The organism is Streptomyces phaeoluteigriseus (assembly GCF_001896135.2).
In the GTDB taxonomy this organism is placed as follows: domain Bacteria; phylum Actinomycetota; class Actinomycetes; order Streptomycetales; family Streptomycetaceae; genus Streptomyces; species Streptomyces phaeoluteigriseus.
In genome coordinates this window covers 580,681-632,076 of sequence record NZ_MPOH02000016.1, presented here as the reverse complement: position 1 = coordinate 632,076, position 51,396 = coordinate 580,681, and the positions used below count along the sequence as shown (strand labels likewise).

The 51,396-nt window shown below is 72.6% G+C and carries 35 protein-coding genes and 9 pseudogenes (1 of these 44 only partly in view); 26 read left to right on the top strand and 18 right to left on the bottom strand.

Annotated elements, in window-relative coordinates; all coding sequences use genetic code 11:
* Positions 1 to 44: 44 nt before the first annotated feature.
* From BM536_RS27435 to BM536_RS27400, 8 genes and pseudogenes are all read right to left on the bottom strand, one after another.
* Entirely contained in the window at positions 45 to 734 is a 690-nt protein-coding gene (locus BM536_RS27435) for a type 1 glutamine amidotransferase domain-containing protein (RefSeq protein WP_073492060.1), read from the bottom strand.
* 130 nt (positions 735 to 864) lie between these two features.
* Positions 865 to 1,458: a TetR/AcrR family transcriptional regulator gene (locus BM536_RS27430; RefSeq protein WP_073492061.1), complete on the bottom strand. Its 594-nt coding sequence runs from the start codon at positions 1,456 to 1,458 to the stop codon at positions 865 to 867.
* Positions 1,459 to 1,606: 148 nt separating this feature from the next.
* Positions 1,607 to 2,359, bottom strand: a complete 753-nt coding sequence (locus tag BM536_RS27425) for a hypothetical protein (RefSeq protein WP_073492062.1) — start codon at positions 2,357 to 2,359, stop codon at positions 1,607 to 1,609.
* 12 nt (positions 2,360 to 2,371) lie between these two features.
* Positions 2,372 to 7,133 (bottom strand): annotated as a pseudogene (locus BM536_RS27420) (putative T7SS-secreted protein).
* 2 nt (positions 7,134 to 7,135) lie between these two features.
* A complete protein-coding gene (locus BM536_RS27415) occupies positions 7,136 to 7,792 on the bottom strand; it encodes a hypothetical protein (protein WP_073492063.1) in 657 nt (218 codons plus the stop codon).
* Positions 7,789 to 8,205: a hypothetical protein gene (locus BM536_RS27410; RefSeq protein WP_211362956.1), complete on the bottom strand. Its 417-nt coding sequence runs from the start codon at positions 8,203 to 8,205 to the stop codon at positions 7,789 to 7,791. The genes BM536_RS27415 and BM536_RS27410 overlap by 4 nt, the downstream gene beginning before the upstream one ends.
* Before the next feature lie 125 nt (positions 8,206 to 8,330).
* The gene (locus BM536_RS27405; RefSeq protein WP_094103631.1) at positions 8,331 to 8,561 is read right to left on the bottom strand and encodes a hypothetical protein; all 231 of its coding nucleotides are present in this window, start codon (positions 8,559 to 8,561) and stop codon (positions 8,331 to 8,333) included.
* Complete coding sequence (locus BM536_RS27400; protein ID WP_073492065.1) at positions 8,558 to 8,797, bottom strand: hypothetical protein; 240 nt, start codon at positions 8,795 to 8,797, stop codon at positions 8,558 to 8,560. The genes BM536_RS27405 and BM536_RS27400 overlap by 4 nt, the downstream gene beginning before the upstream one ends.
* Positions 8,798 to 9,026: 229 nt before the next feature.
* Here BM536_RS27400 and BM536_RS27395 point away from each other — a divergent pair.
* Together BM536_RS27395 and BM536_RS27390 are read left to right on the top strand one after the other, a co-directional pair.
* Positions 9,027 to 9,868 (top strand): annotated as a pseudogene (locus BM536_RS27395) (helix-turn-helix domain-containing protein).
* Positions 9,850 to 10,059 (top strand): DUF397 domain-containing protein, encoded by a 210-nt coding sequence (locus BM536_RS27390; RefSeq protein WP_073492066.1) that lies wholly within the window; start codon positions 9,850 to 9,852, stop codon positions 10,057 to 10,059. Before BM536_RS27395 ends, BM536_RS27390 begins: the two are co-directional and overlap by 19 nt.
* Before the next feature lie 91 nt (positions 10,060 to 10,150).
* On the opposite strand, the gene katG is transcribed toward BM536_RS27390, so the two are convergent.
* From katG to BM536_RS27375, 3 genes and pseudogenes are all read right to left on the bottom strand, one after another.
* Positions 10,151 to 12,376, bottom strand: coding sequence for a catalase/peroxidase HPI (katG, locus tag BM536_RS27385; RefSeq protein WP_073492067.1), 2,226 nt, complete (start codon positions 12,374 to 12,376; stop codon positions 10,151 to 10,153).
* 108 nt (positions 12,377 to 12,484) lie between these two features.
* On the bottom strand, positions 12,485 to 12,928 hold the full coding sequence (locus BM536_RS27380) for a Fur family transcriptional regulator (protein ID WP_073492068.1): 444 nt from the start codon (positions 12,926 to 12,928) through the stop codon (positions 12,485 to 12,487).
* 285 nt (positions 12,929 to 13,213) lie between these two features.
* Positions 13,214 to 13,696: pseudogene (locus BM536_RS27375) on the bottom strand (MarR family winged helix-turn-helix transcriptional regulator); the annotation flags it as partial.
* A 176-nt stretch (positions 13,697 to 13,872) separates the two neighbouring features.
* Here BM536_RS27375 and BM536_RS27370 point away from each other — a divergent pair.
* From BM536_RS27370 to BM536_RS27330, 9 genes and pseudogenes are all read left to right on the top strand, one after another.
* Positions 13,873 to 14,388 carry a YceI family protein gene (locus BM536_RS27370; protein WP_073492069.1) on the top strand — a complete coding sequence of 172 codons (516 nt, stop codon included), beginning with the start codon at positions 13,873 to 13,875 and terminating at the stop codon, positions 14,386 to 14,388.
* 301 nt (positions 14,389 to 14,689) lie between these two features.
* Positions 14,690 to 15,070, top strand: a complete 381-nt coding sequence (locus tag BM536_RS27365; protein ID WP_386710096.1) for a cell division protein SepF — start codon at positions 14,690 to 14,692, stop codon at positions 15,068 to 15,070.
* A gap of 123 nt (positions 15,071 to 15,193) precedes the next feature.
* Positions 15,194 to 16,507, top strand: a complete 1,314-nt coding sequence (locus tag BM536_RS27360) for a biotin transporter BioY (RefSeq protein WP_094103630.1) — start codon at positions 15,194 to 15,196, stop codon at positions 16,505 to 16,507.
* Complete coding sequence (locus BM536_RS27355; RefSeq protein WP_073492072.1) at positions 16,504 to 16,830, top strand: nucleotide pyrophosphohydrolase; 327 nt, start codon at positions 16,504 to 16,506, stop codon at positions 16,828 to 16,830. Before BM536_RS27360 ends, BM536_RS27355 begins: the two co-directional genes overlap by 4 nt.
* Before the next feature lie 297 nt (positions 16,831 to 17,127).
* Positions 17,128 to 17,589 (top strand): DUF6099 family protein, encoded by a 462-nt coding sequence (locus BM536_RS27350; protein WP_211362955.1) that lies wholly within the window; start codon positions 17,128 to 17,130, stop codon positions 17,587 to 17,589.
* Between the two features lie 23 nt (positions 17,590 to 17,612).
* Positions 17,613 to 18,536 carry an LLM class F420-dependent oxidoreductase gene (locus BM536_RS27345; RefSeq protein WP_073492073.1) on the top strand — a complete coding sequence of 308 codons (924 nt, stop codon included), beginning with the start codon at positions 17,613 to 17,615 and terminating at the stop codon, positions 18,534 to 18,536.
* 173 nt (positions 18,537 to 18,709) lie between these two features.
* The gene (locus BM536_RS27340; protein ID WP_073492074.1) at positions 18,710 to 19,633 is read left to right on the top strand and encodes a DUF4232 domain-containing protein; all 924 of its coding nucleotides are present in this window, start codon (positions 18,710 to 18,712) and stop codon (positions 19,631 to 19,633) included.
* Positions 19,634 to 19,740: 107 nt separating this feature from the next.
* The gene (locus BM536_RS27335) at positions 19,741 to 21,225 is read left to right on the top strand and encodes a 3' terminal RNA ribose 2'-O-methyltransferase Hen1 (RefSeq protein ID WP_073492075.1); all 1,485 of its coding nucleotides are present in this window, start codon (positions 19,741 to 19,743) and stop codon (positions 21,223 to 21,225) included.
* A pseudogene (locus BM536_RS27330) lies at positions 21,222 to 23,810 on the top strand (polynucleotide kinase-phosphatase); the annotation flags it as partial. The gene BM536_RS27335 and the pseudogene BM536_RS27330, both read left to right, overlap by 4 nt.
* Positions 23,811 to 24,002: 192 nt before the next feature.
* On the opposite strand, the gene BM536_RS27325 reads toward BM536_RS27330, so the two are convergent.
* Both BM536_RS27325 and BM536_RS27320 read right to left on the bottom strand, forming a co-directional pair.
* Positions 24,003 to 24,890 (bottom strand): NAD(+)/NADH kinase, encoded by an 888-nt coding sequence (locus BM536_RS27325; RefSeq protein ID WP_073492077.1) that lies wholly within the window; start codon positions 24,888 to 24,890, stop codon positions 24,003 to 24,005.
* Positions 24,887 to 25,885, bottom strand: coding sequence for an SPFH domain-containing protein (locus BM536_RS27320; RefSeq protein WP_094103629.1), 999 nt, complete (start codon positions 25,883 to 25,885; stop codon positions 24,887 to 24,889). The genes BM536_RS27325 and BM536_RS27320 overlap by 4 nt, the downstream gene beginning before the upstream one ends.
* A 141-nt stretch (positions 25,886 to 26,026) precedes the next feature.
* Between BM536_RS27320 and BM536_RS27315 the strand changes: the two genes are divergently transcribed.
* Positions 26,027 to 27,250 (top strand): arginine deiminase, encoded by a 1,224-nt coding sequence (locus tag BM536_RS27315; RefSeq protein WP_073492079.1) that lies wholly within the window; start codon positions 26,027 to 26,029, stop codon positions 27,248 to 27,250.
* Between the two features lie 141 nt (positions 27,251 to 27,391).
* Positions 27,392 to 28,402, top strand: coding sequence for an ornithine carbamoyltransferase (argF, locus tag BM536_RS27310; protein WP_073492080.1), 1,011 nt, complete (start codon positions 27,392 to 27,394; stop codon positions 28,400 to 28,402).
* A 16-nt stretch (positions 28,403 to 28,418) separates the two neighbouring features.
* Here the strand turns inward: argF and BM536_RS27305 are convergent, their stop codons facing one another.
* Positions 28,419 to 28,880 (bottom strand): ATP-binding protein, encoded by a 462-nt coding sequence (locus BM536_RS27305; RefSeq protein ID WP_073492081.1) that lies wholly within the window; start codon positions 28,878 to 28,880, stop codon positions 28,419 to 28,421.
* Between the two features lie 374 nt (positions 28,881 to 29,254).
* On the opposite strand from BM536_RS27305, the pseudogene BM536_RS27300 reads away from it, so the two are divergent.
* Positions 29,255 to 29,825, top strand: a pseudogene (locus BM536_RS27300) (oxidoreductase); the annotation flags it as partial.
* A gap of 8 nt (positions 29,826 to 29,833) precedes the next feature.
* On the opposite strand, the gene BM536_RS27295 reads toward BM536_RS27300, so the two are convergent.
* Both BM536_RS27295 and BM536_RS27290 read right to left on the bottom strand, forming a co-directional pair.
* Entirely contained in the window at positions 29,834 to 30,658 is an 825-nt protein-coding gene (locus tag BM536_RS27295; RefSeq protein WP_073492082.1) for a PaaX family transcriptional regulator, read from the bottom strand.
* Positions 30,659 to 30,673: 15 nt separating this feature from the next.
* Positions 30,674 to 30,928 (bottom strand): annotated as a pseudogene (locus BM536_RS27290) (AMP-binding enzyme); the annotation flags it as partial.
* 2 nt (positions 30,929 to 30,930) lie between these two features.
* Here BM536_RS27290 and BM536_RS27285 point away from each other — a divergent pair.
* A pseudogene (locus tag BM536_RS27285) lies at positions 30,931 to 31,209 on the top strand (RidA family protein); the annotation flags it as partial.
* Here BM536_RS27285 and BM536_RS27280 read toward each other — a convergent pair.
* Positions 31,210 to 31,410: a DUF5999 family protein gene (locus BM536_RS27280; protein ID WP_094103628.1), complete on the bottom strand. Its 201-nt coding sequence runs from the start codon at positions 31,408 to 31,410 to the stop codon at positions 31,210 to 31,212.
* A gap of 224 nt (positions 31,411 to 31,634) precedes the next feature.
* On the opposite strand from BM536_RS27280, the gene BM536_RS27275 reads away from it, so the two are divergent.
* From BM536_RS27275 to BM536_RS27260, 5 genes are all read left to right on the top strand, one after another.
* Positions 31,635 to 32,087 (top strand): DUF6299 family protein, encoded by a 453-nt coding sequence (locus BM536_RS27275; protein ID WP_073492083.1) that lies wholly within the window; start codon positions 31,635 to 31,637, stop codon positions 32,085 to 32,087.
* Positions 32,088 to 32,413: 326 nt separating this feature from the next.
* Positions 32,414 to 32,995 (top strand): EamA family transporter, encoded by a 582-nt coding sequence (locus tag BM536_RS43250; RefSeq protein ID WP_245873810.1) that lies wholly within the window; start codon positions 32,414 to 32,416, stop codon positions 32,993 to 32,995.
* Positions 32,896 to 33,381: an EamA family transporter gene (locus BM536_RS43245; protein WP_245873807.1), complete on the top strand. Its 486-nt coding sequence runs from the start codon at positions 32,896 to 32,898 to the stop codon at positions 33,379 to 33,381. The genes BM536_RS43250 and BM536_RS43245 overlap by 100 nt, the downstream gene beginning before the upstream one ends.
* 106 nt (positions 33,382 to 33,487) lie before the next feature.
* Complete coding sequence (locus BM536_RS27265; RefSeq protein WP_245873806.1) at positions 33,488 to 34,153, top strand: RNA polymerase sigma factor; 666 nt, start codon at positions 33,488 to 33,490, stop codon at positions 34,151 to 34,153.
* Entirely contained in the window at positions 34,150 to 35,241 is a 1,092-nt protein-coding gene (locus tag BM536_RS27260) for a CU044_5270 family protein (protein ID WP_094103627.1), read from the top strand. Before BM536_RS27265 ends, BM536_RS27260 begins: the two co-directional genes overlap by 4 nt.
* Positions 35,242 to 35,431: 190 nt before the next feature.
* On the opposite strand, the gene BM536_RS27255 is transcribed toward BM536_RS27260, so the two are convergent.
* Positions 35,432 to 36,340: a quinone oxidoreductase family protein gene (locus BM536_RS27255; RefSeq protein WP_094103626.1), complete on the bottom strand. Its 909-nt coding sequence runs from the start codon at positions 36,338 to 36,340 to the stop codon at positions 35,432 to 35,434.
* A gap of 161 nt (positions 36,341 to 36,501) precedes the next feature.
* Here BM536_RS27255 and BM536_RS44075 point away from each other — a divergent pair.
* The 6 genes and pseudogenes from BM536_RS44075 to BM536_RS44975 form a co-directional block, all read left to right on the top strand.
* Positions 36,502 to 36,852 (top strand): annotated as a pseudogene (locus BM536_RS44075) (thioesterase II family protein); the annotation flags it as partial.
* A 119-nt stretch (positions 36,853 to 36,971) separates the two neighbouring features.
* Positions 36,972 to 37,289, top strand: coding sequence for a thioesterase II family protein (locus tag BM536_RS44070; RefSeq protein WP_281258595.1), 318 nt, complete (start codon positions 36,972 to 36,974; stop codon positions 37,287 to 37,289).
* A gap of 67 nt (positions 37,290 to 37,356) precedes the next feature.
* Positions 37,357 to 38,349: a ketoacyl-ACP synthase III family protein gene (locus tag BM536_RS27245; protein WP_094103625.1), complete on the top strand. Its 993-nt coding sequence runs from the start codon at positions 37,357 to 37,359 to the stop codon at positions 38,347 to 38,349.
* Positions 38,350 to 38,485: 136 nt separating this feature from the next.
* Positions 38,486 to 40,861, top strand: a complete 2,376-nt coding sequence (locus tag BM536_RS27240) for an ATP-binding protein (RefSeq protein ID WP_245873803.1) — start codon at positions 38,486 to 38,488, stop codon at positions 40,859 to 40,861.
* Positions 40,858 to 42,447, top strand: coding sequence for an aspartate aminotransferase family protein (locus tag BM536_RS27235; protein WP_073492088.1), 1,590 nt, complete (start codon positions 40,858 to 40,860; stop codon positions 42,445 to 42,447). The genes BM536_RS27240 and BM536_RS27235 overlap by 4 nt, the downstream gene beginning before the upstream one ends.
* 226 nt (positions 42,448 to 42,673) lie before the next feature.
* Positions 42,674 to 51,396, top strand: a pseudogene (locus tag BM536_RS44975) (type I polyketide synthase); its annotated part runs 1,074 nt beyond the window's last position; the annotation flags it as partial.

Sequence of the window (51,396 nt, the reverse complement as noted above, 5' to 3'; positions counted from 1 at the left end):
GCGGCGGTCATGCGTCGACGGCGGGGACGGGGCCGTGTCCGCGCTCACGCACCCGTCCTGCCGACGAGTTCGACGAGGGCGTCGGCTGCCGGCCCCGAGGAGGCCGGGTTCTGCCCGGTGATCAGGAGGCCGTCCCGGACGACGTACGGCTCCCAGTCGCCGATCTTGGAATAGCGGCCGTCGAGGCGCTTCAGCTCGTCCTCGACCAGGAAGGGGACGATGTCGGTGAGGGCGACGCCGTCCTCCTCGGAGTTGGCGAATCCGGTGACGTCCTTGCCCCGCACCAGGGGTGTGCCGTCCTCGTTCCGGGCGTGGCGCAGGACGCCGGGCGCGTGGCAGACCAGTGCGAGCGGCTTGCCCGAACGCAGGGTCGACTCGATCAGGCGCACGGAGTCGGGGTCCTCGGCCAGGTCCCACAGGGGGCCGTGGCCGCCGGGGTAGAAGACCGTGTCGAAGTCGTCGGCCGCGACCGAGTCCAGGCGCACGGTGTTCGTGAGAGCAGCGGTCGCCTCCGCGTCGGCCTCGAACCGGCGGGTCTGCTCCGTCTGGAAGCTCGGCTCGTTGCTCTTGGGGTCCAGCGGCGGACGGCCGCCCTTCGGGGAGGCGAGCGTGATCTCCCAGCCGGCCTCCTTGAAGCGGTAGTACGGCGCCGCGAGTTCCTCCAGCCAGAACCCGGTCTTCCGACCGGTGTCGCCGAGCTCGTCGTGCGAGGTCAGAACGATGAGAACCTTCATGCCATATCTCCTGATTAGTAGACCAGTCGTCTCTGGCTGGGCGGATGAAAACCCGTGTCTTCGCGTCCATGCCTTCACGTCCGGGCCTTCAAGCCCGTGTGCCGTATGGCCGGACGTGAGCCCGCTGGGCTCAGAGGTGGAGGAGCCGCCGGGTGACGGCCATGGTGGTGTCGAGTGATGCCGGGCTGCGCTGGATCTTGGCCATGACGCTCGCGCCGAGCCACATGCCGTACAGGACCTGCGCCACACCGCGAGCGTCCCCGTCGATCGCGATCGATCCGTCCGCGAGGCCGCTGGTGATCGTGCGCTCGATACGGTCGACGATGGCGCTGGTCCCCTCCTTCATGGCCAGCCGCATCGTCTCCGACAGATCGGCGACTTCGGCGCCGAGCTTCACGGCGAGGCACTTGCCCTGACACTCGTCGACGCTCTGCGTCTCCCGCCACTGCTGCCAGTACGCCATGAGCCGCTCGGCGGCCGACTTGTCGGGCTGCGCGAGGACGCGGTCCATGTCGGAGACGTACTCGTCGAAGTAGCTCTTCAGGAGTGCTTCACCGAAGGCGTCCTTGGAGTTGAAGTAGTGGTAGAAGGAGCCCTTCGGCACACCGGCCTCTGCGAGCACCTCGTTGATGCCGACCGCGGAGTAGCCCTTGAGGGCCATGACCCGCTGAGCGACATCGAGGATGACGCGCCGGGTGTCGGTGTTGCGTGCGGTTGCGGGCATGACGGAAACGTAGCACGCGATTAGACTGGTCGTCTAGCGCCGGTGGGTGCGCTCCGGCCGTCTGGCGCCGCCGCCCCCGCCACGGCGAGGCCGCAGCGCTCGAGCCCGCCGTGCGGCGGCTTCTCGGCGGTCGGTGGTCACTCTGTCGTCACCAGTTTCCGTAGTCCTGTACGTAGGTGGCGATCAGTTCGAGCAGGGCGTCGGCCCGGTGGCGGTCCTCGTGTTGTTCGCGCAGGGCCTTGTCGGCGGCCTGGAGGCGGGCCAGGGCGGTCGGTTCGCCGTCGACCAGGTCGTCGAGCACCGGTGTGGTGATGAGGTCCAGGCATTCGGTGAGCAGGTGGCGGGTGGCCGGGACAGGGGGAGTCGGGTCGGGGGCGGTGAAGTGGGTGGTGAGGTGGCGCGCGGGGTCGGTGAGGCTCCAGCCGACGACGTGGCCGTGCTGGACGAGGAGTGCCACGTCGGGGGCGATGCCGATGCGGGCGTCCAGCGGCTCGTCGAGGACGTCGAGGTCGCGCAGGCAGATGAGCGCAGTGTCCCCGGGAGCGCGGCACAGCACCGTGCACGTCTCATGGCGGAAGTCCCGGACCTCGTCCGCGCGGAGCCCGCCCCGCTGTACGGCGGGCATGACGGGGAGGCGGGTGGACGTTTCGGCGGCGGCGGACACGTACGGCAGCTGGAGTTCGGCCCCCACCAGGTTCCGGCTGTCCGGGTCGAACCGGAGGATGTCGGGTGTGTCCCACAGCCGGTCCTGGCTACCGAAGGTATGTGCGAGGGACCGCTCACGCTCCTCCGGGTTCACGTACTGCACGACGTCCACCGAGTCGCCGGTGAAGCGTGGGCTGATGTGCAGCGGATCGTCCGTCACCGTCGCATACCAGTCTGCGTCGAACGACAGTTTCATGGTCCTCCCGCCTTATTTGATCTGCTTCGCAGGGGCCATGTAGCCGTCCTCGGTAGGAATCCTGCCCTGCACGATGTCCTCGTGGGTCACCGGTGCACCGGGGTCCGTGGGCTTGCCTCCGAGCGCCGCCGCTCCGGAATCACCCTTGATGCCCGATTCACCGTAAGCCGTGATGGCCTGGCCCTGCTTGGAGCCGGGCCCGTAGACCACGGCGATGTCATTGTCCTTCCGGAAGATGAAGTTCCCCGCCTGGCCCGATGACTGGTACACGGCATCGGGGTTCTTCAGGATCTCCAGGACCCGTTCGTCGGTGAAGCCGTGCCGCGTATCCCCGTGGTACTTCGGATGCTTGTTGATCTCACCGTTCTGCGCCCTCTCGGCGACATCGTCGAGGATCTTGTCGATCCGCTTCTGGGCCTTCTCCTCCTTCGTGTACTTGGGCATGAGGCCCAGTGGGTCGCACCCGCTGTGCGGGTTGTCCACGTATGCGACGGGGTTCGGGGCGGCAGCCAGGCCGAGGGGGTCCGGTGAGGTGTAGCGGCCGGTCTCGGGGTCGTAGTGACGGAACAGGTTGTAGTGGAGGCCGGTCTCGAAGTCGTAGTACTGGCCGGGGAATCGCAGCGGGGTGTACGTGCTGCTGTCACGGGACCAGGCCGTGGTGCCCCAGAGGGTGCTCCGGGTTCGCCAGGCGATGTCGCCCGTCTCGTCGATGAGTTCGGTCGGCGTGCCCACGAGGTCGGTGGCGATGGCGAAGAACCGCCGGTCGATCTCCGCCTGGTGGTCGTCGGCCGTGAGGATGCGCTCGGTCTGGGCAAGGGGGACGACATCGCGGTGGTCCCAGGTGAGGGCGACCAGGTTCGGGGCGTCCGGTTGGTGGCTGGTCTGTTCGCACAGGGTGAGGCCGTCCCAGGTGAACCGGATCTCCTCGACCACACTCTCGCCGTCGGCGGCCAGGCGCTGCTTGGCGGTGCGGCGGCCGAGCGGGTCGTAGCGGTAGCGCCAGCGGGTCCCGTCGGGGGTGGTGACGGAGGTGAGACGGTTCTCCGTGTCCCACGTGTAGCGCCAGGTGTCCGGCTTGCGGGAGAGGCGGGTCTTCTGCCGCAGGGTGACCCGGCCGAGGGCGTCGTACTCGAAGCGGACGTCTCCGGCGCGTGTGAGCGTGGTGCCGGTGTAGGCGCGCGGTCCGGTGGCCTCGCGGCCGGGGTGGCCGGACGGCCAGGACGCCGAGGTCTGGTTGCCGGCGTCGTCGTAGGCGTACCGCTCCGTCCACCCCTGGGCGTGGACGGCGGTGACGCGGCCCACCCGGTCGAGGTCGAAGGTGCGGGTGCCCGACAGCCGGTCCGTGACGGAGGTCAGCTGACCGTCGGCGCGGTAGGAGTAGGCGCGGCTGTTGACGTCGCGCCCACCGGCGGTGATGTGCCGCGAGGAGAGCCGTCCGGCTTCGTCATAGGCGGAGGCCATGGTGATCGCGTCGCCGAAGACGCGGGCCAGCTCGCGGCCGGCGGCGTCGTGGGTGAAGTCGATCCGGTGACCGCCGCTGGTCAGGCGCTGGGGCAGTCCGTCGGAGCCGTAGGAGTAGGAGGTGACGTGACCGGTGGGCGTGGTGCGGCGCGTACGGCGGCCCAGGGCGTCGTAGGCGTACAGGACAGGGCGGCCGTCGACCAGTTCCGCCTTGGTGAGACCGCGACGGTCGTACTGGTAGCGCAGTTCGCTGTCCGGTCCGGCCGCCTCCACCAGGCGTCCCGCCCTGTCGTAGACGTAGCTCGTCACACGGCCGTCGACGTCCTTGCGGACGACCTGGCCGAGCTGGTCGCGCTCGAACGAGATGGTTCCGCCGAGCGCGTCGACGCGGGCGGCGAGCCGGCCGGCGGCGTCCATCCGGTAGGTCAGCGTGCGGCCGTCGAAGTCGGTCTCGGAGACGATGTCACCGGCGGCGTCGTACGTGTAGGTCCAGGTCAGTCCCTGCGGGCCGGTGACGCGGGTGAGGTGCAGCTCGGCGTCGTGCTCGAACTCGTAGCGGGCGCCGTCGGGCCTCGTGCGGGCGACCGGCAGGTCGAAGTGGGTGTACTCGAAGCGGGAGACGCCACCGGACGCGTCGGTGTGGGTGAGGCAGTTGCCCTCACGTCGTAGGTCCACGACTCCGTGCGCCGTCGGGACCGGTGCGGCGGGCGAGCTGCCCGTCGGCGTGCCACTCCAGGAGGGTGACGCCGCCCGTCGGATCGGTGATGCGGACCGGCCTGCCGCGGCCGTCGCGCTCCGTGCGGGTGACGGCGCCGCCGGGATCGGTCACCTCCACGGGCAGTCCCGCCGCGTCGCACACCACGTGTGTCGTGGCTCCGAGGGCGTCGGTGAGCGAGGTGAGCCGCCCGGCCCGGTCGTAGGTGCAGCGGGTGGTGGAGCCGGCCGGGTCGGTGACCGCCGTGCGGTTGCCGCGTTCGTCGTACTCGTGGACCGTGCGGGTGCCGTCCGGTTCGACGACCTCCACCGGCAGGCCGAAGGGGCCGCGCACGGTGCGCAGTTCGCTTCCGTCGGGGCGGGTGGCGGAGACGACCCGGCCGTCCTCGTCGTAGAAGAAGGCGGTGGTGAGGCCCAGCGGGTCGGTGCGGGTCCGCAGGTTGCCGCGCGCGTCGTAGGTGAACCGGGTGGTGCGTCCGAGCGGGTCCGTGAGGGCCAGGAGACGGCAACCGGGACCGAACAGGTGCCGGGTCGCGTGCCCTTCGGCGGTGGTGAGCGTGGTGGTGCGGTGGCCCGTCTCGGGGTCGGGTTCGGTGTACGCCAGGGTGATCTGGACGTGACCGGCCTCGCCGCCCTCCGCCACGACGCGGTCACGGTCGTCGTAGACGTAGTCGTAGCGGCTGTTGTTCGAGTCGATCCAGGCGATGACGCGGCGGCGGTCGTCGTAGACGAACGTGGTGGTGGCGCCCGACGGCTTGGTGACGGTGGTGAGGTCGCCGTCCTGGTAGCCGTAGCTCATCAGGGGCAGGTCCGCGCCGTCCGAGCCCGCGCCGGCCAGGGACAGGGCGGTGACCAGGCCGTCGGCCACGGAGAACTTCACCTGGTGGCCCGCCGAGTGGACCAGGGCAAGCGGCAGGCCGTCCTCGCCGCGGTCGACGGTGATGGTGTGGCCGTTGCGTTCGGTGATGCCGGACAGCCAGGCCGTGCCGTCGCCCCCCGGTTCGCTGCCGGGCGGAGCGGTGAAGCGGAAGACCAGGCCGCTGTCGGGGTCGGTGACCGTGTAGTCGCCGTCGGCCTCGCGGGCCAGCAGGGTTCGGGACCTGCCCGAGTCCGGTGTGGTGGGCGCGCCGGGGACCGGGTGCGGGTACGGCACCAGCAGCCCCTCGGCGGTGACGTGGACGACGCCGATGGCGTCGACCAGCAGCCGCTCGTCGACCGTGGACGTCCAGGCCGGCCCCAGGAAGCGGCCGACCGCGCAACCGGACTCGGTGCGGCGGGTGAAGACCAGCGGCAGGATTCCGGGGATGTCGACGTCGGTCTGGGGCAGGTACATCCGGCCCGTGGCGAGGTCCACCGGGTCGCCGCCCTGCTTGCGGTCGCCGTCCGGGGTGTTGTGCGTGCCGTCCGGGGCGTCGTCGACCAGGTTTCGCGCCCGTGCCGCGTCGGCGGCGTCCTCGGCGACGCGGATGCCCTTCACCGCGGCGCCGCCGCCACCGGTGGCGGCGGTCAGCGCGAGGTCCGGGATCAGGCGGCCGAAGCCCTCGGCCGGATCCTTCATGAAGTCGCTGATCATCTGCTTGCCGGTGCCGACCGGGTCGTTGGCGGCGACCACCAGGCCGGCGGCCAGGCTGTTGAGGGACGTGGCGTACTCGGCCGGGTGCGTGATGTTGTACGGGTCCAGCGGGTTGACGCTGCGGACGAAGTTGAGCAGCCCCGCCGTGCCCTTGATGATGCCGCCGCCCACATGGTCGCCGATGATCTGCAGTTCCTTGAACCCGTCGCCCAACTGCTCGGCGTACGACGGCTTCTGCGGAGCCATGTCACGGGCGGCGCGGACCGCCGTACGGGCCGTCTCCGCCGCCGAGTTCCGCTGCGTGCGGGCCTCGGCGAGGATGTCCTGGGCCTCCTTCATCAGCTTCTTGCCGGGGTCGTCGAACGTCTCCCCGGGCTTGGGCGGCAGCGAGGCGGGGTCGCGCTTGTCGGCGGGCTGGGCGTTGTAGCGGTCGACGGCGCTGTTGTAGTCGTCGACCTTCTTGCGGTGGGCGTCGGCGGCGTTCTCGGACGCCTTGACGCCCTCCTTCCACTTGTCGATCGCCGTCTGCGCCTGCCCCTGCGCCCAGGTGACGGTGTCGGCGAACGCGTCCAGCGCGCCCACCGCCTTCGTGCAGGCGTCGGCGGCGTTGTACCACTTGGGCGGCTGGGTGCTCACCGCGGTGCGCAGCGCCTCGGCCGTCTCGCCCTTGAGCCGGGCCGGGTCCATGCCCTTGAGACCGTCGCCGGTGCCGTCGAAGGCCTTCTGGAAGGCGCGGAGCTTCGCGGCGGTGGCGGTGATCTTGCTGGGGCTGCCGTAGATCAGCTTGGTCTTGTCCTCGGTCTGCCCGAGGTCCATCTCGTCGACCTCGGCGCCCAGCCGGTTGGCGACCGAGCGGGACTGCTCACGCACCCAGTCCGCGCCGGACTCCCAGCCGGCGTCGTCCAGCCGGTCGGCGGTCCAGTTGCCCGCGTCCTCGACCCGGTTGCCCACCCACTCGACGCCGTCCTCGACGACGTCCTCGACCGAGTCCGGCGTGATGTCACTGATGAAGTCGCCGATGCCCACTGTCAGTTCCCCCCGGACTCACCCTGCTGCTGCGCCTGTTGGGCGCGTTCCTCCGGCGACGGGCCGAAGGTGTCGTCCAGCGCCTGGTCCCACTGGTCGTCGGAGATGCCGAGTGCGTCGTTGAGCATCTCCGACTGCTGCCCGCCCCGGCCCTCGGTGAGGACGGTGCGGCCGGTGTCCTTCCAGGTCTGCTCCATCTCGTCGCCGGCCTTGTCCCACGACTCGGCACTCCAGTCGGGGTTCAGGTAGTCCGGCGTGAAGATGTCGCCCCAGTTCTGCTTGGCGATGTCCTCCTCGCTGGCGTGCGGGTTCCCGCCGAACAGGGAGTTGGCGCCCACCTTGAGGGTGCCCGCGACGTACTGGTCGTGCTCCCACAGGGTGCCCGCCGCCAGGCCGAGGCGGTTCGCCAGCTCGCTGGCGTCGTGCACCAGGGCGCGCACACCCCACTCCCAGCGCTCGCAGAAGTCCTCGAAGTCGACCGAGAGGCCGTGGTGCCCGGCCTCCATCCCCGTCATCGCCAGCTCGGAGAAGCCCTTGCCCATGATCGAGCCGGTGGCGCCGCCGAGTTCACCGAGCTGGTCGATCGTCGCGCCCACGCCCTGCGTGAACTTGGCGACGGACGCCTTGTCGAGATTGATGTCCGTACCGTCACCGCTCATGACCGTGCCCCCTCTTCCGCGTCACCGGTGTCGACGGCGACCGCCTCCGGAACGATGCCGACGACCGGCGGGAAGAACATCGAACCGTCCTCGGTGGCGATGTCGACGGCCAGACCGGCGGGCTCGCCCAGCGTGGGCACGATCTCGTCGACGATGCGCGCGCCGAGCAGTGCCGCGTACTCCATCGGCTGGTCGCCGGGCCCGTGGTGCAGGGCGAACCGGGCCAGCGCGGCCTCGTCGGTGAACCCGCAGATCCACCGCACCCCGCCCGAACGCACCGACCACAGACCCCCGTCGGCGACCGGCACCAGAAGCACCGAACGCCGCATCTCGCCGACCAGGGCACGGGGGTCGTCGCCTCCCCATCTCCGCTCGGCGATGCGCTCGGCGAGCGCGGCCTTGGGCTGCTGCACGGTTCCTCCCTGGACGTGAGTGACTGATGGCACCGTAGAACAGGACGCGCGGGGAGGTGGGGGCGGTTCTCGTGAAGGTGTGGGGGCGCGGGGGCGCACCCGCCCCAGGCGGGTGGCGTGGCGCGTCATCCGGGCTGCCTGCTCCGGGCGTTCGCCTCGGCGACGCGGGCGCTCAGCAGCTCGGCCGGGGTGAGGCGGCGGAGGTGGCCGGGCTCGGCGTCCCACTCGCGGCCACCGGTGAGTGGACGGAGCCGGAGGTACGCGCCCACGTGGCCCATGACACGTCCGACGCGGTCGCGGGCGCTGTCGTGGACGGCCTCGCCGACGGTGGGGATCCCGTCAACGTCCCCTGTCACCTGGCGATCCCCTTCGTGATCACGTCCGCGAGCATGAGGGCGACGGGGGCCGAGCACACGCCGAGGTGGACCAGCGCGTACTGCGCTTCGGCCTCGCGGTCGTCCGCCCAGGGCGTGCGGATGTCCATCGCGGGCAGCTGGATGCCGGCCCGGGAGAGGGCCGTGGCGAGGGCGTCGCGGGCGGCGAGGGCTTCCTGGACCTTGGCGGTGCGGGGAGCGGGAGGTGTGGGGGTCATGTGGGTCCTCGTCGGTGTGATGGGCGGCGGTGTGGTTCCGCTGATTCCATGACCGGGCTGGGCTGGCTGAATTACGCTGCGTAGTCCGGTCGTTACGAGGGTGCGGCCGGATGTGTGCGGCCGGGTCGTGGACGGGACGGTGCTTCCCCGTCGCGCGATCGTGGTTCCACACGTTCCACACGTTCCACAGGTCCCACATCGCTCACGCGAACGTCCCGGAGGGAGCCGTATGCCGCAGCGACGCGTCGTCACCGGCCGCAGTCAGGAACCCCGTCAGCGGTTCGCCGAGGAACTGCGGACCCTGCGGGCCGGCAGCGGGACGAGCCTGCGGGCGCTCGGCGAACGGCTCGGCTGGGACTGGTCGTTGTTCGGCAAGATGGAGAAGGGCGAGACGCTCGGCAGCCCGGAGGTCGTCCAGGCGCTCGACACGCACTACGGGACGCCGGGGTTGTTGCTGGCGTTGTGGGAACTGGCCGCCGGGGACCATACGCAGTTCCGCGAGCGGTACCGGCGGTACATGGCCCTGGAGGCGGAGGCGGTCAGCCTGTGGCACTTCGCGGTGAGCGTGTTGCCGGGGCTGTTGCAGACGCCGGGTTACGCGCGGGAGGTGCTGGCGGCGGGCGGGCTCAGGGGGAAGGAGCTCGAGCAGCAGGTCGAGGCGCGGATGGGGCGGCGGGAGTTGTTGGAGGGCGAGGACGCGCCGCCGTTCCGGACGATCCTGTCGGAGGCGGTGCTGCGTACGCCGCTGCGGGATGCGGGGGAGTGGCGGGGGCAACTGGAGTACCTGGCCGTGATGGCGAGCGGCCGAATGTGACGATGCAGGTGCTCCCGCTGAGCGCGGGCATGCACGGTTTGGACAGCACCGCACTCATGTTCCTGCGGCTTCAGGGCGGGCTTACCGTTGCGTATACGGAGAACGCCCACCGTGGTGAACTCATCGAAGCGGACGCACCGGTTGAGCGACTACAGCGTGCGTACGATGCGATGCGCGACTTGGCGCTGTCCCCAGCCGAGTCGCTGAAGTTCGTCCTGGCCATCTTGGAGGAAGCACCGTGCGAGGCATCGACCTGAGGGCCGCTAGCTGGCGCAAGAGTTCATACAGCAACTCGGATGGTGGCGAGTGCGTCGAGGTCTCCGACGACTTCGCCCCTGCCGTCCCGGTACGGGACAGCAAGGTTCCCGACGGGCCGGTGCTCGTGTTCCCGGCTCCCGGCTGGTCCTCCTTCGTCTCGGCGGTCAGGGACGGGCAGTTGAGGGACTGAGCGGGGACCCGCCCCCGGACGCCGACGGCCGGGCCGCTCCCGAAGGAGCCGGCCCGGCCGTTTCACGCGGGGTGCGCGGTGCGCGCGGGGATCAGACCAGGTCGAAGCGGTCCAGGTTGGAGACCTTGACCCAGGCGTCGACGAAGTCCTTGACGAACTTCTCCTTGGCGTCGTCGCTCGCGTAGACCTCCGCCAGCGCGCGCAGCTCGGAGTTCGAGCCGAACACGAGGTCGGCGCGGGTGCCGGCCCACTTGACCTCGCCGGTGGCGGCGTCGCGGCCCTCGAAGGTGGTCTGGTCCTCCGAGGTCGACTTCCACGTCGTGCCCAGGTCGAGCAGGTTGACGAAGAAGTCGTTGGTCAGCGAGCCGGGCGTGGTGGTGAGGACGCCGAGCTGCGACTGCTGGTGGTTGGCGCCCAGGACGCGCAGGCCGCCGACGAGGACGGTCATCTCGGGCGCGCTCAGGGTCAGCAGGTTGGCCTTGTCGAGCAGCAGGTACTCGGCCGGCAGGCGGTTGCCCTTGCCGAGGTAGTTGCGGAACCCGTCGGCGGTCGGCTCCAGCGCGGCGAAGGACTCCGCGTCGGTGTGCTCCTCGGTCGCGTCCACCCGGCCCGGCGTGAACGGAACCTCGACCTCGAAGCCGCCCTCCTTGGCAGCCCGCTCGACCGCGGCGGCACCGGCCAGCACGATCAGGTCGGCCAGCGAGACCTGCTTGCCGTCGGTGCGGCCCGAGTTGAAGGACTGCTGGATGCCTTCCAGGGTGCGCAGGACGAGCGCGAGCTGGTCGGGGTCGTTGGCCTCCCAGCCGCGCTGCGGCTCGAGGCGGATGCGGGCGCCGTTGGCACCGCCGCGCTTGTCACTGTCACGGTACGTCGAGACAGACGCCCAGGCGACGGACACCAGCTGCGACACCGTGAGGTCCGAGGCGAGGACCTGCGCCTTGAGAGCGGCGATGTCGTCGGCGTCGATCAGCTCGTACGTACGCTCCGGCAGCGGGTCCTGCCACAGCAGGGTCTCCGCCGGGACCTCCGGGCCGAGGTACAGCGACTTCGGGCCCATGTCGCGGTGGGTCAGCTTGAACCAGGCGCGGGCGAAGGCGTCCGCGAACTGGTCGGGGTTCTCGTAGAAGCGACGCGAGATCTCCGCGTAGATCGGGTCGAAGCGGAGCGCCAGGTCGGTGGTGAGCATCGTCGGGAGGTGCTTCTTCGACGAGTCGTGCGCGTCCGGGATGATCGCCTCGGCGTCCTTGGCCACCCACTGCTTGGCGCCGGCCGGGGACTCGGTCAGCTCGTACTCGAACTCGAACAGGTTCTTGAAGAACCCGTTGCTCCACTGCGTCGGCGTGGCGGTCCAGGTGACCTCCAGGCCGGACGTGATGGTGTCGCCGCCCTTGCCGGTGCCGTAGGTGCTCTTCCAGCCGAGGCCCTGGTCCGCGAGGGAGGCGGCCTCGGGGTCGTCGCCGACGTGGTCGGCCGGGCCGGCGCCGTGGGTCTTGCCGAAGGTGTGGCCGCCGGCGATCAGCGCGACGGTCTCCTCGTCGTTCATCGCCATCCGGCGGAACGTCTCACGGATGTCACGGGCCGAGGCCAGCGGGTCCGGGTTGCCGTTCGGGCCCTCCGGGTTGACGTAGATAAGGCCCATCTGGACGGCGCCGAGCGGGTTCTCCAGCTCACGGTCGCCGGTGTAGCGCTGGTCGTCGAGCCAGGTGGTCTCGGGGCCCCAGTACACGTCCTCCTCGGGCTCCCAGACGTCCTCGCGGCCGCCGCCGAAGCCGAAGGTCTCGAAGCCCATCTGCTCCAGGGCGACGTTGCCGGTGAGGACCATCAGGTCGGCCCAGGAGATGCTCTGGCCGTACTTCTTCTTGACCGGCCACAGCAGACGGCGGGCCTTGTCGAGGTTGGCGTTGTCCGGCCAGCTGTTGAGCGGGGCGAAGCGCTGCTGACCGGCGCCGGCGCCGCCGCGGCCGTCGCTGATGCGGTAGGTGCCGGCGCTGTGCCAGGCCATCCGGATCATCAGCGGGCCGTAGTTGCCGAAGTCGGCCGGCCACCAGTCCTGCGAGGTCGTCAGTACCTCGGCGATGTCCCGCTTCACGGCCGCGAGGTCGAGGTTCTTGAACGCCTCGGCGTAGTCGAACTCCTCGTCGAGCGGGTTGGCCACGGCCGGGTTCTTGGCCAGGATCTTGACGTTCAGGCGCTCCGGCCACCACTGGCGGTTGCCGCCGCCCTGGGTCGGGTGGAGGGCGCGCCCGTGCGCGACCGGGCAGCCGCCCGTCTCTTCCGGCTTCGGGTCCGTGACGATCGCGTCATGGTTCTCGGTCATTGGGGGAATCCTTCCGAACTGCTGGGGATCACGGTGCTGTGCTGGGGTACTGCGTGGATCAGGTGGTCTCAGGGGTTGCGCGGGTCACACGGTCGCGGGGTCACGAGGTCACAGGCGGTCATCGGGGGTGCTGGAGCAGGCCGGGCACAGACCCCAGTAGATGACTTCTGCCTCGTCGACGGAGAAGCCGCGGTTGTCGGAGGCGGTCAGGCAGGGGGCGTGGCCGACCGCGCAGTCGACGTCGGCGACGGTGCCGCAGGAGCGGCACACGAGGTGGTGGTGGTTGTCCCCGACGCGGCCCTCGAACCGGGCAGGGCTGCCGGGCGGCTCGATGCGGCGCAGGAGGCCGGCCGCGGTGAGCGCGTGCAGCGCCTCGTACACGGCTTGCAGCGATATGTGCCCCACTCGGTCGCGCACACCGGCGGCGATTGCCTCGACCCCGAGGTGGTCTCCCTCGCGGACGGTGTCGAGCAGCGCGACGCGCGCGGCCGTCACCCGCAGGCCGACACCGCGCAGCTCCTCCGCCGTGGACGGCTTTCCGGGTGCGGTCATGACGCCAACCTACCCTCATAAACACGAACGGTTCAAGAAATGGAATGGATCCAAGTCTGTGTCGCGTCGGGTCGGGCCGAAAGTCGCCCTCCGGGGGCGGCCGGGAGGGGCTCCCCGAGGCCGTCGGCGTCAGTCGCCCGCCCGGACGGCGTCCTCGGTCGTCCTCGCGGGTATCTCGTCCGCAGCGGCGTCACCAGCGGCGTCACCAGCGGCGTCCGCAGCGCCGTCCGCAGCGCCGTCCGGCGCGGCGTTCGGCGCCGTTCCCGGCTCCGTCCCGGCCGCCGCGTCCAGCCCCGGCAGCAGGCCGTACATCGCCGCGCGCTGGTCCGGGCCGATGACGTGGGCGAGGGCCTCGGCGACCGTCGTGGCCAGGGCGTCGGACGTCTCCCGGAGCAGCAGGCGGGCCTTGTCCGTCAGGGCCACCTCGACGCCCCGCTTGTCACCGCAGACCGACCTGCGGGTGACCAGACCGGCGTGCTGGAGGCAGGCGACCTGGTAGGTGAGCCGGGTCTTCGGGCGGCCCAGCAGCTCCGCGACGCGGGTCATCCGCAGTCCCTCCTCGGGCTGCTCCGCCAGCAGGCACAGCACCAGGAACTCGTCGTGCGACACGTCGAGCCGCTCCTTGAGGACCGACCGCAGACGCTGCTCCACCGCGCCCACCGCGGCGAGCATCACCATCCAGCCCCTCAGCTCCTGGGGCAGCAGGCCGGTGCCCTGGGCGGACGGGCATTCCGGCAGGTCAGTGCTGTGCTCCTCGGGCTCGGGCATGAGTCGAGTGTACCTGTCGTCCAAATTTGGAGAAGTATGGGACACGGGGTTGTTCAGATTTGGATAACCGGCTACCTTCGAGGCAGTCGCGGGGTCATCCAAATTTGGATCAATCTGTGGTGGCAGCGGCGTCAGCGATCAACGGATCAGCAGCAATCGAACAGCAGGAGATCACCATGACCGTCGCCGTGGAAACCGGACTGTGGCAGCTCGACGCGGGGGCCTCCACCGTCGCCCTCCGGCACAGGACGATGTGGGGCCTGGTCACGGTCAAGGGCGCCTTCACCGCCGTGGCCGGCCAGGGCGAGGTCCGCTCCGACGGGTCCGCCGTCGGCACCGTCACGATCGACGTGGCCTCCCTGGACACGAAGAACGCCAAGCGGGACACGCATCTGCGCGGTGCCGACTTCTTCGACGTCGACCACCACCCCCGGATCACGTTCGCCGCCCGCAGCGTGGAACTCCGTGACGGCGACGCCGTACACGTCGAGGGTCAGCTGACCGTGCGGGGCATCAGCAGGCCTCTCTCCTTCACGGCGCGCCTGCTGGGCGCCGATGCCGACGCGTTCACACTGGACGGCGAACTCACCGTCGATCGCGAGGAGTTCGGCATGGGCTGGAACCAGATGGGCATGATCCGCGGCCTGACCGCGGTCGCCATGTCGCTCCGCTTCACGCGCACGACCGGCTGACCGGTCCGGTCGATCCGGCGCACTCCGCAGCGCGTCGCAGCGCGTCGCCCCCGCGTCGGCGGCAGCGCGATCCCGTCGAGCCACGCCCGCGGCTGCCGCACGAGGGATAGGCGTCGCGCAGTGCCACCGTTCGGACGGAGCGGGCGGTTCGGTGGCGGGGAGACGCCGGTGCGAGGGGGTGAGGGGCCGCCCGGTTTTTCTCTCAGGACTGTCGCGGACCGTGTCGTTATTGGGCCGAACGGGTGACTTGGCGTAAGAATGGCTGGTGCATGCAGTCAAAGCGAGTCAGTCGGGGGTGCCGGTGAGCCGTTACGACGTCACCGATGAACAGTGGGAAGGGCTCGCTCAGGTCGTTCCGTTGCGCGGCCGGGACGCCTGGCCGTCGGCGGTGAGCCATCGCTCGCTGCCGGACGCGGAGACGGAGACCCGGCGGCGTTTCGTCGTCCTGCGGGTCAACGTCTTCGCGGATGCCCGCGAGGTCGCCGAGACCCTGATGGCGGGCATCCCGGTGCTGCTCGACCTGAGCAGCGCGGAGAGCGACGTCGCCAAGCGAGTCCTGGACTTCTCCACCGGCGTGGTCTTCGGCCTCGCCAGCGGGATGCACCGGGTCGACCGCAACGTGTTCCTGCTGACCCCGCCGGGCACCGAGGTGAGCGGACTCATGGAGGGCGCCGGGGTGTGAGACGGGCGTGCCGGGCGGTGACGGAGACTCACCGGGGCCGCCAGGCCTGCGCCGTCGCCCGTTCGTAGGAAGCTCACGAGGGCGGAACGGTTCGCCAGACCGGCGCAGTCCTACGGTCCGCACATGGCCGTACCGCTGACATCCTCCGTGTCCTGTCCTTCCTCCGTGTCCCCGTCTTCCGTCGGGTCCCCGTCTTCCTCCGTGTCCCCGTCTTCCGTCGGGTCCCCGTCTTCCGTCGGGTCCCCGCCTTCCGGCGGGTTCTCATCTGCCGCGGGGTTCGCCCCTCCCGTCGACCGGGCCTCGCGCCCCGACCAGCCCTTACGCCCGGCCCGTCCCGCTCTCACCGAGCTGCGGCTCTCCGCCTTCGCCCGGCATCGGGGGGCCGCCCATCCGCTCGGCGCGGTCACCCTCTTCGCCGGCCCCAGCGGCAGCGGGAAGACGAGCGCGCTGCGGGCGTACGAGGCGCTGGCCCGGCTCGCGGGCGGCGGCGCGGTCCGGGAGGTGTTCCCGGACCCGGTCGCCTGTGTGCCGGAGCGGTCCCGGCCCGACGAGCAGCACCGGCGCGGGTTCCGCATCGGATGCACGGCCGACGGACCGGAGGGGCCGGTCCGGCTCGACGTCGCCGTGCAGGCCGAGCCGGAGCTGCGGATCGTGGGGGAGCGGCTGAGCGCGGGCGGGCTCGTACTGCTGGAGACCGCGCTGCGCGATCCTGGCCGGCGTACGGTGCAGGCCGCCTGGCACACCGCCGGCTCCTCGTCGGTGACCCGTGCCCCGCTGCCCGACGACCGCCTCGCCACCGCCCTGCTGCCGCTGCGCGTGGCAGGCAGGACCGACGGACAGCGCCAGGTGCTCGCCGCCGCCGAACAGATGGTGGTCGCGCTGCGCTCCGTCTTCGCCTGCGATCCGCGGCCCGACCGGATGCGCGCCCCCGCCCGCACCGGGTCCGGACGCCTGCTGGGCGGCTGCGACAATGTCGCCGACGTCCTGTGGCGCACCCGCGAGGAGTGCGGACGGCGGCACGCGCAGCTCGTCGCCGCCGTCCGGGCCGGCTGTGCGGGGCCGGTGACCGACGTGCTCGCCGAGCCCCTCGGCGACGGAACGGTCCGGGCCCTGCTCGACCGGGGTGCGGGGCCGCGTACCGAGCTGGCCCGCCTCGGCGACGGCGAACTGCGCCACCTCGCCCTCACCCTGGTCCTGCTGACCGGCCCCGGCGTCCTGGACGTGGACCCGCCCGGCGAGGTGCCGGACGCGATGCGCGCCCTCACCGTGCTCGCCGACGGCTTCGACCGGGACCTGGACCCGCGCCAGCGCCGCGAACTGCTGCGGCTGGCCGTTCTGATGAGCGAGCGCGGCCACATCCGCTGTGTCGGGGCGGTGAGCGACGCCTCGTGGGCCGCGGGGACGGCCGGGGTCACGGTGGTACACCTGGAGCCGTGACAGAACATCTCGACGTGGCGAAGCTCCAGCGCAGGCTGGCCGAGTTCGCGGCCGCCCGGAACTGGCAGCCCTACCACACCCCGAAGAACCTCGCCTCCGCGCTCAGTGTGGAGGCCTCCGAACTGGTGGAGATCTTCCAGTGGTTGACGCCGGAGGAGTCGTCGCGCGTGATGGACGACCCGGACAGCGCACACCGGGTGACCGACGAGGTCGCGGACGTGCTCGCCTATCTGCTGCAACTGTGCGAGGTCCTCGGCATCGATCCGCTGGCGGCACTGGACGCGAAGATCGACCGCAACGAGCGGAGATTTCCGGCGCCGTAGCCGCGGGCGCGGAGCCGTACCACTTCGGCACTTCCTCGGGACTCCTCCCCGGCTTCTCCCCCCCGGGTGGGCTTCCCCCCGGGGGGCTTCCCCCCCGGCTTCTCGCGGTTTCTCCGGCGACCAGGGGAACCGTGCAGTCCGATGTCACTCTGTGTAATCAATCGGTCGTCCGAAACCGATTTGTTGTCCGCAGATTTCCGTCTTCCTCTGGCTTTTCGTCCCACACGCCTTCACTCTGGGTAGTGAAGCAGTGACATGGACGTGCGCGGAGCACGTCGGGACAGACGGGGGCGCCCCATGGACGCGGTGCGGCTCATCCTGACGAGTAGCCGGGCTCTCGCGAGCAGTGTCGGCGGGAGACGGACCCTGACCGAGGTGTGGCAGGCACAGGCCCTGGCCCAGGCGATCGGCAGTCGTCTCGCGGTCTCGGGCCCGCCCGAACTGCGCGGCGAGGCGCTGGGGTTGACCGAGCTGGCGGGCCGGGGCTGCGGGGTGCTGGACACCCCGGACCTCGACCCCGGCGACCTGCTCGCCGCCCGGCTCACCAAGCTGGACGACGCCCGGGAGGCGCTCCTCTGCCTGGGCGACCTGCTCGGCGAGGTCGGCATCGCCCTCGTGGGCGTCGCCAGTTCGGCGGCCGAGGAGGGGACGTACTGGCAGTGCATGGAGGCCATCGACGCGGCGGACGAGTCCAGGGACCGGGTCCTGGAGATGCTGCGGAAGCTGGCGGCGCGGGAAGGGGTGTTGCGGGACGGATGAGGCCGCTCGTGCAGGATGGAGGCATGGATCTGCGTATCTTCACCGAACCCCAGCAGGGCGCCACCTACGACACCCTCCTCACGGTCGCGAAGGCCACCGAAGACCTCGGTTTCGACGCCTTCTTCCGCTCCGACCATTTCTTGAGGATGGGCGACTCGGACGGTCTGCCCGGCCCCACCGACGCCTGGATCACCCTCGCCGGGCTGGCCCGGGAGACCAAGCGCATCCGCCTCGGCACGCTCATGACCGCCGCCACCTTCCGGCTGCCCGGCGTGCTCGCCATCCAGGTAGCCCAGGTGGACCAGATGTCCGGCGGTCGCGTCGAACTCGGCCTCGGCGCGGGCTGGTTCGCGGAGGAGCACACGGCGTACGGCATCCCCTTCCCGAAGGAGAAGTTCGGCCGCCTCGAGGAGCAGCTGGAGATCGTCACCGGCCTGTGGGCCACGGACGCCGGCAAGACCTTCGACTTCGACGGCCAGTACTACCAGCTCAAGGACTCGCCCGCGCTGCCCAAGCCCGCCCAGGCGAAGATCCCCGTACTCATCGGCGGTCACGGCGCGAGCCGCACGCCCCGGCTGGCCGCCCGCCACGCCGACGAGTTCAACATGCCGTTCAGCTCGGTCGAGGACACCGAGCGGCAGTTCGGCCGGGTCCGTGCCGCCGCCGAGAAGGCCGGACGCGCGCCCGACGCCATCACCTTCTCCAGCGCCCTGGTGGTCTGCGTCGGCAAGGACGACCGGGAGGTCGCCCGCCGGGCCGCCGCGATCGGCCGCGAGGTCGACGAGCTGAAGGAGAACGGCCTCGCGGGCACCCCGGCCGAGGTCGTCGAGAAGATCGGCCGCTACGCCGAGGCCGGCTCCACGCGCTTCTACCTCCAGGTCCTCGACCTGCACGACCTGGACCACCTGGAGCTGATCTCCGCCCAGGTGCAGTCGCAGCTGTCGTAACGGCACCCCGCGGCCCATGCGTTCCGGGCGCGGACAACGATGTCCGGTGTACCGGGACGCGAAGGCGAGCCGTGCGTCCCCCGCAAGCGAATGCGGGCACCTGTGACAGCCCTGTGACCGGAATTATGGCCTCCACCACAGTCGCCGGGGCAGTGCCCTGATGAGGTGACGGGATGCGCAGACCCTCCCCCCTCCTTCTTCCGGCCCTCGCCTCCGTCCTGTTGCTCGCGGCGTGCGGCACCGAACGTGCCGACACCGGGAACGGCGGTCCCGGCGCGGGTACGGCGTCACCCGGGACCCAGGTGACCGACCCGGGCATCGACGGGGTCCGCGTCATCTCGGTGACCATCCCGTCGCCCTCACCGTCTCCTGAGCGCAGCCTCTCGGTCACCGCCGACCGGCTGCCCACCGACTCCGGCATCTCCGCCGCGTACGAGGTCACCAACCAGGGCACCGAGGCGATGACGTACACGATCCTCGTCAACTTCACCAACGGCGCCGGTGAGGTCATGGGCAACAAGCGCGAGACCGTGCGCGCGGTCGGAGCCGGGAAGACCGTCCGTGGCACCGTCCACCTGGGGCCGGAGGCGCCGGGATCGTCGTCGGTGACGCGGGCCGCGGTCGCCGATGTCACCAAGGTGCCCGCGGACGAGGCACCGGCCGAGGCGGGTGACTGCCCGGCCTCCGGTGTCCGGGTCAGCGCCGACGAGGGCGACGCGGCGATGGGCCTGCGCGTCGTGGGCCTGCACCTGCAGAACTGCGGAACCCGCGACTACTCCGTCAACGGGTACCCGCTGCTGGAACTGCTGGACGACAACCGTGAGCCGGTCGACGGCGTCGAGATCCTCGAGGGCAGCGGCGAGATCACCACCGGGGCCGGGCCCGACGAGGCACCCGAGCCCGTCACCCTGAAACCGGGCGAGAGGGCGCTCGCGAGTCTGGTGTGGCGCAACACCACCGAGTTCGGGACACCGGTGAACGTCCCCTACGTCCGGGTCCGGGCCAAAGAGGGCGCCGACCCGGTCATCGTGACGCCGGGACTGGACCTCGGCACCACCGGCAAGCTCGGCGTCCGGCCGTGGAAGCGGGCGGAGTAGCTCGGAAAAACCCCTGGGTGCCGCTGCCCCCTGTCTGTAGGTTGGAGGGGCGCGCAGGCGCACTACCAGCGCTTTCGCTCCTTCCGAACCCTTTCGAGGCGACCACCGTGTTCCTGACGATCACCACCACCGGCACCCGCGAACGTCCCGCCACCGACCTCGGCTTCCTGCTGCACAAGCATCCCGACAAGGCGCAGGCGTTCTCCACCTCCTACGGCAAGGCGCACGTCCTCTACCCCGAGGCGGACGCCGAACGCTGCACGGCGGCGCTGCTGCTGGAGGTCGACGCCGTGGCGCTCGTCCGCCGGGGCAAGGGCAAAGGCCGAGGCGGCGCCCCGGACGCGGCCCTCGCGCAGTACGTCAACGACCGCCCCTACGCGGCCTCCTCACTGCTCGCCGTGGCGCTGAGCGCCGTCTTCTCCAGCGCCATGCGGGGCGTGTGCACCGCCAAGCCCGAACTGCCCGCTCGGCCGCGCCCGTTGCGTGTCGAGGTGCCCGCGCTGCCCGCGCGCGGCGGCCCCGACCTCGTACGGCGCCTCTTCGAGCCCCTCGGCTGGACGGTGAGCGCCGAACCGGTCGCGCTGGACACGGAGTTCCCCGACTGGGGCGACTCCCGGTACGTGCGCCTCGTGCTGGAGTCCGAGGCGCTGACGCTCGCCGAGGCACTGCGGCACCTCTACGTCCTGCTGCCCGTCCTCGACGACGCCAAGCACTACTGGGTCGCTCCCGACGAGGTCGACAAGCTGCTGCGCGCCGGTGAGGGCTGGCTGCCCGGCCACCCCGAGCAGAAGCTGATCACCAGCCGATTCCTGTCGCGCCGCTGGTCGCTGACCCGGCAGGCGATGGAACGCCTGGAACTGGTGCGGCTCGCGGAGACCGACGACAGCGAGGTCGAGGAGATCGACAACGCGGTCGAGGCGGAGGCGGAGACGGAGGAGAAGCCGACGCCGCTCGCCGTGCAGCGCCGGGACGCGATCCTGGCCGCGCTCGGCGCGTCCGGCGCCGCCCGCGTCCTCGACCTCGGCTGCGGACAGGGCCAGTTGGTGCAGGCGATGCTGAAGGACCCGCGGTTCACGGAGATCGTCGGCGTCGACGTGTCGATGCGCGCGCTGGCCATCGCCTCCCGGCGGCTGAAGCTGGACCGCATGGGGGAGCGGCAGGCCTCCCGCGTCACCCTGATCCAGGGCTCGCTCGCCTACACCGACACCCGGCTCAAGGGCTATGACGCGGCCGTGCTCAGCGAGGTGATCGAACACCTCGACCTGCCGCGGCTGCCCGCCCTGGAGTACGCGGTGTTCGGCTCGGCCCGGCCCCGCACGGTCCTGGTGACCACCCCGAACGTCGAGTACAACGTCCGTTGGGAGACCCTCCCGGCCGGCCACGTCCGGCACGGCGACCACCGCTTCGAGTGGACCCGCGAGGAGTTCCGCACCTGGGCCGCCGAGGTCGCCGGACGGCACGGCTACGACGTGGACCTCGTGCCCGTCGGACCGGACGACCCCGAGGTCGGACCCCCCACCCAGATGGCCGTCTTTTCCATGAGCACGGCCACGCCGAGCACCACGAACGAGAAGGAGGCGAAGGCAGCATGACCGACATCCAGGTATCCGCATCCCCGGAGCAGGGCCGCGTCCTGCCCGTCACCGACCTCTCCCTCGTCGTGCTGATCGGCGCGTCCGGGTCGGGCAAGTCCACCTTCGCGGGGCGGCACTTCAAGCCCACCGAGGTCCTCTCCTCCGACTTCTGCCGCGGCCTGGTCGCCGACGACGAGAACGACCAGAGCGCCTCGCGGGACGCCTTCGACGTCCTGCACCACATCGCGGGCAAGCGCCTCGCGGCCGGCCGGCGCACCGTCGTCGACGCGACCAGCGTGCAGCAGGACTCCCGACGGCAGCTGATCGACCTGGCCAGGCGGTACGACGTACTGCCCATCGCCATCGTGCTGGACGTGCCGGAGGAGGTGTGCGCCGAGCGCAACGCGGCCCGTGCCGACCGCGCCGGCATGCCCCGCCGGGTCATCCAGCGGCACATCCGCGAACTGCGCCGCTCGCTGCGGCAGCTGGAGCGGGAGGGCTTCCGCAAGGTGCACGTCCTGCGGGGCGTCGCGGACGTCGAGAGCGCCACCGTCGTCACCGAGAAGCGCTTCAACGACCTGACCCACCTCACCGGTCCCTTCGACATCGTCGGCGACATCCACGGCTGCGCCTCCGAACTGGAGGCGCTGCTCGGCAAACTGGGCTACGTCGACGGCGTCCACCCGGACGGTCGCCAGGCCGTCTTCGTCGGCGACCTCGTCGACCGCGGGCCGGACAGCCCCGGCGTGCTGCGCCGCGTGATGGCCATGGTCAAGTCGGGCAACGCGCTGTGCGTGCCCGGCAACCACGAGAACAAGTACGGCCGTCACCTGCGCGGCCGCAAGGTCCAGCCCACCCACGGACTCGCCGAGACCATCGAGCAGATGGAGCGCGAGAGCGAGGAGTTCCGTGCCGAGGTGCGGGAGTTCCTCGACGGCCTCGTCAGCCACTACGTCCTCGACGGCGGCAGACTGGTGGTCTGCCACGCCGGTCTGCCGGAGAAGTACCACGGTCGCACCTCGGGCCGCGTCCGCTCGCACGCCCTGTACGGCGACACCACCGGGGAGACCGACGAGTTCGGCCTGCCGGTGCGCTACCCCTGGGCGGAGGACTACCGGGGCCGGGCCGCCGTCGTGTACGGCCACACGCCGGTCCCGGAGGCGAGCTGGCTGAACAACACCATCTGCCTGGACACCGGTGCCGTGTTCGGCGGCAAGCTGACCGCGCTGCGCTGGCCGGAACGCGAACTGGTCGACGTACCGGCCGAGCGGGTCTGGTACGAGCCGGTGAAGCCGCTGCGGGCGGAGGCACCGGGCGGGCACGACGGACGGCCGCTGGACCTGAAGGACGTGCACGGCCGACGGGTGGTCGAGACCCGGCACGCGGGACGGGTGTCGGTGCGGGAGGAGAACGCGGCGGCGGCCCTGGAGGTCATGAGCCGGTTCGCCGTCGACCCGCGGCTGCTGCCGTACCTGCCGCCGACCATGGCGCCGACGGCGACCAGCCGCGTCGAGGGGTATCTGGAGCACCCGGTGGAGGCGTTCGCGCAGTACGCCGAGGACGGTGTCGCGCGGGTCGTGTGCGAGGAGAAGCACATGGGCTCGCGGGCGGTGGCCCTGGTGTGCCGGGACGCGGAGACGGCCCGCAAGCGGTTCGGCGTCGGGGGCACCTCCCGCTCGAGCGAAGTCGAGAGTGGGGGAGGCCCGACGGGCTCGCTCTACACCCGCACCGGGCGACCGTTCTTCGACGACGCGGCGGTCACCGAGGAGATCCTCGGCAGGGTCCGCGCGGCGGTCGGCGAGGCCGGTCTCTGGGACGAACTCGACACCGACTGGCTGCTGTTGGACGCCGAGCTGATGCCGTGGTCGCTGAAGGCGGCCGGGCTGCTGCGCTCGCAGTACGCGGCCGTCGGCGCCGCGTCCGGCGCGGTCTTCCCGGGCGCCCTGGCCGCCCTGGAGGGAGCCGCCGCGCGCGGGGTCGACGTCTCGGACCTGCTGTCCCGGCAGCGCGAACGTGCCTCGGACGCGGCCGCGTTCACGGAGGCGTACCGCCGCTACTGCTGGACCACGGACGGCCTGGACGGCGTCCGCCTGGCGCCGTTCCAGATCCTCGCAGTCCAGGGCCGCAGCCTCGCGGCCCTGCCCCACGACGGTCAGCTGGCCCTGCTGGACCGGCTGGTGAAGCACGACAGCACCGGTCTCCTCCGGACCACCCGGCGCCTGTACGTCGACACGGCCGACCCCGAGTCGGTGCGGGCCGGTGTCGACTGGTGGCTGGAGATGACGGGCCGCGGCGGCGAGGGCATGGTCGTCAAGCCGCTGGAGGCGGTGGTCCGCACCGCGGCGGGCCGCCTCGTCCAGCCGGGCATCAAGTGCCGGGGACGCGAGTACCTGCGGATCATCTACGGCCCGGAGTACACGCGCCCCGACAACCTCGCCCGGCTGCGGCAGCGCTTCCTGAACCACAAGCGCTCCCTGGCGATCCGCGAGTACGCCCTCGGCCTGGAGGCCCTGGACCGGCTGGCGGAGGGCGAGCCCCTGTGGCGCGTCCACGAGGCGGTGTTCGGGGTGCTGGCGCTGGAGTCGGAGCCGGTGGACCCGAGGGCTGTGGAGCGGGGCGGCGGGGCGCACCGAGGTCCTTTTCGCCCCCGCCGCCCTTTCCCGGTCCCGACTCTGGGGGCCTGCCGCCCCCAGACCCCCGCTTCGGCCTCAACGGCCTCGTCCTCAAGCGCCGGGCGGGCTGGTGATCCAGCCCCTCCGGCGTTTGAGGAGCGGGGGTCCGGGGCGGAGCCCGGCTCAGCCCACCAGCCGCAGCCGCTCCCCGCACACCCCCACCGTCACCCGCTGCCCCCACGTCAGTTCCACCGCGTCGCTCTCGATGCCGTCGCCGAAGGCGATGAGCCGTTCGGACTCGACGGTGAGGGTCAGGCGGCCGGCGGCGGAGAGTTCGCCCGCGACCCGGGCCGTCCCGGTCGCCGGGGACGGCCAGGCCTCCCGGACGTACCAGAGGAGCCGCTCCTCCGTGGGCGCCGGCAGCCGCAGGCCCCCGCCCCGCTCCTGCCACACCGAGCGGATCCACCCGGTGGCTCCGGTGCCGGTGCCGACCAGCACCCCGGAGGAGGCCTGGGCCTCGGCGACACCCCCGTCGCCGTCGAGGCCCAGGCGGTACCGGGCGGTCTGGTGGCCGGCCGCGCCGAGATAGATCTCGTTCAGGGCCACCAGCCGCTGGGTGTCGTCGGCGACGGCCTCCACCATGGTCAGCTCCTCGACGCCCGCGGTGGCGGCCAGCAGCGCCCCGGCGTCGGCGGGCCGGTGCCGGACCAGGACGCCCGGATTGCGTCCGGGGTCCGTGTCGATGCCCACCACCGGCTGACCCGCGAGGTACTTGGCGACGTTGGCCACCAGCCCGTCCTGGCCGACCACGACCACGACGTCCTCGGGCGCGAACAGGAAGCGGTCCAGGTCCCGCCGCTCCACCCGTGTCTGACGCCAGGTGAGCGGGATCGCCGCCGTCACCTCGGCCAGTGCGCGCCGGGTGCGGCGGTGGCGTTCGGCGATCTCCTCGATGTCCCGGCCCCGCGAGGAGAGGAAGAAGGCGGCCTGGCCGTGCGTGCCGTGCCGGGCCACCAACTCCTCGTACTCCGTGGTGCGGTGGACCAGCACGGCCCGCGGGGCGAGACTCACTCCGAGGCTCCCAGCCTGGCCAGCAGTCCGGTCAGCACGTCCGGCGAGACGGTCAGGCTGTCGATGCGCGGCAGGTTCTCCGCGAGCCGGGTGCCGGTGAGGGCGTGCAGGGTCGTCACGTCGACGTCCGCGTGCACCCGGAGCCAGGCCGCCTGGGCCTCCGCCCGCGCCTCGCCCACCTCGCGGGCCGCCGCCGCCTCCGCGCGGGCGAGCCGTACCGTCCGGGTCGCCTCCGCCTCGGCGCGCACCTTGTCGGCCGCCGCGTTCTCCTCGGCCTCGCGGCGGGCGTTCGTACCGCGCTGGTCGACCAGCTGCTCCTCGCGCCGGGCGAGTTCGATCTTGCTGGCGAGTTCGTTCTCGGCGATCGTCCGCTCCCGCTCGACGGCCACCGCCCGCCGCTCGTACGTCGCCCGGTCGGCCTCCTGCTGGATCTGCTCGCGCGCCGGGGTGCGCAGGGCCCGCTCCACCTCGGGCTCCGGCCGCAGCGCCACCACGCGTACGGCGACGATCTCGATGCCGGTCGCGGGCAGCCGGGGCTCCGCCGCCAGCCCGGCCGCGACCCGCTCACGCACCGACGTCACCCCGTCGACCAGCGCCTCCGCCAGTGGCGTCCGGGCGAGCACGTCCAGCGCGTGCTGCTGGGCCGTCTCGGTCAGCAGGGTGCCGAGCTGCTCCAGGGGAGCGCCGCGCCAGGCCCCGGTGTCCGGGTCGATCGAGAAGTCGAGGCGGGCGGCGGCGACGGCGGGGTCGCTGACCCGGTAGGTCACGGTGGCCTGCACGGCGACGTCCTGGAAGTCGGCCGTACGGGCGTGGAAGGTCATGGCCAGCTCGCGGTCGTCGACCGGGACTTCGGAGAGCGCGGCGGTCAGTGAGCGGAACCAGAAGCTGAGCCCCGGGCCGTCGTGCACCAGCGTGCCCGAGCGGTGGTGGCGGATGTGCGCCGTCGGAGCGCCCCGCAGATGGCGCCAGCCCAGGCGCCGGGTGATGTCGGCCACGGGATCCCCCTCGTTTCGAACGATTGTCGTCACTGCGACGATAACGGAGAGGATCACTTGTCGTCAAGAGGACGAAAACAAGGTGGGGCGGAATCCGGCCAGGCGCGGGTGAAGGAGGGCCCTGATGGTCAGGATGGAGGCATGGGATTCCACGTCGACTCCGAGGCCGGGCGGCTGCGCCGCGTCATCCTGCACCGGCCGGATCTCGAGCTCAAGAGGCTCACCCCCAGCAACAAGAACGCCCTCCTCTTCGACGACGTGCTCTGGGTGCGCCGGGCGCGCGCCGAGCACGACGGCTTCGCGGACGTCCTGCGTGACCGCGGTGTCGCCGTCCACCTCTTCGGCGATCTGCTCACCGAGGCCCTGGACATCCCGGCGGCCCGGGCGCTCGTCCTGGACCGGGTCTTCGACGAGAAGGAGTACGGGGTCCTCGCCACCGACCACCTCCGCGCCGCCTTCGAGAACCTGCCCGCACCCGAACTGGCCGAGGTCCTCGTCGGCGGCATGACCAAGCGGGAGTTCCTGGACGCGCACCCGGAGCCGACCTCCGTGCGCTTCCACGTCATGGAGCTGGACGACTTCCTGCTCGGCCCCCTCCCCAACCACCTCTTCACCCGCGACACGTCCGCCTGGATCTACGACGGCGTCTCCATCAACGCGATGCGCTGGCCCGCCCGGCAGCGCGAGACCGTGCACTTCGAGGCGATCTACCGCTATCACCCCCTCTTCCGCGCGGAAACGTTCCATCTCTGGTCGGAGGGTCAGGCCGACTACCCCTCCACCATCGAGGGCGGGGACGTCCTCGTCATCGGCAACGGCGCCGTCCTCATCGGCATGAGTGAGCGCACCACCCCCCAGGCCGTCGAACTGCTCGCCCACAAGCTGTTCGCGGCGGGCTCGGCCACCACGATCGTCGCCCTCGACATGCCGAAGCGGCGGGCCTTCATGCACCTCGACACCGTGATGACGATGGTCGACGGCGATGTCTTCACCCAGTACGCGGGCCTCGGCATGCTCCGCTCGTACACCATCGAACCGGGCGTCGGCGAGAAGGAGCTCAAGGTCACCGACCATCCGCCGGAGCACATGCACCGCGCGATCGCCGCCGCCCTCGGCCTCAGCGAGATCCGCGTGCTCACCGCCACCCAGGACGTGCACGCCGCCGAACGCGAGCAGTGGGACGACGGCTGCAACGTCCTGGCCGTCGAGCCGGGCGTCGTCGTCGCCTACGAACGCAACGCCACCACCAACACCCATCTGCGCAAGCAGGGCATCGAGGTCATAGAGATCCCGGGCAGTGAGCTGGGCCGGGGGAGGGGCGGGCCGCGCTGCATGAGCTGTCCGGTGGAGCGGGGGCCGGTGTAGTCGCGGGACGGGGGCCGGCGCAGGGAGGCGAGACCGGGATGTATATAAATGCTTGGGGTCGTATAGACTTCCAAGATGTCCAAGGTCCCCTGCCGCTGACCTTGCCCTCGCACCTGTTCACCGCACCTCTGGAGCGCCCCCATGGCGACAGTCCCGACCGCCCTCGCCGGCCGCCACTTCCTCAAGGAGCTGGACCTCACCGGCGAGGAGTTCCGCGGTCTGATCGAGCTGGCCGCCGAGCTGAAGGCCGCCAAGAAGGCCGGGACCGAGACGCGGTACCTCACCGGCAGGAACATCGCGCTGATCTTCGAGAAGACCTCCACGCGCACCCGCTGCGCCTTCGAGGTCGCCGCCGCCGACCAGGGCGCCGCGACGACCTACCTCGACCCGAGCGGCTCGCAGATCGGCCACAAGGAGTCGGTCAAGGACACCGCGCGCGTGCTCGGCCGGATGTACGACGGCATCCAGTACCGCGGCGACAGCCAGGAGAAGGTCGAGGAGCTGGCCGGGTACGCCGGTGTGCCCGTCTACAACGGCCTCACCGACGACTGGCACCCGACCCAGATGCTCGCCGACGTGCTCACCATGACCGAGCACACCGCCAAGCCGCTGCACGAGGTCGCCTTCGCCTACCTCGGTGACGCCCGCTTCAACATGGGCAACTCCTACCTGGTCACCGGCGCCCTGCTCGGCATGGACGTGCGGATCGTCGCCCCCAAGACCTACTGGCCCGCGCAGGGAATCGTCGAGCGCGCGCGCGAGCTGGCCGAGACCAGCGGCGCGCGCGTCACCCTCACCGAGTCACTGGCCGACGGGGTGCGGGGCGCCGACTTCGTCGCCACCGACGTGTGGGTCTCCATGGGGGAGCCCAAGGAGGTCTGGGACGAGCGGATCGCGGCCCTCGCGCCCTACGCCGTGACCATGGACGTCCTGCGGGCCACCGGCAACCCGGACGTCAGATTCCTGCACTGTCTGCCGGCCTTCCACGACCTCGGCACCACGGTCGGCCGCGAGATCCACGACCGGCACGGCCTGGACTCGCTGGAGGTCACCGACGAGGTCTTCGAGTCCGAGTACTCCGTCGTCTTCGACGAGGCCGAGAACCGGCTGCACACCATCAAGGCCGTCCTGGTCGCCACGCTCGCCAGGTAGGGCAGGGCCCGGGGTCCTACGCCGGTCGCGGGCGCCCCTGCGGCGGAACCGCGGCCAGCCGGAACCACACCGCCTTGCCGTTCTCCGTCGGCCGGTGACCGCAGGACGAGCTGAGCGCGCGGATCAGCAGCAGCCCGCGCCCGTGCTCCTGCCACGGGTCGGGCTCCCGGCCGGCGGCCGGGCGGGTCAGGTCGCCGGGCGGTACCGGATCGGGGTCGTGCACCTCGACCTGGCAGCCGGTCGGCAGCAGCTGCACGACCAGCTCTATCGGCTCGTCCCCGGCGGTGTGCTCGACGGCGTTCGCCACCAGCTCGGCGGTCAGCAGCTCCGCCGTGTCGCTGTCCGCCCCGTGCTCCAGCTCCGCCAGTGCCGTGCGGATCAGGGCACGGGCCACCGGCACGGCCGCGGCGGAGTGCGGCAGCGCGATGCGCCAGGAGGCGGCTGAGGAGGGGCGTTCGTGCAAGGCGAGTCCGTTCATGGCGCAGGTTCCCGTGGACGACATCAGGCGCTCCTGCTTTCAACTTGAGGCATGGTACGGCGACCTCCGCCAGAGGCCCAGGCCGGACGCCGTACGGAACCGTCCGTCCCGTCACCGGTCGGCCTACCCGGCACAACGGTCCCGTGCGCACCCCTGATCCCGTTGTTACCGCGCTATCGACGACCGGTGACCCGTGTGACGCGGACCGGTCACGCGGTGACACATCCGTCGCATACCCGCCTCGTCTATCGCGCACTCCTGACGACAGTTACATACAGGTGATTGCTTCGGGGGTGACCGCTCGTCGAGGAGGCCGCCCTCATGAGTCCTTTCACCGGCTCCGCCGCCCGCACCTCGAACTGGCGCCATCCGCGCGGCGGCTGCGGTTCCCGCTGGAGGTCTTCGACGCCGTACGGGCCGGTTGGCCGGAGGAACGGCCCATGACCGTGCGGATCTCCGCGACCGACTGGTTCTCCGCGACCGACTGGGCCGACGGCGGGACCACGGCCGAGGGCGCCGTCGAGATCGCCCGCGCCTTCGCCGCGCACGGCGCCGACGCGATCGACGTCTCCACCGGGCAGGTCGTCGCCGAGGAGGCCCCGTGCTCCGCCGTACCACCTTCGGCCGTCAGGTCTTCGCGGTCGGCGGCATCGCCAGACGCCGTTCGCGGACCGGATCCGGCACGAGGCGCGGATCCCGGTGATCGAGGTCGGCGCCATCTCCTCCTGGGACGACGCCAACTCGCTGCTCCCGGCCGGACGCGCGGACCTGTGCGTGCTGGCCCGCCCGCACCTGTACGACCCGCACTGGACCCTGCACGCAGCAGCCGAGCAGGGCTACGAGGGACCGGGCGCCGTCTGGCCGGCACCCTACCGGGCGGGCAGCCGGCCACCCAGGACCGGCCGCACCGACGCTCCCGAACCGCGTCTGACGTGGGGGAGTTGAGGCCGGGGTCAGGCGTCGGGGAGGAGGCCCGCGAACTCGGCGCCCGCGTCCCGCAGCCGTTCGTGCAGTCCCTGGAACACGGCCGCGGAGCGGGCCCCCGGCCAGTCCCCCGGGAGCAGCCCGGCAGGCAGGCCGGGATCGGTGTAGGGCAGGTGGCGCCAGGCGTCCAGGGCGAGGAGGTAGTCGTGGTACGCCTCCTGCGGAGGGGTGTCCGCGCGCCGCTCCCAGGCGTGCAGCACGCGCGCGTGGCGGTCGAGGAACGCCTCGTGCTCCTTGGCGATGGCCGCCAGGTCCCACCAGCGGGCGACGGCCTCGCCGGTCGGCGCGAAGCCGAGGTGCTCGCCGCGGAAGAGGTCGACGTAGGAGTCCAGGCCCAGCCGTTCCAGGGTGTGCCGGGTCTCCTCGTGCAGCCGGGCGGGGGCGATCCACACGCCGGGGGCGGCCGTGCCGAAGCCGAGTCCGGCCAGCCGGGAGCGCAGTACGTGCCGCTTCTGCCGCTCCGACTCCGGCACCGAGAAGACCGCCAGCACCCAGCCCTCGTCCTCGGGTGGTGCGGTGGCGTAGACGCGCCGGTCGCCGTCCTCCAGCAACTGCCGTGCCTCCGCGGAGAGTTCGTAACCGGCGGCGCCGTGCGCGGTGCGGGCGGGCAGCAGCAGACCGCGTCGTTTCAGCCGGGACACCGAGGAGCGCACGGAGGGCGCGTCGACGCCGACCGCGGCGAGCAGCCGGATCAGTTCGGCGACGGGCACCGGGCCCGGCGCGAAACGGCCGTACGCGCCGTAGAGCGTGACGATGAGGGACCGAGGTGCGGGCTGGTCGGACACGTTGATCATCTTAGGTCGTCGGCATCACTGCTGGTCACCATCGGTATCACCCGTGGCGCGCAACCGGAAGCGCTGGAGTTTGCCGGTCGCGGTGCGCGGCAGCGCGTCCAGGAAGACGATCTCCCGCGGACACCTGTACGGCGCCAACTCCGCCTTGACGAACTCCCGCAGCGCCTCCGCGTCCGGCCGTGCCCCGGCCCGCAGGACGGTGTACGCCACCACCACCTGCCCACGCTCCTCGTCGGACCGTCCGACGACCGCCGTCTCGACGACGTCGGGACAAGGTGGTCGGCACCTCGTTGCCGGACCAGTTCGCCCGCGCCCTGGCCAACATGCTGACCGCCCTCACCGCGGCCGGCGGCACCCCCGCGGACCTGGCACGCGTCACCGTCTACGTCACGGACGTCGCCGCCTGTCGGGCGTCCGCCCCCGAACTCGGCCGCGTGCGGCGGGAGTCGGCGGGCCGGGACCACCCGGCGATGGCGGTCGTCGGGATCGTACGGCTGTGGGACGAGGAAGCCCTCGTCGAGCTGGACGGGTTCGTCGTCCTGGGGGGCTGATCAGGCCGCGACGGCGACGGCGACGGTGCGCCGTTCGGCCGGGACGCGGTGCGGGGCGACGACGCGGCCGTCGGGCAGCAGCTCGCCGGAGTCGTCGAAGACGATCGTGCCGTCGCAGAGCAGGGTCCAGCCCTGTTCGGGGTGGGCGGCGACGACGTGTGCGGGGTCGGCCGTGGGGCTCGGAGTCCGGTGGGTACACATGGCGCACCTCCACGTCGGTGGGGTCACCGGGCGGTGGACCCCGTTGAACCGACCATGCGCCCGCGCGGGGGCCGCCGCCAGAGCCCGCCGGGGAGTGTGACAGCACCAGGACAACTCGCGGACCGTTCGTCGACGCAGGGGACTCGCCACCGAAGGAGTGACGATCACGGGCGCGGGCCCGCCCTCCCGGTACCAGTGGAACCCCCCTACCAGGAGGTTCCCCCATGTCGTTGCGCCCCGTCCTGAGCCCCGCTTTGCGTCCCGTCCTGACCACGGCCGCAGGCGCCGCCCTGCTCCTGCTGGCCGCGCCCGCGGTGACCGCGACCGCCGGCCCCTCCGAGTCCGTGACCGTCGACCCGGTCGGCCGGGTGGCCGCCGACGGCACCGTCACCCTCTCCGGCACCTACCGCTGCACCGGCAACTCCGGTCCCGTCTTCGTCAGTTCCTCCGTCGGCCGGAAGGACGCGACCACCCGGTACGGCATCGGCGGCACCCGTGCCGTGTGCGACGGCGCCGAGCACCGCTGGGTGAACACGGGCAAGCCCGCCTCCGACCCGATCGAGCCCGGCGCGGCCCGCGTGGAGGCCACCGTGATGGAACTGCGCCCGGTGGGCGGTCTTCCGCTGCCGTACTTCCACGCGGCGGACGAGCGGGACGTGACGCTGACGGCGGGCTGAGAGCGTGCATCGACGCCGTGTGTGTTGACGTCGCGTGCATCGACGCCGTGTGTGTTGACGTCGCGTGCATCGACGCCGTGTGTGTTGACGTCGCGGGTGCGTGGTCCCGGTGGGCGGGCCGCCGGGGCCCGGTCCGCGCACGTTAGGATCACCGGGTGAATACGTACTGGCACGTCGTGCTTCCGCCGCTCGCCGTCTGACGGGCGCAGCACCGAAGCAGTGACCCCCCGCCCCGACCGGCCGCTTTCCCGCGCCGGCCGGCGGCCGTGTCGTGCGCCCGTTCCGAAGCGAGTCCCAGACGCCTTCGACGACGGAAGACCACGACTGTGCCGAACCGCACTTCACGCCCGACCTCCGCGCGCCCGGCCGACCCGGCCCCGGCCCAGCGCCCCCACCACCCGCTCCGCGGCGGTCCCGCCCCGATACTCACCGCGTGCCTGCTGTGGGGCACCACCGGGACCGTCTCCTCCTTCGCGCCGGCCGGCGCGCCCGCCGCGGCCATCGGCTGCGCCGGCCTCGCCCTCGGCGGCATCCTGCTCCTCCTCACCTCCCGCGGCGCCCGCTCGCTGCCGGCCCGCTGCACCCGCTCCGAGCGCCGGCTGCTCCTCCTCGGCGCCTTCGCCGTCGCCGGATACCCGGTCACCTTCTACCCGGCCGTGGCCCGCACCGGAGTCGCGGTGGCCACCGTGATCGCCCTGGGCAGCGCGCCGGTCTTCGCCGGACTCCTGGCCTGGCTGACCGGCCGGGCCCGGCGACCGCCCGCTGGACCGGCGCCACGTCGGCCGCCGTCCTCGGCTGCACGCTCCTCGTGCTGGGCCCCCGGCTCACCGGAGCCGGCACACCGATCGACCTCACGGGCGTCCTGCTCGCCACCTTCGCCGGACTGTCGTACGCCGTCTACGCGTTGATCGGCGGCCGGCTCATCACCCACGGGCACGAGTCCGGCGCGGTGATGGGCGCGCTGTTCGGCGCGGCCGGGCTGCTCGTCCTGCCGTTCGCGCCGTTCGTCGACGTGACCTGGCTCGGCACCGTCAGGGGCGCGGCGGTGGCCGGCTATCTCGCCCTGTTCACCGTCTACCTCGCCTACCGCCTCTTCGGCCACGGACTCCGTCGTACGTCCGCGTCGGCGGCCACGTCACTGACCCTGGCCGAGCCCGCCGTCGCCGCCGTCCTGGGCGTCAGCGTCCTCGGTGAGCGCCTGCCGTACCTGTCCTGGTGCGGGCTGGCCGTCCTGGGGCTGGGGCTGGTCCTGCTCGCCGTCCCCGCGAAGGGGGCGGTCACCGAGGGCCGGTAGACGGCGCGCGTCCCGGCGGGACCCGGCACGGACGGGCGCCCGGCGGAGTGGGAATCGTGACACAGGTCACGGGAAGGGGGTGGGTGGTGCCGGACAGCTCAGAGGGGTGAGCACTCATCTGCGTACCCGGGTACGGGCCGGGGATCCGACCGCCTTCGCGGAGCTGTTCGACAGCTGCGCGAAGGCGGTCTACAACCATGCCTTCCGGCTGACCGCCGACTGGTCGACGGCCGAGGACGTCATGGCCGCGACCTTCATGGAGGCGTGGCGGCTGCGCGACAGGGTCGACCCCGAGGGCGGTTCCCTACGGCCGTGGCTGCTGGGGATCGCCACCAACACGGCCCGCAACCAGTACCGCAGCAACCGCCGGTACCGGGCCGCGGCGAGCGCCGCCGCGGCGGCCGGGCTGTCGGTGCCCGACCACGCCGAGGAGGTGGCCGGCCGGGTCGACGACCGGCGGCTCCTCGCGCGGGCCCTGACCGCCCTGGCCGGCCTGCGCCGGCCGGAGCGCGAGGTCGTCGCGCTGTGCCTGGGGGAGGGGCTGGACTACGAGGCCGCCGCGGAGGCCCTCGGGATCCCGGTGGGCACCGTCGCCTCCCGCCTGTCCCGGGCCCGCGGAAAACTGCGCGCCCTGACCGAGGACGCCCCGACGGACCCCGCTGGAGCCGCGCGGAACTTCCCCCGGGGAAAACGGGAAGGCGACCGCCCCGGCCGACAGACAAGAGACGACCACGCACCCGTGGTCCGGCCCGCGCAGGGAGGAAACCGATGAACGCGAACACGTCCCGGCAGAGTCCGGCCGGCGAAGAGGACAGCACGCTCCTCTCCCGGACGGCGCGTGACCTGCCGCCGGGCCGTCACCAGTTCCACAAGGAGCGTCTGATGGCCCAGATCCACCAGGAACAGCGCACGACGGCCCCGGTGCCGGCCCCGGCTCCGGCTCCGGCTCCGGCCAGGGCATGGTGGCTGCGGCTGCCGCGCCCGGCGGTCACCCTGCCCGTGACGGCGGCCGTCGTGGCCGCGTCGGTCGTCGCCGCCGTGGTCACGTCCGGCGGCGACCGGGATCGGGGTGTCGCCACCGGACCGGTTCTGACCACGCCGATCGGCGCCGCGAGCACCAAGGGCGTGCCGCAGCTGCTCGACCGGATCTCGCTGGCGGCGGCCGATGCCTCCCACCCGGAGGTCGGGCCCGGCCAGTTCGTCTACGTCGAGTCGAGAACCGCCGGCACGTTCCTGAAGACCGTCGACGACAGGACCACCCTGGCCGGCCACGCACTGCACCGCCGCCAGGTGTGGCGGTCCGCGGACGGCACCGAGGGCTGGCTGATCGACCCGGCCGTCAACGACGACGCCGAGGGCGAGACCCTGAGCCTCCCCGACGAGCGGGGCGACACCCCTGAGGCGTACCTGAACGGTCCGTCGTACGACTACCTGTCCCGGCTGACCACCGACCCCGACGCCCTCCTCGCGAAGATCTACAAGGAGACCGAGGGCCACGGGAACTCCCCGGACCAGGAGGCCTTCACCACCATCGGCGACCTCCTCGGCGAGAGCTACCCGCCCGCGGAGCTGTACTCCGCCCTCTTCCGGACCGCCGCGAGGATCCCCGGAGTCGTCGTCGTCCAGGACGCCGTGGACGCGGTCGGCCGTTCCGGCGTGGCAGTGGCCCGGCTGGACGAGACCAGCGGGCAGCGAGAGGAGTGGATCTTCGACAGGAAGACGTACGTCTTCCTCGGCGAGCGCACGGTCCAGGTGGAGAAGAGGAGCGGCGAGGAGGCACTGATCAAGCCCGGCACGGTCACCTTCACCAGCGCCGTCATCGAACGAGCGGTCGTCGACGCCATCAAACAGACGCCCTGACGGGCCTCCTGACGCGTCATCAGGAAGGAGTGGTGACCGGGCCGACACGACGGGGGATTCGGCCGGCCCGGTCACGTTCAGGGGCGTGGTGTGCCGCGGTTGATCATGGCGTGGGGGAGGGGTGGAGGCAAAGGGCCGGGGAGTGGGTATGTCACACGGCCGACGCCCCTTTGACCGGGCTTTGAGCGGTTCACGGGTGCAGGGTGACCTTGCCGGTGGTGCGGCGTGCCAGGAGGTCCTCGTGGGCGCGCCGCGCCCGTGTCAGCGGGTAGCTGGGGCCGGTCACCGGTCGGAGCGTGCCGCGGGCGGTGAGGTCGAGGAGTTCACGCAGGGGCGCGGTGTAGCCACCGGGGGCGCTCAGGGTGGGGCGTAGCCAGAAGCCGATGACGGCCGCGTTGAGGCGGCTGAGGCGGGCCGGGTCGACAGGGGTGGAGGGGGTCCGGGCGGCGTTGCCGTAGGTGACCAGGCGGCCCGAGAGGCCGAGGGAGTCGAGGGCCTGGTCGAAGAGTGGGCCGCCCACCGCGTCGAGGATGACGTCCGCCTTGTCGGAGAGGGGGTACTCCGCGATGCCGTCGGCGCCCAGTTCGAGGGCGAGTCGACACTTGTCGGGAGTGGAGGCCTGGGCGAGAACGCGTCCGGCGCCGAACCGCCGGGCCAGTTGCACCGCCAGACTGCCCACACCGCCGGCCGCCGCGTGGACGACCACGGTCTCGCCGGGCGCGAGCCGGGCGGCGGTGCGCAGCAGGTGCCAGGCGGTCAGGCCCTGGGTGAGCAGGGCGAGCGCGTGAGCCGCCGGAAGGTCCTCGGGGATGTCGACGAGCGCCGCCTCGGGCGCCACGACCTGTTCGGCGTACCCGCCCGGGACACGGGCGAGGACGCGGCGGCCGTCCGGGGTGCGGCCCACGACCTCGCTTCCGGGTATGTGGGGCAGCAGATCGGCGGTCAGGTAGGAACCGTCCGTCTGGTGGGTGTCCGCGAAGTTGACGCCCACGGCCTCGACGGTGATCCGGACCTGTCCGGGCTGGGGTTCTGGGGCGGGAAGCTCGACTGTCTCGAGGACTTCGGGGCCGCCGAAGCGGTCGAACCGGATCGCGATCATGCGGCCCAGTATCGCGCTCCCGGCGGAGCGGCCGGCCGACCGCCCGGCGCACCGGACGGACTTGTGCGCGGTTTGTGCGGTCTTTGAACGGAGTGCGGCACGCTGGGCGCGGCCGTGCACCACACGGGGCGGACCGGAAAGCGCAGACCGAAGGAGTGGGAATGGCGGGCGAGTGGCTGCGCAGGTTCCATCCGCAGGGCCCGGCTCCACGGCCGGGCAGTGAGGCGCCACGGCTTGTCTGCTTCCCGCACGCCGGTGGCGCGGCGAGCGCCTTCCTGCCGCTGGCACGGGCGTTGGCCCCGGCCGTGGAGGTGCTGGCGGCGCAGTATCCCGGCCGTCAGGACCGCCGCGGCGAACAGCCCGTCGACGACATGGGCCGCCTCGCCGACGCGCTGACCGAACAGGTACGGAGCCGGGTGACGGGTCCGTACGTCCTGTTCGGGCACAGCATGGGCGCCGTCGCGGCCTACGAGGTGGCCCGCCGCCTCGCCGAGCGGTCCCTGCCCGGTCCCCGGGCACTGATCCTCTCCGGCCGGGCGCGCCCACCGCCCGGCCCACCCGGTACGACTCGCCGCGCACGGACGAGGACGTCCTGCGGGTCGTCCGGCTGCTCGGCGGCACCACCCCCCGGGTGCTCGACGACCCGGAGCTGCGGGAGATGGTCCTGCCGGCGCTGCGGGCCGACTACCGGGCGATCGGCGGATACGTCTGGCGACCCGGCCCGCGCCTCGACGTGCCGTTCACCGTGCTGGTCGCGGACGACGATCCCGTGGTGAGTGTGGACGAGGCGAAGGCATGGCGCGAACTGACCACCGCCACCACCACGACCCGGGTCCTCCACGGCGGGCACTTCTTCCTCGACACCCGCCTGCCGGAGGTGGTCGAGGCGGTCACCGCCGCCCTGAGCCCTGCCGACGAGGGGCACCTCACGGCGGCCGACGGCCGATAGCCCGGGTGCCCGGCGGAGCCGCCGCGCCCCGCCCGGGTGCCGTCCGTGAGGTGAAGGGGGTGAGCGCGTGACGTGCTGGGACGGTCTGTTCGTCGGCGCGGCCGCGATGTCGCTGGGGCGCAGCCAGGACGTCCGGCGGGCCGTCGCCGCAGGGTGGTACGACGCCCGGCAGTGCCGGCGGGACGCCTACCGCGCGGTGCGCGTGGCGGAGGACGGCGCACTGCCGGGCCTCGTGGCGCGCGCCGCCGACCTGGTGCGGCGCCGCTCGGGTGTGCCGGCCGGTGACGTGGACCTGGTCCTGCACGCCTCCTCCTGGTCGGTGCAGGAGGCCGGCTGCCGTGCCGAGGGCGTACGGCAGGCGCTCCGGTGCCGGCGCGCCACGGCGCTGGAGGTCCGGGGCGCCGCCGGCAGCGGCGTGGTGGGTCTGCATGTGGCGGCCCGGTACCTCTCCACGTCCCCGGACCTGACCGCCGCGGTGATCACCACCGGCGACTGCGCCGCCGCGCGCACCGGGGACCGGTTCCGTTCGGGGCCGGGGCGGGTGCTCGCCGACGGTGCGACGGGCGTGGTGCTGAGAACCGGCGGCGGACTGGCGCGCGTTCTGGCCACCACGGTGGTGGGGGAGCAGACGCAGTGTCTGCTGCGCTCCGACCTGCCGTGGCGGATTCCCTCCGCTGTACGGGAACGGGCACGTGACGAGGCGGCCGCCACGGCGGTCCGCCGGGACGACCTCGCGGTACCGCTCGCCGACCGGGAGCGCGAGGTCGTGGAGCGGACTCTGACGGATGCGGGGCTCGGCACCGACGACATCGCGCGGTTCGTCTTCCCTCACCTGGGCTCCGGTCAGCAACGCTGGGACAGGCGCGCGGCGTGGGGCGTCGACGCGAAACGCACCACGTGGGACTGGGGCACCGGGGTGGGGCATCTGCCGTCCGGTGACCAGATGGCGGGTCTCGCCCATCTGCTGGAGTCCGCCGAACTCGCCGCGGGGGACAAGGTGGTGCTGGTCGGGGGCGGCTCCGCCGACGTGCTGGGGTGCGCGGTACTGGAGGTGCTCTGACAGCCGGGCGAGGCGTTGGCCGGAGCTTGTATCAGGTTTGTGTGGGCTTGGATCGCTTCCTTGCAGCATGGTGACCGGATTTTGACCGCTCGGCTGTCGATCTGGGGGAACGATGCAATTCCGGTTGTTGGGTCCGATGGAGGTCGTCGCCGATGAGCAGACCGTCGCTCTCGGCGGAACGAAACAGCGCGCCACTCTCGGCTATCTGCTGCTCCAGGCCAACCGGGTGGTCGCCACCAGCCGGCTGCTGAACGCCCTGTGGGAGGCCGAGGAGGCCCCGACGACCGCCCGGAAGATCCTGCAGAACGCGGTCTACGGGCTGCGCGGCGTGCTCGCCTCGTATCGCGCTGCCGACGGGCAGGAGGCTCCCGCGCTGCTGACGCAGCCCCCCGGCTACGTGCTGCGCGTGGACCCCGAGCAGGTCGACCTCCATCTGTTCCACACCTGGGTGGGCCGTGGCCGGCGCAAACAGGCCGAGGGCGACCCACAGGCGGCGGCCGGGCTGCTGCGCGAGGCGCTGGCCCTGTGGCGAGGTCCCGCCCTGGCCGATCTGGTGGAGGCCGGTCTGGACTGGCCCGAACTGGCGACCGTGCGCAGCACCCGGCTCGATGTCATGGAGGACTACTTCGAAGCCCAGCTGCTGTGCGGCCGCCACTACGAGATCCTGCCCGAGCTGGAGACCCTGGTGCAGGCCGAACCGCTGCGGGAACGATCCTCGGCGCAGCTGATGCTCGCGCTGTACCGGTGCGGCCGGCAGGCCGACGCGCTCAACGCCTACAGCCAGGTGCGTGCGGCGCTGGTGGAGAACCTGGGTCTGGAACCCGGCCGTGGTCTTCAGCAGCTCCAGCAGGCGATCCTCACGCAGGACCCGTCCCTGTCGACGGACCGTCCCGTCCACCGGGGAGCCTCGGCCGGACTGGACGCGCGGGCCGCGCGGCCCGGTGTCCGGCTGCGTCCCGCGCTCGTGCCCTTCGGTGGCGGGAATCCGGCGTCCGGTCCGCGTGACGGCACCGGGCGGAACACGCCGGGGACACCCGCGCCGGACATGCCGCGTACGACGGCCGCGTCCGTCCCTGACGCTCCCGGCGCCCCCGTGGCGCAGACCGGGAGCGACCGCCGGACGGTCAGCGTGGTCTCCGTGCGCACCCGGATCGTCCAGGAGGCGGGAGCCGAGGCCCGTGACGACCTGGACGAGCTGTTGGACGGCGCGGCCGAAGTCGTCAGGGAACAGATCGAACGGTTCGGGGGGACGGTGACGGCCTGCCTGGGATCGGTGTCGCTGGCCGTGTTCGGCCTGAACGAGGCGGGCGCGGACGACGTCCGGCAGGCCGCCCTGGCGGCGCTCGCCGTGCGTGACGTCCTGGACGTCACCACCCCTGGCGACGCCGGGCAGCTGCGGCTGACCGTGCACGTCTGCGTCACCACGGGGGAGGTGCGGCTGCGCCGCCGCGGCCAGGAGGGCGTGCCCACGGTGGTCGGCGCGGCCCTCGACGATTCCCAGTTCCTGCTGTCCGAGGTGCCTGCCGGACAGGTGTGGGCCAGCGACGCGGTCCGCACGGCCACCGAGAGCGCCGTCTCCTACCTGCCCACCGCGGCCTCGCCCGCTTCGTGGCAGGCGGTGGAGGTGCGGGAACGGCACGCCGCCGACGCCAGGGACTCCGGCGTGGCCCATGAACTGGAGGTGCTCCAGGGCCTGTTGAAGCGGACGAGGCACCGCCTGGTGCCCCATCTGGTCACGCTCCTGGGCGAGGGCGGCTCGGGAAAGAGCGCGTTGCTGAGGGAGTTCGGCCGGTGGGCCGGCAGCCGGCCGGACGCGCCGCTGTTCCTGACCGGCAACTCACCGACGACGCCCACCGACCATCCCCTGCGGGCCCAGGCCGAGATCCTGTCGGCGTTCTGCGGCATCGGGCCCGGCGCCACGCCGGAGGCCGCGCGCGACGCCCTGGCGGACAAGGTGCGCGAGGTGATCGGCTCTCCCGCGTCGGCGCAGCGCCTCTCGTCCCGGCTCGCCCCACTCCTCGGGGTGCCCGGTGCCGGCCTCCAGGCGCCTGCCGGAGCGGACACCACGAGCGACGTGCTCGACGCCTGGCGGGAGTTGTTCCTGACGGCGTGCCGGCACATGCTGCTGGTGCTGTGCGTCGACGACCTGCACCGCGCCGACGACCGGGTGCTGGACGCCATCGAGGACCTCGTCGGCTCCGCGGAATCAGGGCGCCTGTTCGTGATCGCGGCCGCGACGCCCGAGCTGCTGCTGCGCCGGCCGACATGGGCCGGCGGCAGGAGCCATGCCACGTCGGTGACTCTGGTGCAGCCCAGCCGGACCACCGGCGAGCAACTGGCGGCCCTGCTGCTGTCGGCCGCGCACCGGCAACGGCCCCAGCACGCGTCCGGTAATCCGGCGCCCACTCCGCCACCGGCCGTGCGGAATGACCTCGGTATGACCGCGCGCTGGGACGACCTGGAACAGGATGTCGGCAAGCATCTCCGGGGCATCCAAAAGGGAGTGGCATGAATTCCGAATCCGTGGTCCGCGAGCTGGCGGAACCCAATTTGCGCAGGCTGCTCTCCACGGCCGGTCTGGATGTCGAGTACGTGCGCGCGAGCGGCAACACGCTCTACCGCAAAGGCGCGGACGGAGAGGAGATACCCGTACTCGACTACGCGGCCGGATACGGGTCACTCATCTTCGGGCACAACCATCCCGACATCGTGGCCCGCGCACGGGAACTCCTCGACGAACAGACCCCGGTGCTCGCACAGTTCTCCTCGCACCCGTACGCGAACCGGCTCGCCGCCGAACTCAACCGGATCATCCACCGCGAGACCGGCTCCGACGAGCCGTACTACGCCACCTTCGCGAACAGCGGCGCCGAAGGCATCGAGGCGGCGGTCAAACACGCCGAACTGGACCGGGTGATGCGCCTGTCGGAGGTCCTCGAGGAGATCGAGGCGAGCGCACGGCGCGTGCGGGAGACCGTGCGGGCGGGAACGGCCACGGTGCCGGACGCCCTGTGGACCCGCCTGGGCGTGCCCCGCCCCACGGCGGGACAGGACGTGGCCGACCTCCTGATCGCGGAGATCGGCCGCCGCAACGAACTGCGGCGTGCGAAGCCTCCCGTCTTCGTGGCACTGAAGGCGGGCTTCCACGGCAAGCTGATGGGCAGCGTCCAGCTGACGCACAACGAGTCCTACCGCACCCCGTTCGCGGCGCTCGGCGCGCAGGCCCGGTTCGTGCCCTGCGACCACCCCGAGGCGCTCAAGGAGGTGCTCCAGGAGGAGCGCGGCGTCCTCCTGGAGCCGGTCGTGCAGGACGGCACCGTCCGGCTCGTCGAACGCGACCACCACACCATCTGCGCCTTCCTGCTGGAACCGATCCAGGGCGAGGGCGGCATCCGGCCGCTGTCGGCCGAATTCGCCCAGGAGATCAAGGCGTTCGCCGAAGAGGCCGACTGCCCCGTCGTCATCGACGAGATCCAGAGCGGACTGGGCCGCACCGGCACCTTCCTGGGCGCCACCCGTCTCGGTCTGCGCGGCGACTACTACGTCTTCGCCAAGTCCCTGGGCGGTGGCATCGCCAAGGCGTCCGTGACGCTGGTGCGCGAAGGGCGCTACCGCCCCGAGTTCGAGCTGCTGCACAGCTCGACCTTCGCCAAGGACAGCTTCTCCTGCCACATCGCCCTCAAGGTCCTCGACCTGCTGGAGGCCGACGGCGGTCGCGGCTACCGCCTCGCGCAGGAGCGCGGCGCCGCGCTCGCCGGCATGCTGCACGGGATCCGCACCGACTTCCCCGACGTGGTCAAGGAGGTGCGCGGACACGGCCTGATGCTCGGCTTCGAGTTCCACGACCAGTCGGACGCCGCCGACGACACGCTGCGTGAGGCGGCCCGCTCCTCGATGTTCGGCTACGTCATCGCCGGGCATCTCCTGCACGGGCACGCCATCCGGACCTTCCCGACCGCCAGCGCCGTGCACACGCTGCGCTTCGAGCCGTCCGTGCTGCTCACCGACGAGGAGATCGACCGGCTGGAACACGCTCTGCGGGACGTGTGCGCCCTGGTGCGCGACCAGGCCGGCGACCGTCTGGTCCTCGCCTCCTGAAGCCTTCTTCACCACAGCGTGTGGTGAATTCCTCGAACAACCGATCACCGCGTGGTGTGCGGGCCCGGGAACCCGCCCGCACACCACCACGGGGGCCGCCTTTCCGATGGGGCGGCGCCCCCTTCTTCCAGAGCCGCGTCGATACCGACCGCGCCGATCTCCGGCGCCCGCGAGAACGCCAGGTCGGCCCGCAGGGGAATCCAGTAGTGAAAGGCAGCGGAAGTTCATGATGAGCGAGCATGGTCCGGCGGTTGTTGACGGCTCTCCCGAGCGCGACGAGCCGATCGCCGTCGTGGGACTCTCCTGCCGATTCCCCGGAGCCCCGTCCGCCACGGCGTTCTGGGAACTGCTGCGCAGCGGCACCAGCGCCATCAGCGACGTACCCGAGGACCGCTTCGCCCCGGCCGTGCCCCCCGCCATCACGCGCGGCGGATTCCTGCCGGACGTGGGCGCCTTCGACGCCGCCTTCTTCGGCGTCTCGCCCCGCGAGGCCGCCGCCATGGACCCGCAGCAGCGGCTCGTCCTGGAACTCGCCTGGGAGGCCCTGGAGGACGCGGGGACCCTGCCGGCGTCCCTGCGGGACAGCAGGACCGCCGTGTTCGTGGGGACCCTGCGCGACGACTACACGAACCTGCTCCACCAGCAGGGCGCCGAGGCCCTCACCCAGCACACCATGACCGGCGTCAACCGCGGCCTGATCGCCAACCGGGTCTCCCACCACCTGGGGCTGCGCGGGCCCAGCATGACCGTGGACTCCGCCCAGTCCTCCTCACTGGTCGCCGTGCACCTGGCCTGCGAGAGCCTGCGCGGCGGCGAGTCCACCGCCGCGCTCGCCGCCGGGGTGAACCTCAACCTGCTCGCCGAGCACACCATCGCCGAGCAGTTGTTCGGCGCGCTGTCCCCGGACGGGACCACGTACACCTTCGACGCGCGCGCCAACGGCTTCGTGCCCGGCGAGGGCGGCGGTGTCGTCGTACTGAAGACGCTGCGGCGGGCTCTGGCCGACGGGGACCGGATCTACGGCGTCATCCGCGGCAGCGCGGTCAACCACGACGGCGCCACCACCCACCTGACGGTGCCGGGCCGGATCGCCCAGGAACAGGTCCTGAGGACCGCCCGCGAACGTGCCGGCGTCGACGTCGAGGACGTGCAGTACGTGGAACTGCACGGCACCGGTACCCCCGTCGGTGACCCCATCGAGGCGACGGCGCTGGGTGCGGCCCTCGGCGCCTGTGCCGACCGGCCGGCCGGCGACACCCTGCGCGTCGGCTCGGTGAAGACCAACATCGGGCACCTGGAGGGCGCGGCGGGCATCGCCGGGCTCATCAAGACCCTGCTGAGCATCCACCATCGCGCGCTGCCGCCGAGCCTGAACTTCGAGACCCCCAACCCCGCCATCAACCTGGGCGAACTGGGCCTGCGCGTGCAGGGCGAACTGACCGCCTGGCCCCACCCCGGGCGCCCCCTGGTGGCCGGCGTCAGCTCGTTCGGCATGGGCGGCACCAACTGCCACGTGGTCGTCGCCGAGAACCCCGTGGCGAGCGTCACGGAACTGCGCCGGGCCGGCACGGTGCCACCCGTGCTGCCCTGGGTGATCTCGGGCGCCGACCGGGCCGCCCTGCGCGCCCAGGCGGACCGCCTGCGCACCTCCCCGGCCGCCACCAAGGCCTCACCCGTCGACGTGGGCTGGTCCCTGGCCCGTACCCGGGCCGTCCTGCGGCATCGCGCCGTGGTCCTCGCACCCGACGCACCGGGCCTGCTCGCGGGCACCGCCGCCCTCGCCGGGAACTCCCCGTCGCCCGCCGTGGTCACCGGCAGCGTCCGCGAGGGACGTACGGCCGTCCTGTTCACCGGGCAGGGCGCCCAGCACGCCGGCATGGGACAGGAGCTGTACGAGGCGTTCCCCGTCTACGCGGCCGCGTTCGACGAGGTGGCCGCCGCCCTCGACCCGTATCTGGACCGGCCGGTGGCGGACACCGTGCGCACCGGCGACGGCCTGGACGAGACCGCGCGGACGCAACCCGCCCTGTTCGCCGTGGAGGTGGCCCTCTTCCGGCTCCTGGAGTCCCTCGGCGTCCGCCCGGACTACGTCGCGGGCCACTCCGTGGGTGAGGTCACGGCCGCCCACGTGGCCGGAGTCCTGGACCTGGCCGACGCGGCCGTCCTGATCACCGCGCGCGCCCGCCTGATGCAGTCCGCCGCGGCCGGCGGCGCGATGATCGCCGTACAGGCGACGGAGGACGAGGTCTTGGCCCTGCTCGCGGACCACCGGGGGGGCGGTGGCCGTAGCCGCCGTCAACTCCCCCCACTCCACCGTGATCTCCGGCGACGCCGAGGCCGCCGAGGCCGTCGCCGAGCGGCTGCGCGCGCAGGGCCGCAAGACCACGCGGCTCACCGTCAGCCACGCCTTCCACTCGCCGCACATGGACGACGTCCTCGACGAGTTCCACGAGGCGATCTCCGGCCTCACCTACCGCGCCCCGGCCATCCCGGTGGTCTCCAACGTCACCGGCGCGCCCGCCGACGAGCGGGACCTGACCACACCGGGGTACTGGGTCCGGCACATCCGGCAGACCGTCCGCTTCGCCGACGGCATCCGCCGGCTGGAGGCGAAGGGCGTCACCACCTTCGTCGAGGTCGGGCCCGACAGCGTCCTGTCCGCGCTCACCCAGGACAGCCTCCAGGACCCGAACGCCGCCACGGCCGTCTCCGTGCTGCGCCGCGACCGGCCCGAACCGCGGAGCCTGCTGACCGCGCTGGCCACGGCGTTCGTCCACGGCGCGGAGGTGGACTGGGGCGCCCTGTACGAGGCGCACGGCGCCCGCCGCGTCGACCTGCCCACCTACGCCTTCCAGCGCAGGCACCACTGGTTCGACACCACCGCGCGCGCCGGCACCACACCCACCCCGGCAGCCGGGCCGTCCACGCCCGCCGAGGCGCCGAAGGCCCTCGCCGGTGCGCAGGACACGGACGCCGGCGCCGGGCCGAGCCCGCGCGGCGAGCTGGGCGCACACCTGGCGGGCCTGCCCGCCGCCGACCGCGCACGCGCCGTGCGCGACCTCGTCGACGCCCACATCAGGTCCGTACTGGCCTACGCGCCCGACGAGCACCTCGCCCCCCGCACCGCCTTCAACGAGCTGGGCTTCAGCTCCCTGATGCTCACCGAACTGCGCGCCTCCCTGGCCGCCGCCACCGGCCTGCGGCTGCCCACCGGAGCACTCTTCGACCACCCCACGCCCGCCGACCTCGCCGAGTTCGTCACGGCCGAACTCCTCGGCGCCGGGCAGGAGGGCTCCGACGGACCCGGCACCGCGGGCGACGAGCCCATCGCGATCATCGGCATGGCCTGCCGCTACCCCGGTGACGTCGCGTCACCGGAAGACCTGTGGCGGCTCCTCGTCGACGGGACCGACGCCGTCACCGCCTTCCCCGACAACCGGGGCTGGGACGCCGACCTGTACGACCCCGACCCCGGCCGGCAGGGCAGGAGCGCCGTACGCCACGGCGGATTCCTGCACGACGCCGGGGAGTTCGACGCCGCCTTCTTCGGGATCTCACCCCGCGAGGCACTGGCCATGGACCCGCAGCAGCGGCTGCTGCTGGAGACCTCCTGGGAGGCGGTCGAACGCGCCGGAGTGCTGCCCGCCTCCCTGCACGGCACCCGTACCGGCGTCTTCGTCGGCGCGACCGCGCTGGAGTACGGACCCCGGCTGCAGGACGCGCCGCACAGCGTCCACGGCCACGTCCTCACCGGCAGCACGTCCAGTGTGATGTCCGGGCGCATCGCCTACCAGCTCGGTCTGCTCGGCCCGGCGATGACGGTCGACACGGCCTGCTCCTCCTCCCTGGTCGCCCTGCATCTCGCGATCCGGTCCCTGCGCGCCGGGGAGACGAACCTGGCCCTGGCCGTGGCGCCACCGTCATGTCCTCGCCCGGCATGTTCGTCGAGTTCTCCCGCCAGCGCGGCCTGGCCCCCGACGGACGCTGCAAGTCCTTCGCGGCCGCCGCCGACGGCACCGGCTGGAGCGAGGGCGTGGGCATGCTGCTGATCGAGCGGCTCTCCGACGCCCGCCGCCACGGCCACAAGGTCCTCGCCGTCATCCGGGGCTCCGCGGTCAACCAGGACGGCGCGAGCAACGGCCTGACCGCGCCCAGCGGGCTGGCCCAGCAGCGCGTCATCCGCCAGGCCCTGGCCGACGCCCGCCTCACCGCCACCGACGTGGACGCCGTGGAGGCACACGGCACCGGCACCCGGCTCGGCGACCCGATCGAGGCCGAGGCCATCATGGCCACCTACGGCAGTGGCCGGGACGCCTCCGCGCCGCTCCGCCTCGGCTCGCTGAAGTCCAACATCGGACACACCCAGGCCGCCGCCGGTGTCGGCGGGGTCATCAAGATGGTGCAGGCCATGCGGCACGGCGTCCTGCCCAGGACACTGCACGTGGACGAGCCCACCCCGCACGTGGACTGGTCCGCCGGCCCGGTCTCCCTGCTCACGGACACCACGGCCTGGCCCGACACGGGCGGGCGTCCACGCCGGGCTGCCGTCTCCTCCTTCGGGATCAGCGGCACCAACGCGCACGTCGTCCTGGAACACGACCCCGCCGCCGAGCCGGTGACCGAATCCAGGCCGGGCCCGCGCACCGGCGTCCCGGGCCCCTGGCTGCTGTCCGCCCGCGACCTGCCGGCGCTGCGCGCCCAGGCCGCACGGCTGCGCGCCGTGCTCGGCACGGACGCCGACGCCACCGCCGTCGGCCGGTCACTGGCCGCCACCCGCACCGCCTTCGCGGAACGGGCCGCCGTGCTGGGCGACACGGTCGAGGAGCGCCTGACGGCCCTGGAGGCGCTGGCCGCCGGGGACACGACGGCGAACGTGATCACCGGCCGGGCCGCCGACACCACCCGCACCGCCTTCCTGTTCACCGGCCAGGGCGCCCAGCGCAACGGCATGGGCCGCGAGCTGTACGCCGCCGACCCCGTCTTCGCCAAGGCGCTGGACGAGGTGTGCGCCGCGTTCGCCGACCGCCTGGAACGGCCCCTGCGCGCGGTGATGTTCGCCGCCGAGGGTGACCCGGACGCCGCCCTGCTGCATCGGACCGCCTACACCCAGCCCGCCCTGTTCGCCCTCGAGGTCGCCCTGTTCCGGCTCCTCGCCCACCACGGCATGACGCCGGACTTCGTGGCCGGTCACTCCATCGGCGAACTCGCCGCCGCCCACGCGGCCGGGGTGCTCACCCTCGATGACGCAGCCGCCCTCGTGACCGCCCGCGCCCGCCTGATGGCCTCCGCCCACCCCGGCGGCGCCATGGTCGCCGTGCAGGCCGCCGAGGAGGAGGTGCTCCCCACGCTGGCCGGCCACGAGGACGCGGTGTCCGTCGCCGCCGTCAACGGCCCGCGCTCCGTGGTGATCTCCGGCGACGCCGACACCACACGGGCCGTCGCCGAGATCTGGCGGGCACGGGGACGCAAGACCACCGAGCTGAAGGTGAGCCACGCGTTCCACTCGCCGCACATGGACGGCATCCTCGACGAGTTCCGCGAGATCGCCGCCGGCCTCGCCCTCCAGCCCGCCACCGTCCCCCTGGTGTCCACCGTGACCGGCGGGCTCGCGGACCCGGCCGAGCTGACGTCCCCGGACTACTGGAGCCGGCAGATCCGTGCCGGAGTGCGCTTCCTGGACGCCACCCGGGAACTGGCCCGCCTCGGCACCGACGTCCTCGTCGAACTCGGCCCCGACGCCGTGCTCACCGCGCTCGTCCACGGCGCCCTCGACGACAGCAGTGACACGGGCGACAGCGGCGGCACCGGCGGCATCGGCGATACGGGCGTTACCGGTGACACCGGCGACCGCACGACCGCCGTCGCCCTGCTGCGCGCGGGCCGCCCCGAGACCCTCACCCTGGCCGAAGGCGTCGCCCGCGCCCACACTGCCGGTGCCCCGCTCGACGCAGCCGGCCTCTTCCCCGGCGCGGGCCTTGTCGACCTGCCCACCTACCCGTTCCAGCGGGAACACTTCTGGCCTGGCCCCCGACGCCCCCCGTGGACGCGCGCGGCCTCGGCCTGGACACCGCCGACCACCCCCTGCTCACCACCGTCGTCGAACTGGCCGACAGCGACGACACCGTCCTCACCAGCCTCCTCTCCCTGAACAGTCACCCGTGGCTCGCCGACCACGCCATCGACGGCACCGTCCTGCTGCCGGCCACCGCCTTCCTGGAACTCGCCGTCGCCGCGGGCGACGTCACGGACGCACCGCACGTCGAGGACCTCACGCTCCAGGCCCCGCTGCCGCTGGCCGCCGGCCAGAGCGTCCGCGTCCAGGTGACGGTCGGCGCACCCGACGCCTCGGGCCGAAGGGCCTTCACCGTCCACGCCGGCCCCGACACCGACGACGCCGCCCGCCGCCGGTGGACCCGGCACGCCACGGGCACCCTCGCCCCGCAGGACGTCGCGGCACCGGCGGCCGGCGATCCGGCGCCCTGGCCGCCCGCCACGGCCGAACCCGAACCGCTCACCGACGTCTACCCCCGTCTGGCGGGGCTGGGCTACGGCTACGGTCCCGCCTTCCAGGGCCTGGTGGCCGCCTGGCGCGACGGCCAGGACCTGTACGCCGAGATACGGCTGCCCGAGTCCGGCCAGGACCGCGCCGACCGCTTCGCCCTGCACCCCGCCCTGTTCGACGCCGCCCTGCATCCTCTGGTCCTGCGTGCCGCGCCCGCCGGCCCCGACGATGCGATCCGGCTGCCGTTCGCCTGGTCCGGGGTCACGCTGCACGCGACGGGCGCCACCGAACTGCGGGTCCGCATCAGCCCCCAGGGCACGGACACGTTCGCCCTCTCCCTGACCGACCCCACCGGCGCCCCGGTGGCCGACGTCGCGGCCCTGACGCTGCGCCCCGTCACCAGGAACCCTGCGGTCGCCCCCGCGACCACGACCGACTCCGCGCTGTACGAGGTGCGGTGGCCGGTCCTCGCCCCGGCACCCGGGCAGGCGCCCGCCGACTGGGTCGAGGCCGGCGACGACCTCGGCGCCGTCGCACCGGCCGACACCGTCGTCGTACGCCTCCACGACCTGCCGTCGCCCGAGGGCGGCGGGCACGTCTTCGTGCACCGCGCCCTGCGCATGGTCCAGGAGTTCCTGACCGACGAGAGGTTCGCCGACGCGCGCCTGGCCCTGGTGACGCGTTCGGCGATCGGTGTCCTGCCCGGCGAGGACGTCACCGGCCTGGCCACGGCCCCGGTGTGGGGCCTCGTGCGCGCCGCGCAGTCCGAGCACCCCGACCGACTGGTCCTCGTCGACCTCGACCCCGATGCCACCGCCGAGCAGCTCGCCGCGGCCCTCGCCAGCGGCGAGCCCCAGGTCGCCGTGCGCGCGGGCACGTTGCGGGTGCCCCGACTCGGACCGGCCGCCCCCGGCACGGACGCGGACCCGACCCGCCTCGACCCGGACGGCACGGTCCTGATCACCGGCGGCACCGGTGCCCTCGGCGCGCTGCTCGCCCGCCACCTGGTCACCGGACACGGCGTCCGTCACCTCCTGCTGGCCGCACGACGCGGCCCCGACGCACCCGGTGCGAGCGAACTCGTGGCCGAACTGACCGACCTGGGCGCAGAGGTTCGCATCGCCGCGGCCGACGTCACCGACCGCGCCGCCCTCGCGGCACTCCTGGAATCCGTCCCGCGGGACCGGCCCCTGACCGCCGTGGTGCACACCGCCGGCGTCCTGGACGACGCGACCGTCCTGTCGCTGACGCCCGAGCGCCTGGACGCCGTCCTGGCGCCCAAGGCGGACGCCGCCTCGCACCTGCACGAACTCACCGAGGGGCTCGACCTGCGCGCCTTCGTGATGTTCTCCTCGGTCACCGGCCTCCTCGGCACCGCCGGCCAGGCCAACTACGCGGCGGGCAACACCTTCCTGGACGCTCTGGCACAGCACCGGCGTGCCCGCGGCCTGCCCGCGACCTCCCTGGCCTGGGGCCTGTGGGACACCGCCCACGGCATGGGCGCCACCCTCGGCGACGCCGAGACGGCCCGCTGGGAGCGCGCCGGCATCACCCCGCTCACCCCCGAGCGCGGCCTGGCCCTGTTCGACGCCGCCCTGGCGGCCGACACCCCCCTGCTGGCCCTCGTACCCCTGCGGCCGGCGGGGACGGCGGCCGACGCGACGCACCCGCTCCTGCGCGACCTCGCGCCGCGCACGCGGCCGGTCGCGGCGCGGTCCCGGCCGACCGCCGCGGCGGCGTCCGACTGGACGCGCCGTATCGCCCAGCTCCCCGCCGACGCGCGCGAGGAAGCCGTTCTCGCGTTCGTCCGGGACAAGGTCGCCGCCGTCCTGGGACACACGGGCGCCGGCGCCATCGCCCCGGAGCGGGCCTTCAAGGACATCGGCTTCGACTCCATGGCCGCCGTCGAACTGCGCAACCAGCTGACCCGGGCCACCGGCCTGCGGCTGCCCGCCACCCTCGTCTTCGACCACCCCGCGCCGGGCGCCGTGGCCACCTACCTTCTGGAACGCGTCGTCGAGCAGGGGAAGCCGGCCGCGACCGGGCGCACCAAGGCCCGGGCCACCGCGGACGAGCCGATCGCGATCGTGGGGATGGCGTGCCGTTATCCGGGTGGGGTGTCGTCGCCGGAGGGGTTGTGGGGGTTGGACGCGGGCGCGGTGGAGCTGCTGACCGAGGCCCGCCCCTGGCCCGAGACCGGACGCCCCCGCCGCGCCGCCGTGTCGGCGTTCGGTGCCAGCGGCACCAACGCGCACGTCATCATCGAGCAGGCCCCCGCGGCGGACGAGACCGACGAACCCGTCCCGCCCGCGCCGGCCGACGGCACGCTCACCCCGCCGTGGGTCCTGTCCGCCAAATCCACCGAGGCGCTGCGCGACCAGGCCCGCAGGCTGCTGTCCCACCTGGAGGGCGCGGCCGACGTGCGGCCGTGGGACGTGGCCTACTCC

Coding starts and splice junctions, on each gene's coding strand:
- BM536_RS27360 (WP_094103630.1), top strand. CDS start 15,194: ATGGCCGTACCGCTGACATCCTCCGTGTCCTGTCCTTCCTCCGTGTCC.
- BM536_RS27435 (WP_073492060.1), bottom strand. CDS start 734: ATGAAGGTTCTCATCGTTCTGACCTCGCACGACGAGCTCGGCGACACC.
- BM536_RS27415 (WP_073492063.1), bottom strand. CDS start 7,792: ATGAGCGGTGACGGTACGGACATCAATCTCGACAAGGCGTCCGTCGCC.
- BM536_RS27315 (WP_073492079.1), top strand. CDS start 26,027: ATGGGATTCCACGTCGACTCCGAGGCCGGGCGGCTGCGCCGCGTCATC.
- BM536_RS27380 (WP_073492068.1), bottom strand. CDS start 12,928: ATGACCGCACCCGGAAAGCCGTCCACGGCGGAGGAGCTGCGCGGTGTC.
- katG (WP_073492067.1), bottom strand. CDS start 12,376: ATGACCGAGAACCATGACGCGATCGTCACGGACCCGAAGCCGGAAGAG.
- BM536_RS27425 (WP_073492062.1), bottom strand. CDS start 2,359: ATGAAACTGTCGTTCGACGCAGACTGGTATGCGACGGTGACGGACGAT.
- BM536_RS27340 (WP_073492074.1), top strand. CDS start 18,710: ATGCGCAGACCCTCCCCCCTCCTTCTTCCGGCCCTCGCCTCCGTCCTG.
- BM536_RS27345 (WP_073492073.1), top strand. CDS start 17,613: ATGGATCTGCGTATCTTCACCGAACCCCAGCAGGGCGCCACCTACGAC.
- BM536_RS27430 (WP_073492061.1), bottom strand. CDS start 1,458: ATGCCCGCAACCGCACGCAACACCGACACCCGGCGCGTCATCCTCGAT.
- BM536_RS27400 (WP_073492065.1), bottom strand. CDS start 8,797: ATGACCCCCACACCTCCCGCTCCCCGCACCGCCAAGGTCCAGGAAGCC.
- BM536_RS27260 (WP_094103627.1), top strand. CDS start 34,150: ATGAACGCGAACACGTCCCGGCAGAGTCCGGCCGGCGAAGAGGACAGC.
- BM536_RS27350 (WP_211362955.1), top strand. CDS start 17,128: ATGGACGCGGTGCGGCTCATCCTGACGAGTAGCCGGGCTCTCGCGAGC.
- argF (WP_073492080.1), top strand. CDS start 27,392: ATGGCGACAGTCCCGACCGCCCTCGCCGGCCGCCACTTCCTCAAGGAG.
- BM536_RS27255 (WP_094103626.1), bottom strand. CDS start 36,340: ATGATCGCGATCCGGTTCGACCGCTTCGGCGGCCCCGAAGTCCTCGAG.
- BM536_RS27305 (WP_073492081.1), bottom strand. CDS start 28,880: ATGAACGGACTCGCCTTGCACGAACGCCCCTCCTCAGCCGCCTCCTGG.
- BM536_RS27235 (WP_073492088.1), top strand. CDS start 40,858: ATGAATTCCGAATCCGTGGTCCGCGAGCTGGCGGAACCCAATTTGCGC.
- BM536_RS27240 (WP_245873803.1), top strand. CDS start 38,486: ATGGAGGTCGTCGCCGATGAGCAGACCGTCGCTCTCGGCGGAACGAAA.
- BM536_RS27370 (WP_073492069.1), top strand. CDS start 13,873: ATGACCGTCGCCGTGGAAACCGGACTGTGGCAGCTCGACGCGGGGGCC.
- BM536_RS27280 (WP_094103628.1), bottom strand. CDS start 31,410: ATGTGTACCCACCGGACTCCGAGCCCCACGGCCGACCCCGCACACGTC.
- BM536_RS27275 (WP_073492083.1), top strand. CDS start 31,635: ATGTCGTTGCGCCCCGTCCTGAGCCCCGCTTTGCGTCCCGTCCTGACC.
- BM536_RS27295 (WP_073492082.1), bottom strand. CDS start 30,658: ATGATCAACGTGTCCGACCAGCCCGCACCTCGGTCCCTCATCGTCACG.